45 protein-coding genes and 1 pseudogene (2 of these 46 cut by a window edge) are annotated in these 57,671 nt (G+C 34.5%); 9 read left to right on the top strand and 37 right to left on the bottom strand.

The genetic code is table 11. The features are described 5' to 3' along the window. Nucleotides 1–1,214: the 5' portion of a gliding motility protein RemB gene (locus D7004_RS00495; RefSeq protein ID WP_123203944.1), read on the bottom strand. Its footprint begins 397 nt before the window's first position; only the first 1,214 of its 1,611 coding nucleotides appear in the window; the start codon lies at nt 1,212–1,214; its stop codon lies off the left edge, out of view. Between the two features lie 104 nt (nt 1,215–1,318). Continuing rightward, nucleotides 1,319–2,710, bottom strand: a complete 1,392-nt coding sequence (locus D7004_RS00490) for an undecaprenyl-phosphate glucose phosphotransferase (protein WP_123203909.1) — start codon at nt 2,708–2,710, stop codon at nt 1,319–1,321. A 183-nt stretch (nt 2,711–2,893) separates the two neighbouring features. Here D7004_RS00490 and D7004_RS00485 point away from each other — a divergent pair, with 183 nt between their 5' ends. The 9 genes from D7004_RS00485 to D7004_RS00445 all read left to right on the top strand — a co-directional run bounded on the left by D7004_RS00485 (nt 2,894) and on the right by D7004_RS00445 (nt 14,451). After that, nucleotides 2,894–4,180 (top strand): oligosaccharide flippase family protein, encoded by a 1,287-nt coding sequence (locus D7004_RS00485; protein WP_341867656.1) that lies wholly within the window; start codon nt 2,894–2,896, stop codon nt 4,178–4,180. Continuing rightward, the gene (locus tag D7004_RS00480) at nt 4,173–5,093 is read left to right on the top strand and encodes a glycosyltransferase family 2 protein (protein WP_123203907.1); all 921 of its coding nucleotides are present in this window, start codon (nt 4,173–4,175) and stop codon (nt 5,091–5,093) included. Before D7004_RS00485 ends, D7004_RS00480 begins: the two co-directional genes overlap by 8 nt. Next, nucleotides 5,090–6,496 (top strand): O-antigen ligase family protein, encoded by a 1,407-nt coding sequence (locus D7004_RS00475; protein ID WP_123203906.1) that lies wholly within the window; start codon nt 5,090–5,092, stop codon nt 6,494–6,496. The genes D7004_RS00480 and D7004_RS00475 overlap by 4 nt, the downstream gene beginning before the upstream one ends. Then, a complete protein-coding gene (locus D7004_RS00470) occupies nt 6,468–7,592 on the top strand; it encodes a glycosyltransferase family 4 protein (protein WP_148042730.1) in 1,125 nt (374 codons plus the stop codon). The genes D7004_RS00475 and D7004_RS00470 overlap by 29 nt, the downstream gene beginning before the upstream one ends. Nucleotides 7,593–7,652: 60 nt before the next feature. After that, a complete protein-coding gene (locus D7004_RS00465) occupies nt 7,653–8,588 on the top strand; it encodes a class I SAM-dependent methyltransferase (protein ID WP_123203904.1) in 936 nt (311 codons plus the stop codon). Then, nucleotides 8,585–9,814 carry a glycosyltransferase family 4 protein gene (locus D7004_RS00460; protein ID WP_123203903.1) on the top strand — a complete coding sequence of 410 codons (1,230 nt, stop codon included), beginning with the start codon at nt 8,585–8,587 and terminating at the stop codon, nt 9,812–9,814. Before D7004_RS00465 ends, D7004_RS00460 begins: the two co-directional genes overlap by 4 nt. Before the next feature lie 11 nt (nt 9,815–9,825). Then, nucleotides 9,826–10,929: a DUF1972 domain-containing protein gene (locus D7004_RS00455; RefSeq protein ID WP_123203902.1), complete on the top strand. Its 1,104-nt coding sequence runs from the start codon at nt 9,826–9,828 to the stop codon at nt 10,927–10,929. A 119-nt stretch (nt 10,930–11,048) separates the two neighbouring features. Then, nucleotides 11,049–13,367 (top strand): SLBB domain-containing protein, encoded by a 2,319-nt coding sequence (locus D7004_RS00450; RefSeq protein ID WP_123203901.1) that lies wholly within the window; start codon nt 11,049–11,051, stop codon nt 13,365–13,367. Between the two features lies 1 nt (nt 13,368). Continuing rightward, nucleotides 13,369–14,451, top strand: a complete 1,083-nt coding sequence (locus D7004_RS00445) for a hypothetical protein (protein ID WP_123203900.1) — start codon at nt 13,369–13,371, stop codon at nt 14,449–14,451. A 1,482-nt stretch (nt 14,452–15,933) separates the two neighbouring features. On the opposite strand, the gene D7004_RS00440 is transcribed toward D7004_RS00445, so the two are convergent. The 35 genes and pseudogenes from D7004_RS00440 to D7004_RS20895 all read right to left on the bottom strand — a co-directional run. Further along, complete coding sequence (locus D7004_RS00440; RefSeq protein WP_123203899.1) at nt 15,934–17,643, bottom strand: capsule assembly Wzi family protein; 1,710 nt, start codon at nt 17,641–17,643, stop codon at nt 15,934–15,936. A gap of 9 nt (nt 17,644–17,652) precedes the next feature. Further along, nucleotides 17,653–19,341: a capsule assembly Wzi family protein gene (locus D7004_RS00435; RefSeq protein WP_123203898.1), complete on the bottom strand. Its 1,689-nt coding sequence runs from the start codon at nt 19,339–19,341 to the stop codon at nt 17,653–17,655. Then, the gene (locus D7004_RS00430) at nt 19,338–19,982 is read right to left on the bottom strand and encodes a hypothetical protein (protein ID WP_123203897.1); all 645 of its coding nucleotides are present in this window, start codon (nt 19,980–19,982) and stop codon (nt 19,338–19,340) included. The genes D7004_RS00435 and D7004_RS00430 overlap by 4 nt, the downstream gene beginning before the upstream one ends. Nucleotides 19,983–20,002: 20 nt before the next feature. After that, complete coding sequence (locus D7004_RS00425; protein WP_123203896.1) at nt 20,003–21,937, bottom strand: polysaccharide biosynthesis protein; 1,935 nt, start codon at nt 21,935–21,937, stop codon at nt 20,003–20,005. Between the two features lie 563 nt (nt 21,938–22,500). Beyond that, entirely contained in the window at nt 22,501–23,469 is a 969-nt protein-coding gene (locus D7004_RS00420; RefSeq protein WP_123203895.1) for an MraY family glycosyltransferase, read from the bottom strand. 117 nt (nt 23,470–23,586) lie between these two features. Next, complete coding sequence (locus D7004_RS00415) at nt 23,587–24,687, bottom strand: mannose-1-phosphate guanylyltransferase (protein ID WP_244214206.1); 1,101 nt, start codon at nt 24,685–24,687, stop codon at nt 23,587–23,589. Further along, a pseudogene (locus tag D7004_RS00410) lies at nt 24,674–25,607 on the bottom strand (GDP-L-fucose synthase family protein). The gene D7004_RS00415 and the pseudogene D7004_RS00410 overlap by 14 nt, the downstream one beginning before the upstream one ends. Nucleotides 25,608–25,683: 76 nt before the next feature. Continuing rightward, on the bottom strand, nt 25,684–26,673 hold the full coding sequence (locus D7004_RS00405; protein ID WP_123203894.1) for a CgeB family protein: 990 nt from the start codon (nt 26,671–26,673) through the stop codon (nt 25,684–25,686). Nucleotide 26,674: 1 nt separating this feature from the next. Continuing rightward, entirely contained in the window at nt 26,675–27,808 is a 1,134-nt protein-coding gene (locus D7004_RS00400; protein WP_123203893.1) for an NAD-dependent epimerase/dehydratase family protein, read from the bottom strand. Continuing rightward, complete coding sequence (locus D7004_RS00395) at nt 27,805–28,410, bottom strand: LbetaH domain-containing protein (protein WP_123203892.1); 606 nt, start codon at nt 28,408–28,410, stop codon at nt 27,805–27,807. The genes D7004_RS00400 and D7004_RS00395 overlap by 4 nt, the downstream gene beginning before the upstream one ends. 8 nt (nt 28,411–28,418) lie before the next feature. Beyond that, nucleotides 28,419–29,120, bottom strand: a complete 702-nt coding sequence (locus tag D7004_RS00390; RefSeq protein WP_123203891.1) for a glycosyltransferase family 2 protein — start codon at nt 29,118–29,120, stop codon at nt 28,419–28,421. Beyond that, nucleotides 29,117–30,472: an O-antigen polymerase gene (locus tag D7004_RS00385; RefSeq protein WP_123203890.1), complete on the bottom strand. Its 1,356-nt coding sequence runs from the start codon at nt 30,470–30,472 to the stop codon at nt 29,117–29,119. Before D7004_RS00385 ends, D7004_RS00390 begins: the two co-directional genes overlap by 4 nt. Beyond that, the gene (locus tag D7004_RS00380) at nt 30,472–31,320 is read right to left on the bottom strand and encodes a glycosyltransferase (RefSeq protein ID WP_123203889.1); all 849 of its coding nucleotides are present in this window, start codon (nt 31,318–31,320) and stop codon (nt 30,472–30,474) included. The genes D7004_RS00385 and D7004_RS00380 overlap by 1 nt, the downstream gene beginning before the upstream one ends. Next, nucleotides 31,280–32,002 (bottom strand): glycosyltransferase family 2 protein, encoded by a 723-nt coding sequence (locus tag D7004_RS00375; RefSeq protein ID WP_123203888.1) that lies wholly within the window; start codon nt 32,000–32,002, stop codon nt 31,280–31,282. The genes D7004_RS00380 and D7004_RS00375 overlap by 41 nt, the downstream gene beginning before the upstream one ends. 66 nt (nt 32,003–32,068) lie before the next feature. After that, on the bottom strand, nt 32,069–33,205 hold the full coding sequence (locus tag D7004_RS00370) for a glycosyltransferase (protein WP_123203887.1): 1,137 nt from the start codon (nt 33,203–33,205) through the stop codon (nt 32,069–32,071). Continuing rightward, nucleotides 33,184–34,074, bottom strand: coding sequence for an NAD-dependent epimerase/dehydratase family protein (locus D7004_RS00365; protein ID WP_123203886.1), 891 nt, complete (start codon nt 34,072–34,074; stop codon nt 33,184–33,186). The genes D7004_RS00370 and D7004_RS00365 overlap by 22 nt, the downstream gene beginning before the upstream one ends. Beyond that, the gene (locus D7004_RS21115) at nt 34,071–34,712 is read right to left on the bottom strand and encodes an acyltransferase (protein ID WP_123203885.1); all 642 of its coding nucleotides are present in this window, start codon (nt 34,710–34,712) and stop codon (nt 34,071–34,073) included. Before D7004_RS21115 ends, D7004_RS00365 begins: the two co-directional genes overlap by 4 nt. Next, a complete protein-coding gene (locus D7004_RS00355) occupies nt 34,705–35,334 on the bottom strand; it encodes an acyltransferase (RefSeq protein WP_123203884.1) in 630 nt (209 codons plus the stop codon). Before D7004_RS00355 ends, D7004_RS21115 begins: the two co-directional genes overlap by 8 nt. A 6-nt stretch (nt 35,335–35,340) precedes the next feature. Next, nucleotides 35,341–36,693 (bottom strand): oligosaccharide flippase family protein, encoded by a 1,353-nt coding sequence (locus D7004_RS00350; protein ID WP_167459364.1) that lies wholly within the window; start codon nt 36,691–36,693, stop codon nt 35,341–35,343. Nucleotides 36,694–36,800: 107 nt separating this feature from the next. After that, nucleotides 36,801–37,895 (bottom strand): Wzz/FepE/Etk N-terminal domain-containing protein, encoded by a 1,095-nt coding sequence (locus D7004_RS00345; protein ID WP_123203882.1) that lies wholly within the window; start codon nt 37,893–37,895, stop codon nt 36,801–36,803. A gap of 55 nt (nt 37,896–37,950) precedes the next feature. Further along, nucleotides 37,951–40,473 (bottom strand): SLBB domain-containing protein, encoded by a 2,523-nt coding sequence (locus D7004_RS00340; protein ID WP_123203881.1) that lies wholly within the window; start codon nt 40,471–40,473, stop codon nt 37,951–37,953. Nucleotides 40,474–40,510: 37 nt separating this feature from the next. After that, nucleotides 40,511–41,662, bottom strand: a complete 1,152-nt coding sequence (gene gmd, locus D7004_RS00335) for a GDP-mannose 4,6-dehydratase (protein ID WP_123203880.1) — start codon at nt 41,660–41,662, stop codon at nt 40,511–40,513. A gap of 1,391 nt (nt 41,663–43,053) precedes the next feature. Then, nucleotides 43,054–44,334, bottom strand: a complete 1,281-nt coding sequence (locus D7004_RS00330) for a nucleotide sugar dehydrogenase (protein WP_123203879.1) — start codon at nt 44,332–44,334, stop codon at nt 43,054–43,056. A 1,602-nt stretch (nt 44,335–45,936) separates the two neighbouring features. After that, a complete protein-coding gene (rfbA, locus tag D7004_RS00325) occupies nt 45,937–46,797 on the bottom strand; it encodes a glucose-1-phosphate thymidylyltransferase RfbA (protein WP_123203878.1) in 861 nt (286 codons plus the stop codon). Between the two features lie 69 nt (nt 46,798–46,866). Further along, nucleotides 46,867–47,727, bottom strand: coding sequence for a dTDP-4-dehydrorhamnose reductase (gene rfbD / locus D7004_RS00320; protein ID WP_123203877.1), 861 nt, complete (start codon nt 47,725–47,727; stop codon nt 46,867–46,869). 1 nt (nt 47,728) lies between these two features. Beyond that, on the bottom strand, nt 47,729–48,271 hold the full coding sequence (rfbC, locus tag D7004_RS00315; RefSeq protein WP_123203876.1) for a dTDP-4-dehydrorhamnose 3,5-epimerase: 543 nt from the start codon (nt 48,269–48,271) through the stop codon (nt 47,729–47,731). Further along, nucleotides 48,271–49,323: a dTDP-glucose 4,6-dehydratase gene (gene rfbB / locus D7004_RS00310; protein ID WP_123203875.1), complete on the bottom strand. Its 1,053-nt coding sequence runs from the start codon at nt 49,321–49,323 to the stop codon at nt 48,271–48,273. The genes rfbC and rfbB overlap by 1 nt, the downstream gene beginning before the upstream one ends. Nucleotides 49,324–50,120: 797 nt before the next feature. Next, a complete protein-coding gene (locus D7004_RS00300; RefSeq protein WP_123203942.1) occupies nt 50,121–50,684 on the bottom strand; it encodes a DUF3109 family protein in 564 nt (187 codons plus the stop codon). Between the two features lie 2 nt (nt 50,685–50,686). Next, nucleotides 50,687–51,460, bottom strand: coding sequence for a DUF3108 domain-containing protein (locus tag D7004_RS00295; RefSeq protein WP_123203873.1), 774 nt, complete (start codon nt 51,458–51,460; stop codon nt 50,687–50,689). Between the two features lie 90 nt (nt 51,461–51,550). Further along, nucleotides 51,551–52,066, bottom strand: a complete 516-nt coding sequence (locus tag D7004_RS00290) for a DUF2480 family protein (RefSeq protein WP_123203872.1) — start codon at nt 52,064–52,066, stop codon at nt 51,551–51,553. 66 nt (nt 52,067–52,132) lie between these two features. Then, nucleotides 52,133–54,217 carry a peptidylprolyl isomerase gene (locus tag D7004_RS00285; RefSeq protein WP_123203871.1) on the bottom strand — a complete coding sequence of 695 codons (2,085 nt, stop codon included), beginning with the start codon at nt 54,215–54,217 and terminating at the stop codon, nt 52,133–52,135. 131 nt (nt 54,218–54,348) lie between these two features. Continuing rightward, complete coding sequence (locus D7004_RS00280) at nt 54,349–54,924, bottom strand: hypothetical protein (RefSeq protein ID WP_123203870.1); 576 nt, start codon at nt 54,922–54,924, stop codon at nt 54,349–54,351. Between the two features lie 2 nt (nt 54,925–54,926). Then, nucleotides 54,927–56,216: an outer membrane protein transport protein gene (locus D7004_RS00275; protein WP_244214205.1), complete on the bottom strand. Its 1,290-nt coding sequence runs from the start codon at nt 56,214–56,216 to the stop codon at nt 54,927–54,929. Nucleotide 56,217: 1 nt separating this feature from the next. Then, nucleotides 56,218–56,955, bottom strand: a complete 738-nt coding sequence (locus D7004_RS00270; protein ID WP_123203868.1) for a type III pantothenate kinase — start codon at nt 56,953–56,955, stop codon at nt 56,218–56,220. A gap of 125 nt (nt 56,956–57,080) precedes the next feature. Then, nucleotides 57,081–57,671, bottom strand: the 3' portion of a protein-coding gene (locus D7004_RS20895; protein ID WP_244214212.1) for a DUF6427 family protein. It continues 252 nt past the right edge of the window; only the last 591 of its 843 coding nucleotides appear in the window; the start codon falls outside the window, past its right edge — the gene reads right to left on this strand; the stop codon is at nt 57,081–57,083.

Raw genomic sequence — 57,671 nt, 5'->3', positions numbered from 1 at the left:
GCATAATTAACAATATTTGTTCTGCCGGTATAAGTGTATGGTTTTGCAGTATTGTATTCTAATAGGTAATTTAAGTTTTCCACCTTAAAAACATCTGCTCCACGTATGCCCAATTGCCAGCCATATTTATTTCTTGAACTTCCATTACTGGAAAAGAAATTTTTAGCTTCAAACTCATCTAAAGAAAATTGCCCATAAACAGTGATTTGCTTATGCAATTCGTACTTAGCAGTTAACCCAAGCAAAGAATTATCTGGAGAACCACTAGAAGCTTCTACCGGACGAAGAAATATTATTGGATTAGCATAACCCCAGTCGAAACCTCTTTCATTGCCTAAATCATCTGTTTCACCCCATATAATCGAATCAAAAAAACCAAGTGACAATCTATTGTTTACATTCCAATCCAGGTAATGAAACACACCTCCTTTTTTTCTATTTCCGGCTTCGTAAGATAGTTTTGGTGAGTTAGGATCTTGCATTGCTGCCCACATCGCCATGTATTGTACGTTGCCTAAATTTCCTGTTAATTTCAAGAAAGGATACGGAGCTGAATTATCAGATAATAACATCGAACGGTATCCATCTCCTATAAAATTTTTATCATAACCAACCGCAACATTTAAATACTTAATCGGCGTGTAAGAAATTAATGCAGTAACGTACGACCAATCTAAAGAAGTTTTCCCTGCGTTTGCACCATAATCTCTATTGTAGGCCTGCCCCGGAACAGCTTTTTTACTTGTGGCATAATTAGTATAATATTTTGCAAACTGACCTTGATTTTCAAACCCACTTGTATAAAAAGAGAATTTTTTACCAATTGTACCGCCAACTTGGTATCCTCTGGTGTTTAACCAGGTATTTTGCTTACCAGAAAAATCTTTACCAATTTGAAAATCTGGCAAAAAATCAGCATAAAATGTATATTCAGAGTTTTGATAATCAATTAAATGCTCATTAAAAATTTTTCTGGCAACCCACGATTGTCTGGAAGAATCTACACCAACACTTAAGAGTTGCTTACCATGCTCAACTAACAAACTATCATCAATAAAAAATGGCCTTAAACTACTATGAAAGCGGGTTTCTGGATTGTAAACTTCTCTATTTAGTTTTTGATAGAATTGATATGACTGAGGCTGATATTGCGATTGCGCCATTACCTGACCAACAGCACCCATAAAAAACAAAAAAGGTAAAAGTTTCTTCATTAACATAGTTTTTTTATTAAAATGATTTCGCAAAGGACGGAAAATAATTTGATTTGCCAGATGAATTGTTAATTTCTTATACAGAGTAGTATAGTATAATCTTACTAATGCGCCTTATTATGCCCAGCAAGAACCTGCCAAATGGTTAAAAAAGTGATTTTCAAATCAAGCAATAACGACCAATTTTCGAGATACCAAATATCTGCTTCAACCCTTTCTTCCATAGAACCATCTTCTTTAGTTTCTCCACGTAGTCCATTAACCTGTGCCCAACCGGTAATGCCTGGCAAAAGGAAGTGGCGCACCATAAATTGGTCTATCAAAGCAGAATATTCAGCGGTGTGCTGCAACATGTGTGGTCGCGGACCAACAACAGACATTTCTCCAAACAAAACGTTAAAAAACTGAGGCATTTCATCGATACTTTTTTTGCGCATAAATGCGCCAATTTTAGTAACCCTGCTATCAAAAGCACTTGCTTGCTTCGTATCTGCCTCGCCATTAACATACATGCTCCTAAACTTTAAGCAATAGAAAGAGTGGTTATCCTTACCTGATCTGAGTTGTTTAAAGAAAACAGGACCTTTGGATTCCATTTTAATTAGAATTGCCATAATAGGAACCAACCAGCTCATTACAAAAATGATGATTAAGGATGAAAATACAACATCAAAAATGCGCTTAACAACCTGGTTACTAAAAATTTCTAAAGGCTCTGTTCTTGGGCTTAGTACAGGTAAATGACCGTATAATTGCACCATTACGTTCTTTTTAAAATAATCTTTCACATCCGGTACAAGCTTAAAACGAATCATTGCCTTATCCGCCTGACGCATTAAAACATCTATCTTTTTTAATGCTCTATCTGGCAAGGCGCAATAAATTTCTTTAATATTGCTTTCTTTAACGTAATCGATACACTCATCAACGCTTCCAATAACATGGCTTTGAGCACGTTTTTCTGGCGCATCATCAAAAAAGCCAACAACTTTATAGCCCAGATGTGTATTTTTTTCCAAATGATTTTTTAAATCCAAGCCCAAAGGGCCGGCGCCAACAATTACTACCTTTTTATAGTTGATGAGTTTAGCCCGGCTAGAACGACGCAAAAGCAAGAAAACAACCTTCCCTGCTAAAAATAATGGCGCAAAAAGTAATCCAGTGTAAATTAATAATCGATAAGAAACACTAAAATCTTTAAGATAAACTACTAGGAGAAATATTATCGTTCCAAAAAGCAATAAACTCCATAAGGCTTGTTTGATGGTTGGAATAGCATCCTTAACAAACATATCTTGGTACAATTTTGTAATTTGGGTAACATTAAACCATACAAAATTAATAAGTAAAATATGAAGGAAATTGATACCACGACCATCGAACATACCGAAGGTGCCATTTGCCAGAACATAGCCGAAGTATCCAGCCATGTTAACTAGAAAAAGATCAATTAAAATACTTATTGTCTTAAAATAAGTACTATTACTTTCAATCATTAATTGTGTAAAATTTTGCCAAATATAGTCAGCTTGTTTACAATATGGATAATTTGCTTGTTAATGCCAGTATTTTTTTGGTAGTAAAAAGCCATTCAGCTCGCGTAGCACAAAAAACAAGCCAATAAGCCATGCGCTGTAAAAACTATTAAAAGGATAGATTGTATTTTATTTATTATAAATTTGCCAAACATCTGCCAGAAAGTTTTGAAGCAAGTTTTAACAAGTTTTATAAGTAGTTTAAGAGAAACTAAAATTGTTTCCAATTTTCTAAATCTGAGCAGCATTCAGATTTCTAATACCTTACTTATACTTTTAATGTATCCCATCATTACCCGAATCATAGGTATAACCGATTTGGGTTTGGTAATGTTAGCTAATACATTTTCCGGTCTTGCAGGCATCATCATAAATTACGGCACAAACCAATCGGGCATTAGAGATATCGCTACACACAGCCACGACAGAAAAGGTCTTAATAACGTATTGAACAATACCATTTGGATTCGTTTGTTAATTTTTGCCGCTTACATCATTTTTGTAGTTTGCTTGAAATGGGCTAATATTCGTTATTACACTTATATTATATTGTCTATTCCATTGGTATTTGCCGAAGTTTTAAATCCGCTTTTCTTCTTTTTAGGATTAGAAAAACTAAAGCTTTATAACATTGCTAATCTCATATCCAAAGTTGTTATCATTGCTTCGGTAGTTTTTTTTATAAAGGGCCCTGGAGATTCTGAATGGGTAAATTTTATTATGGGCATGGCAACAATGCTGGCTTATGGCATTTTGATGTTTTACGTTTTAATTAAATATAAATTATCATTCCGATTTCCTCAAAATACAGAGTTGAAAAAAATAACGGTAGATAATTTTTTCTTAACGATAAATAATATCTCCGTTCATTTGCAGCAATCTTTAATGATATTTTCGCTGGCTAAATGGGGCGACCCTTTATGGTTAGGTGCCTATTCTTTATGCGATAAAGTTATTGGTTCTTCGCGTTTGCTTTTAATATCAGTTTCGAATGCAATTTATCCAAAAGCAGCACAACTTTATAAAGAAAGTATTGGCGCTTGGAAAGCCTATAAAATTAAGATGAAGAAACTTGTAGCACTCATGTTCTTCGCTTTATCTTTGGGCTTGTTTATTATGCCGGGATTTGTAATACAGGTTTTATCAGGTGAACAAAACCAAACAGCTATAGATTTTTTGAGAATAATGGCATTTGTACCAACACTCGCTGCTTTAAATGTATTAAATGTATTAGATTTATTGCTTAAAAACGATACCCTATCTATATTTAGAATAGCACTTATTCTCCTTGCAATTTCTACATTTGTTGCATGGATTTTAGTAACCCAGGGTTTACAACATTGGTTTGGTATTTATGCCATAATTATTGAAGGAAGTGCGCTACTGATGTATGAATATGTAATCAAAAAATCATCATCTAAGTATGTCTAAAAAGGTAGCCATAATACTGCTCAATTGGAATACGCCAGATTATACAGCAAGTTGTATCTCATCGATAATGAAATATTGCACAGCTGATGATTATGATTTGATAATTGCAGACAATGGTTCTACTGATAATTCGCTAGCTATTTTAAAAGCAGCGTTTCCTCAACACATCTACATCGATAATAGAATAAATTTAGGCTTTGCCGGAGGAAATAACACCGCTTTAAAATATAGCATAGATAATGGATATGAATTTTCACTGCTTTTAAATAATGATACAGAAACAGAGGAAGATTTTTTAACTCCACTATTAAGCCATTTAGACAAAAATAAGAATGTTGTTGCGGTGCAACCTGCTATTTATTATCTAGGCAATAAAGAGCAGCTTTGGAATGGCGGTTCCTATTTCAACCCATATTTTGGCATAACGTATTCTAATAATAGCAAAGCCAGACAGCAATTAGATACCCCAGAAAAAGTAGATTGGTTAACCGGATGCTGCTTATTGGTTAGAAACGAAGCACTGAAAAAAATTGGCTTATTAAACGAAAAGTTTTTTCTTTACTATGAAGATGTAGAACTTTCGTTTCGATTAAAGGCAGAATGTGGTGAATTGTATTACATTCCTACAACAAAAATTTACCATGAGGCCGGTGTTTCCGGAAAATTTAAAAGTGCAAATCCTGAAGGTACATTAAGCCCAATAATACATTACTACCTTAGCAGAAACAAGATTTGGTTTTTGCGTAAGTATGCAAATCCATTTTTTGCTATATTAATTTTTTTAATCAACACGTTTTATTATGGAGCAGTTTTTTGCTACTTAATTATTCGGGGTAGAAATAAAAAAGTAATGTATTTGTACAAGGGAATAAAAGAAGGACTATTTACATCTAAAAGCATGATTTGGCCATGATGATGATATTCCCTATAATTTACATTTTTGCATTTGTACTTGCACTTTCAGATGTTGTAAATGGTAAGAAAGATGGTTTTTTAATATTCCTTATTTTTGGGTTATCGATATACACTACTGTATTATCTATAACCTTTATGCTTGGTTTTAAAAGCATGATTGTTTATCTCCAATCTTTCAAAGAAATTTTTATTGTACTGATACTTGGAATGAGTATTTGGAACTTAAAAACAAAAATTAAACTGCATAGTATTGATTACTTGATTATAGCTTTTTTTGGTTATACATTGTTATATGCAATTCTGCCTATCGGTGAGAAAGGGCTTCTAGATAGAATCATGGCTTTTAGAAGCTTATCGTTTTTTGTATTAGTTTATGCCTGCGGTAGATTGTACAAGCCAAAAGAAATTTATATCAGTAAGTATTTTCACTACATATTACTTCTATCTATCGCGGCAGCGCTGGTCATGTTAACCGAAATTGCCGCAGATAGGCATTTGCAAACCATCACTGGCTATGCAGACTATAATTTTTATTTATTCAACTTCGAACCAAGCGGAAACTATGGTTTAACATGGACCTTTGAATCTGAAGGCGGATACAAACGTTTTGCTAGTTTTTTCGCTAATCCATTAGAATTTGCATCAGCTACAATTATCGCCATTTCTGTACTTGCTGCACTTTACACAACTAATAAATACAAGTTAAAATTAGATACATTTGGCTACATTTCACTGGCAGCAACATTAACCTGTATTGTTTTTGCATTTTCTAGATCGGCATTTATAAGTTATTTCATTCTGCTTTATGCTTATTCATTGCTAACAAAAAGGGAATTTATAACCAATACCATCCACGCTGGCGCAGCCGTAGTTATCATCTATGTCATTTACTTGCTTACCAAAGAACAAGATCAGAATGATGGTATTCAAATGGTTATTATTAATACGCTTAATTTTAGTAACCCGTCTAGTGTTGGTCACCTGGTAGAATGGATACAGGGTGCTTTAGCGATCGCAGCAAATCCTTTAGGTTTAGGGCTCGGTTCATCAGGAAGAATTGGCGGCACCTTAGGCGAAAATATTGGTGGAGAAAATCAATTTATTATTGTAGGTGTACAAGCCGGTATCGTTGCTTTAATTCTATATTTAGTAATTTACATAGCATTTATAAAACAAGGCATTAAATGGTTTTATAGACTGGAGGGAAAAGAAAAGAAAATCTGCCTCGCAATACTGCTTATCAAGGTTGGTTTTATTGTGCCATCCTTAACATCAGAAATAGAATCTTCTTCTTATATCTCGTACGTCACCTGGTTTTTATCAGGTTTATTTGTTAGCCTTATTTCCACAAAAGTTGCAATACCTGCATCAATTGAAATTAAAAAAGCTAAAGATGACTAAGCCATTAAGAATAGGTATTGATATAAGGGATTTACAAATCGCTAGAACGGGTACAAAAACCTATCTGGAAGAACTATGTATAATATTTAAAAACTTAAAAGATGATAAGTATGAATTCTTCTTTTTCGATACCCTTATACCAATATATTCTGGAAATAATAAAATATTTAAGATGTTCGGCCATTTTAGATATCAATTCTGGAAACAAATTAGCCTTCCTGTAAAAGCAACTTTGAATCAAATTGATATTCTTTTTTGTACGGATAATGTTGTGCCTTATCTTCATTTTGGATACAAAACTGTACCGGTTTTTCATGATGCTTTCTTCTTCGAAACCCCGGAACATTTTAATAAACTATGGCTGAAACTTATAATAGGTACAGCAATTCCCGGCGCCAAACGCTCACCAATAGTTATCACGCCAAGTATTTTTGCCAGAGAGCAAATTCATAAATACACACAGATTCCAATTGAAAAGATGCCTGTTATTTACGAAGGGCCAAAATCTCTACACATTGTTGAAAAAAAAGAAAGCTTAGTAAAAGGAAAATACATTTTACATGTAGGAATCATGAATAAAAGAAAAAACATTCCTGCCTTAATTAAAGCATTCAAAAAGATTAAAGCAAATAACAATCCCGATTTAAGACTAGTTTTAGTTGGTAAAATTGAACGTAAACAATTCAGTGATGACTATAATGAAATTCACCGAACTGTTGAAGATTCTGGTTTTAAAAATGATATAATTTTTACTGGTTATTTAAGTGATGAAGACTTAGCAGGACTATATAGAAGTGCATTGATGTATGTATTCCCGTCTTTAAATGAAGGTTTTGGCATTCCTGTGCTAGAAGCATTCCAATATAAATTACCGGTGCTGGTTTCAAATAATACTAGCTTACCCGAAGTTGGTGGTAATGCCGTGTTAACCTTTAATCCATTTGATTTTAATGATATAGCTGAAAAAATACAAATGGTATTACAAGATGAAGGACTTCGAAAAGACCTTATCAATAAAGGCATTGAAAGATTAAAATATTTCTCCTGGGAAAAGGCGGCGCAATCCTTGCTATCAGAATTTGAAAAAATCCGTTAGTTTAATTTTATTAACTTTGACAATTCAATCAGAACCTTATGGGTTGCTGAGCATTTCACTATGATTAACATTACCTGTCCTATTTGTCTTGATAACAAAACAAACCTAAATCCGGTTATTTTTACAGTTAAAACAAATTCTGGAGATTTATACCAAATTAGGGAGTGTCAAAATTGTAAACACATCTATACGTATTTTGATCACGAGGTAGATATTGCCAGCTATTATGATGAGAAGGATTATGTTGTTAAAGACACTAAAGAAACTATTTTCTTTAAGATTCAAAAGTTAGAATACAATATCGTAATTGATAAAATTAAAAAGTATAATTCTTTACCTGCCACTTTGCTAGATTTTGGCTCTGGTAAAGGTCTTTTTTTACATTTCGCTAAAAATAAAGGGTACGATGTAAAAGGAATAGAAAGCTCTTTACCCAGGGCAAAATATGCTCAAAAGCATTTTGATTTAGATATTAATACTGATTATTATGCCAACGGTAACGTTTTTGGTAAAAAGTTCGATGTGTTAACCTTGTTTCATGTTTTAGAACACATACATCTGTCTGACAATCTTTTAGAAAACTTAATCAGTAATAATCTAAAAACTAACGGATTATTGGTAGTAGAAGTGCCGAATTTTAGCAGCTGGCAGTCTAAATGGGTAGGAAATAGATGGTTGCATTTAGATGTTCCCCGACACATAAGTCATTTTACACCCTTAAGTTTAAAAAACTTACTTTCAAAATCAGGTTGCGTGGTTCAAAGTGAATCTTATTTCTCTTTCCATCTGGGTATAGTCGGAATGGCACAAACTATTTTAAGTTGGTTTGGTTATAAGGGCTTTTTAATTGCTGATCTGAAGCGTAAAAAAACAATGTCATTAATGTTAGGATTAGCATTTACGCTACCTTTTGCTGTAATATTAGAATCTTTAGCAGCAACATTTAAAAAGGGCGGTGTAATACGTTATTATGCTGTTAATAAAGGTCTATCATGAACATTTTGCTTGCAAACTGGACTTGGTTCCCGAGTGGGGGTGATTGGACTTATATAGAAAATGTTTCAAAGCTTTATGAATCGAACGGACATCATGTGGTTCCATTTTCCATGCAGGATGACCGAAACTTTCCTTCTGCTTACCAAAAATACTTTATAAGTAACATAAATTATAAAGCATTAAATAATCAGAAAAAAATTAGCGCAGGGTTTAAAGTTTTATCTAAAAGCATCTATTCTAATGAGGCAAAGAAATATCTCAACAACTTGCTGGATGAAGTAGAAATCCATTTGGCGCATTTAAATCTAATACATCATTACATAACTCCAAGTATCTTAGAAGTTCTTAAGCAAAGAAATATCCCAATTATCTGGACTTTACATGACTATACTGCCATTTGCCCTCAAAGCACTTTCATAAGTAATGACAAAATTTGCGAAGCCTGTAAAGGAGGCAAATTCTATAACGCAATTTTAAAGAAGTGCAAAAAAAATAGCTTATTGCCAAGCTTGGCTGCAGCTACAGAAAACTACATCCATCGCATAAATGGATATTATAATTATGTAGATTTTTTTATATGCCCATCCATTTTCTCTTATCAGAAATATAAAGAATTCAACTTTTTTAAAGATAAACTTCATCATCTTTATCATAGCTATGAATTTATAGAGACGATAAACGCGTCTTCAAAGTTTAGTGATGAGAAGTTTGTGTTGTTTGTTGGTAGGTTAGAGAAAATAAAAGGTGTTCATACCCTGCTAAAAGCCATGCGAAATCATCCAAACATTAAGCTTAAAATTATTGGTGATGGAACGCAAGAAGAAGATCTAAAAACCTACACTTCGCAGAATGGAATGAATAATGTAGATTTTTTAGGTAAAAAAGATAAATTTGAGGTTTGGAATTATATTAAACAGTCTTCTTTTTTGGTTTGCCCTTCAGAATGGTATGAAGTTTTAGGGTTTACAATAGTTGAAGCCATGCTATTCGGAAAACCTGTAATAGGTGCTGACATTGGGGCTATACCAGAGACAGTTATTAACGATGAAACAGGACTGCTATTTAAAGTTGGAAATGACATTGACCTGGCCGCAAAAATAAGTTTGCTCTACAATAACGAACCATTAATTAATAAATTAGGTGAAAATGCAAAGAAACATGCAGGTAATTTATTTAATCCAAGAAAACATTTTGAAGGATTAAAAAAGTTAATACCGGCTTTGTAAATAAAAAACGAATGAAGATTGCAATTATAGGTTCAAGGGGTTATCCATATGTTTATGGAGGCTTCGAAACCTTCGTGAAGGAGTTAAGCGAAAGATTGGTTAAACAGGACGTAGAAGTTCATGTTTACTGCCAAAAAAACCTTTTTAAAGAAAAACCATTGCGAATAAATGGAATACACCTCCACTACATCCCAACGCTTCCCCAAAAATCATTAAATCAAATTGTACACTCCTTTCTCTCTATTATTCATGCCACATTTTTTAGCAAAGCTGATGTATTACTAGTGGTTAACCTTGCCGCAGGTCCAATGGGATGGATTCCAAAATTAACAGGCAAAAAGACAATGATAAATGTTGATGGTTTGGAATGGCTAAGACCTAAATGGAAAGGTTTGGGTGCTAAATATTTTTATTGGGCAGCAAAAGTGGCAACAAAGCTTTATGATAAAATTATAACTGATGCAGAAGGCATGAGGCAAGTTTACCTTAAAGAATTTGATAAAGATTCTACAGTAATTGCATACGGAGCACCCAAATTTGCAGAAGCCGAGCCTCATCTCATCGAACGTCTAAAATTAATACCCAACGATTATTATTTAATAGTTGGACGACTAATCCCTGATAATAATGCAGACCTAATTATTAAAGGTTTCCTAAAATCGAAATCGAACAAAAAGCTTATAATAGTGGGTGATGTACCCTATGCTGATAAATATGCAAGTGGTTTGAAAGCATTACAAAATGAACGTTTGATTTTTCCTGGATATGTTAAAGATCAAGCAGAACTGATGGCAATCTATCAAAATGCCTTTGCTTACATCCATGGACATAAATTTGGCGGTACAAACCCAGCAATGCTTAAGGCCATGTCTAATCACTGCGCTATTTTAGCATTAGATACCGTATTTAACAGAGAAATGCTTAACGATGGGGAATTTGGTATGTTTTTCACTGAAGATGAAGAATCTGTTGCACTTAGTATTGAAAATTTAGAACAAAATGCCTCCCATGTTGCTGATTTAAAAAATAGAGTAAGTGCTGGGCTTACTGAAAAGTATAACTGGGATAATATTACGCTTGCCTACAAGAAGGAAATGGAATATCTAATAAATTAAATCACAACACTCGCAATAATCAACTAAACCTGCGTTTAAATTAAGCAATAATGTAATTATCAGATTGTAATAATTTAAATACTTTATATTTGCGGTTATAAAAAAATAAAATACGATTCATGCGCTTTAAATATATCTTTTGTGCCTTGCTTTTTGGTTTTTCTTTACTGTTTACAAACCTGTCGGCACAAACCATTTCTACTGATAACCTCAGCAAGGTTAAAGTTGAACAACTATCTGATGCTCAAATATTAGAGATATCTAAAAGATTTGAAGCATCGGGCATTTCAGAAGCTGATGCAATTAAATTGTTGACTGCAAAGGGAATGGATCCCGCAGAAGTTGATAAATACAAAGAGCGCCTAGAGCAGGTAAAATCTGGCGGAAAAACAGCCAAAAACACAAACCCGGCGCCACAGGCTGCACAACCTAAAACACCATCCGTTAGAGATACAACCAGATTCTCAGATCCAAAACCTGTAAAAAAAAGTAGTCCAATTTATGGTTATGAATTTTTTAGCAATCCAAACCTTAAATTCGAACCTAATATTCGCATCGCCACACCTAAAAGTTATGTGTTAGGCCCTGATGATGAATTAACCATTATGCTAACCGGCTTAAACGAAAGCACGACAAATGCTAAAGTAAGTCCGGATGGAACCGTAAAAATTCCTTATGCTGGTTTAGTGTACGTTAATGGTTTAAGTATCGAACAGGCCACCTCACAAATCAGATCAAAAATGGTTAAGGCCTATCCGGCATTGGCATCAGGACAAACCAAACTAACTGTAAATTTAGGAACTGTTAGAAGCATCAGGGTAACCATAATTGGCGATGTTGCTACTCCCGGAACATATACTGTTTCTTCCTTATCTACATTATTTAACGCCTTATATCAAAGCGGCGGACCAACGTATCGTGGGTCATTAAGGAAAATAGAACTTATCAGAAATAATAAAGTAATACAGGTTGTTGATTTATATAATTTCTTGCAAAAAGGCATTCAAACAGATAATGTTAGTTTACGCGATCAGGATGTAATTAGAATTCCTGTGTACACCACTCGTGTTGCAATTGATGGTTCTGTTAAACGCCCAGGAATTTATGAATTGAAACCATCTGAAACGCTAAGCGATTTGGTTACCTACGCGGGCGGCTTTAGTGATTTAGCTTATAAAGCGATTGCAAAGGTTACACAAGTAGAGGAAAAAGAAAGAAGCGTAAAGGATATTCCTTCTGATATGTTCGACCGCTATACCCTTAAAAATGCCGATTCGGTTTATTTTGGTGCCATTTTAGAAAGGTTTGCCAATCGGGTGGTTATTGATGGTGCTGTTTACCGTCCAGGCACATTCGAATTAAATCAGGGTATTAGTCTGAAATCTTTAATCGCGAAAGCAGATGGATTAAGAGAGGATGCTGTGATGGGTAATGGTTACATCAAAAGAATAAAACCAGATTTAGAAAAGGAAATGATTTCTTTCAATTTGGGAAACATCATGTCTGGGAAAGATCAGGATATCAATCTGGTTCGTGAAGATTCCGTGTTTATCATGTCAACCAAAGATTTAAGAGATGAAAGTTCCATCAGCATTGGTGGATACGTTAGGGCACCAGGAACATTCCAATACAGAAAAGGTATGAGCGTGGCAGATGTGGTGAGTATGGCAAAAGGATTTCAGAATGATGCAGCTAATCATAGAATTGAAATCTCTAGATTGGTTAGAGATTTAACAGATACGCTATCAAATAAGTTGGTTACCATAATTACCCTAAATCTCGATTCTGCACTATCAACAGCAAGTGGTAATTTTCTACTAGAGCCGCTTGATTATATTTATGTGCCTCGTCTGGTTAATTATCGTTCGATTGGCAATGTTAAAATCCGTGGAGAAGTTTTATTTCCTGGCGATTATGCACAGCAGCGTAGAGACGAAACAGGGATGGAATTTATTAAACGTGCGGGCGGGATAACACCAATGGGTTCTTTAGAAAACACACAGGTGTACAGAAATGGATTAAGGGTTGATATGGACCTCACCGGAAACAGGAAAAAACAAGGTAAAGATGCAACAGTTTTAATGCCCGGTGATAGCCTTTTTATCCCCAAAAACGTTCCTTTCGTTGAAGTAACAGGTTCGGTTAATAATCCACAGCTATTAAGGTACGTAAATTCCAATTTTAAATATTATGTAGATGCCGCTGGTGGTATCACAGAAAGTGCGAGATTGAAAGGTGCTTATATCAAATACGCTAATGGCATTAATGCGCCTGTAAAAACATTCTTGTTTATAAAAAATTATCCAAAAGTTACAGCCGGAAGTCAGATTGTGGTGCCAGAAAAAACAGGCAAAAATAAACTGGGCTTTGCAGAGATAACAACAATTGCATCCGCGTTAACAGGCATCGTAAGTTTAATCGCCATCCTATTTAAATAATATGCAATCTGCAGAAGAGAAAACCAAATACATAGATAGAGAAGAAGAATTTTCTTTTACAAATATGATGGATTCCCGTAAGAAGGATTTTGCCTATCTATGGAATTATAAATTCAGGATTCTGATTATTGGTTTAATTGGTGGTGCAATGGGAATTGCCCTGGCTTACTTCTGGCCGGTGACGTATACAGCAAAACTAACTTTTGTAGTAGAAGAAGGCAAATCTGGTGGCGGAGGTGGTTTATTATCTTCATTGGCAGGGCAAATGGGTTTAGACATTGGCGGTTTAGCAGGAGGTACAAGTGGTGTTTTAGCTGGAGATAATGTTTTGCAATTATTAACCAGTCAGAAAATGGTTAAACAAACGCTTTTAACGCCTTTAGACAGCAATGGCAAATACACTCTTGCAGACAAATATGCAGATGCCTATAAACTTCGAGAAGACTGGAAAGATTTAAAAGACAACCCCAAAAGAGAAGCAATCATGTTTCCTGCTGATACAAAAAAATATTCCCGTTTGCAGGATAGTTTATTGCAGGAAATCATCACTAAGTTGACTGAAAAAGAACTTGCTGTAAGCAAACCTGATAAAAAACTTGGTTTTTTTGCGCTAACAACTACAATGAAAAACGAGCAGCTGGCGACTTTGGTTTGTAAAAGACTTATAGATGAGGCAACCCTTTTTTACACGCAAACCAAAACAAAAAGATTACGAATTAACGTAGATAGATTTCAAAGCCGTGCGGATAGTATTGGTAAATTATTGAATAGAAAAACCTATGCTGCAGCAGGCGCCAATGCAATAATGTTAGATGCCAATCCTGCTTATGCTACCATCGGAGTTGGTGCCGAATTGCAAGAACGCGATAAAAGAGTGCTGCAAACCATCTATTCAGAAATTATTAAAAACCTCGAAGTGAGCAGATCGATGTTGATGCAGGAAACACCTACATTTCAAATTGTAGATGAACCAGAAATGCCATTAAAGAAAAACAGAATGCGTTATGCTACAGGTATAGCCATTGGCGGATTATTGTTCGGTGCATTCTATTGTTTATTACTTTTAGTTCGTAGAAAAGCATAACGTCTTGCCGAATTTATTTCAGCATCTATTAACCTGAGAGCCCGATTCTTGAAATAAATAAATTTCTATTTTATCGCCCTATTGCTTGTACTACACGTTATGCTGAATTTATTTCAGCATCTTTCCTGCAAATAAGACCCTTAAATAAATTCAGGTGAGGTAAACTAAAAAAAGACAGCCTATTAATAATGTGAAGGAAAATTAATAAAGGAATTCAGGTTTACAATTAGCGAAACCATTGGTCAAAGATCTCTCTATCCCGCTGCGCTCCAATCGAGATGACGGGAATATAGGGCGTCATTTCGAGCGTAGCCGAGAAATCTTTGTAACTTGAGTCCGATTCTTGAAATAAATAAATTGCTGTTTTATCTCCGTATTGCTTTTACGACACGTCATGCTGAATTTATTTCAGCATCTTTCCTGCAAATAAGACCCTGAAATAAATTCAGGGTGACTTTAACTAAAAAAAACAGCCTATTAATAATGTGAAGGAAAATTAATAATCCAACTATAATCATCCTGAGCTTGTCAATGGACTTTTCTTTGAAAGATTTACTTAGGAATATATGGAATATTATCTTTCTTAATTCCTTAATGTTTTAACATGTTTCGCTGGAACATTAACTTTTTAGTTTTTATTGCCATCCTTGAGCTTGTCGATGGACTTTCTTGAGACCTTTACGTTCAGAAACACTTGGAATTAAACATTAAGAATAGTACTTACCTTTCTTAATGTTTAAAAATCTGTTTCGCAGTAACATTAACCTTTTAGTTTTTATTGCGAAGGACTTTTCTTTGAAAGATTTACATAGGAATATATGGAATATTACCTTTCTTAATTCCTTAATGTTTTAACATGTTTCGCAAGAACATTAACCTTTTGGTTTTCTTATTGTCATCCTGAGTTTGTCGGAGGACTTTAATAAAAGAATTAAATGAAGAACGATATAGAATTTAATTTTAAGAGTAGCACTTATCTCTCTAAATGCCTCAATGTCTAAATATAAATTAGAAATGAATATCGATGTTTAGCTTATCTAAGTACTATGCTCGTATTAAGTAAATCTAAACACCTGGTGTAGAGTTTTCCTATCATGTCATCCTGAGCTTGTCGAAGGATCTTAATAAAAGAGTTACTTAATAAAAGTATTAAATGAAGAACAATATAGAATTTAATTTTAAGAGTAATACTTATCTATCTTAATGCCTCAATGTTTAGAAATAACTGGTAATACCTATCGATGTTAACTTATCGAAGTACTACCCTCGTATTACATAAATTTGAACAAATAGTCTAGATTTTTTCTAACGTGTCACCCTAAGCTTGTTGAAGTATCCTCCTCAAAGATTGCATTAAGGGCTAGAGGGAATAAATTTACAACAAATTACTTATTTCTCTTATTGCCCTTAATGTTTTTTTAACCTAAATATCTAGATACAACTTAACGTTAATCTCAACCTTGACCTCGATCTCAACCTCACTTAAAACCTAAACGCTACGCCCAATTCGCCATGAAAATTAAATACATCGTTGTTTGGAATGTAATATTGCGTATCCGTAAGATCTTTTTGCCTCCATTGGTAATTAAGAGATTTAATACCCTGAAGCTTCGCATTAAAAAGTAAGTTTTTATAATTCCATTCACCTTGTGCCCCGAAAGCAAAGTCTACCCAACTTCTACTACCACCCTTTGCACTTCCAAAACCAGCTGAGTCATAAAAATCTCTGTTATGTTCGTAACGCTCAAAACTTAAGCCTAATTTCTTCATTCCCTTAATCCAACTCAAATCAATGGATTGAACATTACCACCCGTTCCACTTCCAGCACCTAAAACTTCTCCATTATTTGTGTAACCTTGACGTGCTTCCCCATGGTAATAAAAACTACCAGCACCCCTCAAAAGCAAACCATCTATCGTTTGAGACATTTGGGTTATTTCAGCATTAACCTGAATAAATTCATCCGTTTTCCCTTTTAAAGGAACCAATTTCCGTAAGCCAAAGATGTAAGCTCTTGAATGATCAGGCGAACCAATAAAATCCCTAAAATTAAAAGAATTATCATTTAATCCGTATTCAAAGTAAATTTCAGCGTGTGCTTTTGTAAATAGCCATCTGGCGTACAACGATGTCCTCTGATCTCTAGCCAAACCATCATCACCACCCCCATTATCTATGTTTGTTTTTTGAAAAGGAATAAAGAAAGGGATGTAGCTCGCAATACCGTCAAGGTCAGGTCCGTACGACATAAAAGTACGGGTAAAGCCCAAAAATAATCCTGGTATCCATTTAGGCTGATAGTTAACATTTAAGCCTGCAAGATACCTCCAGTCACTCCTTGGTTTAGAATATATATTGGTACCAGTTGATAGCGTTGTAATACTTAGAGGAGAGAAACCCGATTCTTCCAATCGTCCACCAATTATCTGAGCCTCAAAAGAACCAATATAAGTTTTTACAGGTCTTACGGTATTTAAGGTAACATGTTTAAAACCTGTTGCATTGTTACTCATCATCAAGCTATTCTTAACACCTGGTCCCCACCAAATATTCTCATTAGATAATCCTAAAGATGCTGGACCAACCGTTAAGCGTATGCTACTTTGCCCCCACGATAATTTTTGATAAGATGAGTTGCCAAAGCGTTCTGGCGCATCGATAAGGTTATAATTTCCACCATAATAGGCACTAAGTTCTGCATCGCTTCTATTATCTCCAAAACTCTCAAAAGACGAATTCTGAGCATACACAAACTCAGGTTTTAACTGTATACTCAAAGGACCAAATTTAGCGAAAAAGCCCCCAGATACTAAAGTTTGATAACCCTTCGCCGGAATCATCGCACCATCATTCCAGCCATAAGGATGATGAGAATTGAATTGTTGCTGCCACGAAAATGGCAATATTTGAAATACACCTTTGCCGTTGGCAAATTGAATCGGTCCTGAAGATTTTATCCACGAATCCGCTTCCAATGTTCCTTCCGGGTCGAAAATGTTGTCTGTTTTTAAAGCCTCGGCCGATAGTGGGCGCACACTATAAGAAATGGAAGAATCCAATTTCCCTAACAACTGAGCCCTTCGATAATAGTCTTCAATAAGTGGTGTGCCAACAGGAATCGTTTGCGCCGATAGATGTAAAGAGCAGCTGCCTATAATCGCGATAAATATAAGTTGATAAATGTATTTCATATTTTATGCTTAAAACCTATAAGTTATCCCTGCTTGAATTTGTAAATTGAATGCATCCTTTCCTGGCGTCATATAAGGCTGATCAGGATTTTGAAGTAAATACCATTGGTAATTTAAAGATTGGATGCCTTGAAGTTTAGCATTGAAAATAAAATTTTTGTAATCCCACTCCCCACTTGCCGCCAGACTTAAATCCGTCCAATGCCTTCTATAATCTCTCGAATCAACATAAGCATAATAATAAAAATCGTTGTTGTGTACGAAACGCTCTACCTGTAAACCCAAACGTTTCAAACCTTTTACCCAACTCACTTCTACAGATTGCAAATTGCCACCAGGACCAATTCCCGCACCTAAAACTTCTCCTCTATTGGTATATCCCTGCCTGATGTTTTTACTGGTGTACCAACTCTCTAAATTTAAAACTTTAGTCACATCGGTTTCTTGCATTTGAGTTACTTCTGCGCTTACCATTAAGCTTTCATTTTGTCTTCTACCAAAAGGAAACAATTTACGTACCCCAAAAATATAAGCCCTGGAAACATTTGCTTCCAATTGCAAATCTTTGCTATCGCCCGAGTAATTGTTCCTTCCGTATTCGAAATAAACCTCTGCCTTTTCTTCGGGCCACAGCCACCTCATAAAATAAGAATTTCTTTGATCTCTTTTATTAATGGCTTCTGCTGCCATACTTTGTTTCTTTGAGGAGAAGAAAGGAAAATAATCTCCAAAAGAATTCATGCTCGAACCATAGCTTTGAGAGCTTCTGGTTAAACCAATGAAAAAGCCTGGAATAATTTTAGGCTGATAAGTTAGTACCAAGCCCGCCAGGTATCTCCAGCCATTATATTTCGGAACAAATAAGGATTCTCCAAAATATTCCCGCTCTGGTTCCAAAACACCATAGCCCGAATTTTCCAATCTGCCTGCTATAATCTGTCCTTCGAAAGAACCTACCGGTGTAGAAATGGGCTTACGGGTATTTAAGGTTAAATGCTTAAAGCCGGGAGCAGTATTGCTCATCAAAAGCGAATTCCGCATGCCTGGTCCCCACCATAAATTTTCAGTGGACAATCCAAAAGACATAGCCTTGTAATTCACTCGGATACTGCTTTGACCCCAATACGCCTGCGTTATGCCATCATTTCCAAATCGGGCAGGCAAATCTATATTGTTATAAAAATCGTAATAACGGGCAGCAATTACATCATAATGATCTTTATCAAAAGTATCAAAATCACCATTAGCAGCCAAGACTATTTCTGGCCTGAATTGGATAGAAAGCCAACCATATTCTGCATAAATACCAGCACTGGCTACCGTTTGTAAGCCTTTCGCGGGTAGCATTGCGCCATCATTCCAACCGTATGGATGATGAGAATTTACCTGCATTTGTAAACTTAGTGGCAATAACTGCCATTTAAACTTTCCGTCTTTGGAGGTACCACGAATATCGGCATTTAAAAGGTTATATCTTTTCTCAGTTGAATCAGGATAAAACCCATCTTTTTGGTTAAACCCACTCAAAGGAATAAGTGGTCTAACAGTAAATGAAATCGATAAATCAAGTTCACCAGACAATTGCTTTCTGCGGTAGGCATCCTCTAAAGCCATCGTACCAACGGGGAGCGACTGACTTTTAGCAACGTAATTTAAAAATATCAGGAAAAGAGAGAAGAGTAAAATTATTTTTTTCATAAACTAATTGCTTTTACCCTAATGTTATCAACAGACCAGCTTTCATCACACTTTTTATCGGCCGTATTGGTTTGTACCAATTGATCTCTAAACTGCATCAATGCTGAAGATTTCGAATGCTCAATGGTTTTGGTAATTCGATATAAGGTAGTTCCACCAATCTTACCTTGCAAATTGCAAACGCCGGGTAAATTTGGATTTACAGCACCCGATTTTGGGTTGTGGTTGTAATTGGGGTAATCTTGAGGATAAGATTGTGGCGGACAAAAGTCAGCATTACAATCTTCATTAGAAAATGTGGTGTTAACATATAAGTTCCCATCAACAATAAACTTCCAAATATCTGGTCCGTCAATGCCTGTACCGGTCTTATTACCATCCCAACTATCGTGAATGTATAAATCAAAGGATACCTCAATCAACTTATGCTTTGGTAAATTATCCAATTGTAAATCAAAACCGCCTGAATTGTAGCGCCCGATAACATTAGAGCCGTTATAGGCTTCGATTACGCCAGATGTGATGTTACTGAGGTTTTTTGATTCAAAGTCGTTAAAATAAACTTCAGCTTCGTTTTCGACATTCTTTGAACAGGAAGAGAAAAGAGTTAGTAGCAGTAAAGAATAAATAAGTTTTTTCATAGTAAGAATTTAGATTCCGATTAAGCCCGGTGATCCAATTCTTCGAAAATTGAATTTTTGCTTTTAAATTCGGGAACCAATTTTTTCATGTTGATGACAACCTGCCTGTCGTTATTTGATTTGGCGGATAAAATAAGCCTGTTGATCTCTTCACCAATATCATTAAACACATATTCCCTCACTTTACCAATCATAATTTTTTGATGGTGGGTAGGCATGGTATTTTCGTTATCATTTAGCAATTCTTCGTATAATTTTTCTCCTGGTCTTAATCCAGAATACTCAATTTTTACATCAACATTAGGTTCCAAACCGGCAAGGCGAATCATTTTCTTGGCCAATTCTACAATCTTTACCGATTTCCCCATGTCAAAGATGAAAATTTCTCCACCTTTGCCCATACAGCCAGCTTCTAAAACCAATCGGCAAGCTTCGGGTATCGTCATAAAATAACGCGTAATTTCCGGGTGTGTAACGGTTACTGGTCCACCCTTTTCAATCTGTTGTTTAAACCTTGGTATTACCGAACCATTTGAACCCAAAACATTACCAAAACGAGTGGTAATAAATTTTGTAATGGGCTTTACTTCTAACTCATTGATATAACTTAATCCATTGCTGAAAATAAATTTATCCTGACTTAAAGAGTTATTTAAAGATTGGACATAAATTTCAGCAATACGTTTTGAAGCGCCCATCACATTGGTTGGATTTACGGCCTTATCGGTAGAAATCATGACGAATTTCTGTACGCCGTACTTAACCGATTTATCAGCGATAGTTTTGGTACCCAAAACATTCGCCTTAATGGCTTCCGCTGGGTTATCTTCCATTAATGGTACGTGCTTATAGGCAGCCGCATGATATACGTAATGTGGCTTGTACGTATCAAACAAAACATCCATACGCTGCTCATCCCTTACATCACCAATAAAAGCATGAAAATTTTTGCTTCTGTTATTCTCTTCTAATTCTAAGTACAATTCATGCAAAGCTGATTCGGCCTGGTCGCAGATTATAATTAAGCCAACATCAAATTTAGATAGCTGACGCACAATTTCACTACCAATAGAACCAGCGGCTCCGGTAATCAAAATTCGTTTTCTATCCAGCATCTTACCAATACCATCAATATCAATATCTATCGACTTACGGTTTAATAAATCTTCAATATTTAATTTTTGAATTTGTGCGGTTTGCAGTTTACCATTGGTCCAAACATCTGGTGGTGGAATATTCAAAATTTTGATGTCATTCTCCAGACACATATCTATCACGTAATCTTTCCGGTCTTCCGGAATGGTATAGGAGGCAAAAATGATTTCATCCAATTCGTGTTTTTGAATCAAATCTTTCAAATTTTTAGCATCCAGGATTTTTACACCATCGATGGTTTTACCCACTTTACGTTCATCATCATCAACAAAAGCTACAATATTTTTATTTACACTTCCATCATGGTCAAAAGTTCTTTTGGTTGCCAAACCCGCCTCACCGGCACCGTATATAATGACCTTCTTTTTATCTAATTTTAAATTTTTGATGTATAAAAAAAAGTATTTTATCAAAACCCTATAGGTAATTAGCAATAAAAAACTCGCTAAGCCATTGGTGATTAATACAGTATTTGGAACTAGAGATGACCTAAAAAAAGTTATTACGATTAAGTTTAGTACAAAGAATGTTCCGTTGGTAATGATTACCGAAAATAGAATCCTGAATGAATCTTGAGCACTTGTATACCTTATGATCCCCGCATAAGTTTTAATATTTAGAAATACTGCAATATTAATTACACCCAAAATCAACAGATTTCTGGCCATTTCCTGGATATCTACAGCGGTTAAATCGAGGTTATACCTTAAACTATAGGCCAATACCATCGAAAAGGTACAGATGATGATGTCCAGCAGGAATATGATCCAGCGAGGAACAATGTTAATTTGTGTAAACAAAATTCAATAGGCTTTATTTCATGTAAAGATAAATATAAAAATTATATCAATATATATATATTACTTTACTTTACAACTTACTTCAATTAGGATGCCAACATTAATCCAGCTATACCCTCTTGAGCATTTTAAAGGACATCATAAACCGTCATTGCAAGGCTTTGGCATGAGCGAGCCGTGGCAATCTATAACCTCAAACTTAAAACTTAGCCTTACCTTACTTAGATTTCCTTAAATGTCTTAGGTGGTTACATTAAACGTGTCATCCTGAGCTTGTCTAAGGACATCAAAAACCGTCATTGCGAGGCTTTGGCATGAGCGAGCCGTGGCAATCTATAACCTCACCCCCCGCCCTTTCCTTGAAGAGAGGGAGCTATGCGATATTACAAACTCCACAGACTTGTCATCCTGAGCTTGTCGAAGGACAGATCTGAACCTCAACCTCAGCCTTAGCCTCAAACTTAACCTCAACCTTACATAGATTTTCTTAAGTGTCTTAGGTGGTTAATTAAACGTGTCATCCTGAGCTTGTCGAAGGAAACATCTCAACCTTAACCTCAACCTCAACCTACACCCCCTATTAACCTCTTTTTCCCTTCCGTTCCAAACCGTACAATTAAAAACAGTACGGCAAATAGCAAGGCAAAACCAGCAGCTATGCCGTAAGAATCTTGTATAAAAGCAACTATCAACACATTTACGAGCAATTGAACTATAAAATACAAACCTGAAACCACCAAGTGCGACCACTTCCGCTCATTAGCCAAAAACTGATAAAAATGACTTCTGTGGGCTTCGAAAATGTTTTCCTTCCTCACTAAACGAAATGCAATCGTAACTACCGCATCCAAACCATAAACCAGCAACAACAAGATATAATTGAAATTCTGTGTTTTTAATATCAACTGCCCAATAAAAAAAACAATTAAGAAGGCAATGCTCACACTTCCTACATCACCAGCAAAGCACTTAGCCTTATGCCTGAAATTGAAGAAATTAAATACCAGTAAGGATAGTGCAATCACAATTAAAAATTCGGAAGAAGTAAAGCCAACAACATATTCATTTATGTACAATAAAGTACAAATGGCTAATAAGCTGTATGAACCTGTTATACCATTGATACCATCCATAAAATTATAGGCATTTATAGTGCCGATAACGAAGATTAACGCAACGGGAATCCAAAACCAATCCAATTCGAAAAGACCCCACTGGTAGAACATCAATAAAACCGAAATTAAATGAATGCTTAGTCTAACTTTATTGTTTAGCGTAAACACGTCATCTAAAAAACTAATGGCAGTAATTAAAACCAGGCCTAAAATAAACCATGGATATTGAAAGCCAAATACAAAAAAGAAAGATATCGCCGCTAAGCTAAATATTATACCTCCACCGCGTATGGTTACTGCAGTATGCGAACTTCTAGCGTTTGGTTTATCAATAATATTAAAATGATCTGCTATTTTAAAGTAGAGTAATTCTATAAGAAAAAAAAGGCCGAAAAAAAGTAGGTAATTAAGCGTCATCAATATTTTATAAATGTTGGTCCAAAGCTAAGAAATAATTTAAAAAGAAGACCTTGCAGAACCTTCAATGCAATATACACCGGGGCAATTCCGTAACGAAACCGACATGTCATCCTACTATTGAAAGTCTTTCCCGAAATTTGCAACCATTTCGTTTGCAACTTGCTTAATCTCTTGTTCGTCTGATTTTGGATAAATCAACAATACCTTCCCATCATCTACAATAATGAAATTTTCCATGCCTTTGATTACAGCGGCTTTACCTGGAGGCAACTGAATAAGACAATTATTAGTGTTTTTTAAGGTTATTATATCACAGTTAACAGAATTTTCATATCCATCTTTATTTGCAACTTCATGCAATGATGCCCAAGTGCCTAAGTCTGACCAGCCAATATCAGCAGGAATAGTATAGACATTATCTGCCTTTTCTAAAATAGCATAATCGATAGAAATATTAGGTGACTTTGGATAATTTTCATTGATGAAATTTTGTTCAGAATTGGTATTATAAATCGAAAGCCCTCCTTTAAATAATTCACTAATTAATGGTGCATGTAATTCAAAAGCATTAATAATAGATTTTGAAGACCAGATAAATATACCTGCATTCCAGAGATAGTCACCATTCCTGAGGTATTCATTTGCTTTATCTAAAGAAGGCTTCTCCATAAAAGCTTCAACTTTTTTAATATCGTTAGAAATTTGATATTCTGAATCCATGCGTTTATACTTGATATATCCATAGCCAGTATCTGGACGGCTCGGCTCAATTCCTAAGGTTAATAGGGCATCATTTTTTGAAGCGAAATTAAGGGCAAGATTTATTTTACCCAAAAACACATCTTCCTTAAGTATTAAATGATCAGATGGTGCAACAATTATATTCGCATTGGGATTCTGCTGATGTATCTTGTAACTGGCATAAGCTATGCATGGAGCAGTATTGTTTCTGCTTGGCTCTAAAAGAATGTTATTTTCCAAAAGTTCAGGAAGTTGTTCAGCAACCAAACCTGCATAACTCTCATTGGTTAAAATATAGATTTGCTCATTTGAGCAAATATTTAGAAATCTTTCATAAGTTAACTGAAGCAGAGATTTACCTAATCCTAAAATGTCTATAAATTGTTTAGGAAAGTGATTTCGGCTTTTCGGCCAAAAACGGGAGCCAACGCCGCCCGCCATTATTAAAACATATGTGTTATTAGTTCCAGTCATTGTACTTTATTTCTTCATAAACTCTTGAAATTCCATTTTTCAAATCAATGGATGCTTTCCAGCCCATAGCATTTAATTTTTGTACGTCCATTAATTTTCTTGGGATGCCGTCTGGTTTGGAATGGTCTGTAATTACATCACCCTCAAATTGAACAACGTCTTTTACCAAATGTGCAAGTTCCTTTATAGATATATCTTCTCCCACTCCTATATTAACAAATCCATCCTGTTCAAAGTTGTCCATTAAAAACACGCAGGCACTAGCCAAATCATCTGAATGTAGGAATTCTCTCTTTGGTATACCTGTACCCCAAATTGTAACTGTAGCATCTCCATTTTTCTTTGCTGTTATAAATTTTCTTAACATAGCAGGCAGTACATGGGAGTTATTTAAATCATAATTATCATTAGGTCCGTACAAATTCGTTGGCATAACTGAAATGAAATTGCATCCATATTGCGCACGATAAGCATCGCACATTTTAATACCTGCAATCTTTGCAATAGCATAAGGCTCATTAGTTGGCTCCAATTCTCCAGTCAAAAGGTATTCTTCTTTTAATGGCTGAGGTGCAAGTTTTGGATAAATACAAGATGAACCCAAAAACATCAACTTCGAGACCTTATTTAGATATGCGTGATGAATAACGTTATTTTGGATCATTAAATTTTCATACAGAAAATCAGCACGATAAGTATTGTTTGCTACAATCCCACCAACTTTGGCTGCTGCTAAAAAAAACATAATTAGCCTTTTCAACTCCAAAAAAATTAGCCACCGCAACGGTATCACTTAAATCTAATTCACTTGAAGTACGAATAATGATGTTGACAAAACCCTTGTCTTCCAAATTTCTTAAAATAGCAGAACCTACCATTCCACGGTGGCCTGCGATATGAATTTTATCTGTTTTATTCATTAAGGTGATTCTAAGAAATAAAGTTCAGTTTCTTTATATTTAAACGTGCTTCAACTGAAATATATAAAGCACTAATTTAAAGATTAAGCTGAAATACATCACACACCCATCCATGAATACTATATTTAATAAGTAATTCACTTTCTGTAGGTACGTATTCAGAATTGATAAAAGTATTCGGCATAACAGGATTTTCTCTGTCGATTAATAAAAAATTGTTTTCGTTATAAAAATCATAATTTACGATATCGCTATTTGTCGTAATTAATTTTTTTTGCGCACCCAATGTTTCTAAAGTTCGCATTGTTAAACCTACTTGATTAGGGTGATTTATATCTAAAATAATCTTCGACCGATGAACCAAATCTGCTGTTGTTTTATGGTTTAGCGGAATAAAAGAGATATCACTCAACTTAATCGATTTAAATTCCTTATCAGATAGCTTTTTAGCCCAAAACAATTTCTTGCTACTTAAATAGAAAAAAAGCTTAACATTTAATTCCGGAATTTTAGCAACTAATCTTTTTACAAAATTATACCTATCGCTATGGGCTGTTCCGGTAAATAGCAAATCGTATCTAAATGCAATTGATTGTTTTTTATATGCATCTATATAAAAAAGCGCTCTAAAGCTTAAATCATATTGCTGTGCATCGTTTTTATCAAAGCTTATTGCCCTATCTACTAATGGTAGCAATTCAAGCGCACCCTTGTTCTTAAACGAATCCCACATGTACAAAATAACTTTAGCATTTAAGTATTGAGTTTTAATTGATGTTAATATTGTTGGAGTTAATGTTTCAGGACTTATTATAAAAATGAAATCGAAATGTTTTTGTTTATCTGAAATTTGTTTTAAAACTGAATTGTAATAATTCTTGATTTTTCGTTTTAAAAAATTTTTATTTAATCTTATAATTGCCTTGGTAAAAAACGTATTTGATGGTCGTTCATCAATCCAAACTACACTTGCTCCAGCTACCTTTAAAGCATTTACGATTTCTATTTCGTAGTTAAAAAATTTGGGAGATAATAATAAAATGCTTTTCCCCTTTAAATTGTCCATCTTATTTATATAACCCTTTTGCTTTCATCTCCTCAATAGATTTTTCATATTTATCTTCCTGCACCTCTTGGGTATTTACCCATTTTGCAAATAGCGCTAGTCCTTGCGTAAAGTTTACTTTAGGTGAAAACCCTAATAATTTCTCAATTTTAGTTAAATCTGCATAATTATGACGTATATCACCAAGCCTATAATTACCGCTAACTTTAACGGGTACATGTATACCATAATTTGCAATTAACCCATTAGCAACTGTAATCACATCTGTAGGAACACCAGTACCAACATTAAAAATTTCATTATTTGCTTCTTCCTTTTCTATTCCTAAAATTGTAGCATCTACAACATCATCGATAAAAACGAAGTCGCGTGTTTCCCTTCCATCTTCGAAAATATTAATGCCATTGCCATTTTTTATTTGTGTCGAAAAAATTGATAATATACCAGTGTATGGATTTTTTAAGGATTGGCCCGGCCCATAAACATTTTGGTATCTAAACGCAACAGGCGAAACGCCAATAGTAGGGCAAACCGTCATAATCATTTGTTCTTGGTTTTGCTTTGTTATACCATAAACTGAAGATGGGTGAATTTTTGAATCTTCATCCGTAGCCACTAATCGCAATTCTGTTGAACCAGGTGATTTAACTTCAAAATCGCCATTATCCATATATTCGGCGGTACGATGTTTAGGATAGATGCTTTCACCTTTTTGATTAATATATTTCCCCTCGCCATAAATAGAACGTGAAGAGGCAATGATTACCTTTTTAACCTGATGGGTTGTATTTGCTAATAAATCCAACATAATAGCGGTGCCATTCACATTTACATCAACATATTTTTGTATTTCATACATTGATTGGCCAGTACCTGTTTCTGCAGCATAATGCACAATCACATCTTGGCCAGCAATTGCCATTTCCCAATCTTGTTTGGAAGTAACAGTACCCCGCAAAAACTTTACCTTATTATAGATACTTTGAAATAATGGGGATGTTGATTCTGCATTCTCGCCATGTATCTGGACAGATAAATTATCTAATACAGTTATATTATAACCCTTGCTAATTAATTTTAGCGCCAAATTGCTTCCTATAAACCCGGCTCCTCCGGTAATTAAAACATTTTTCATATTGTTACTATCTTATCCCATCTTTGGGTTTCAAAATTAAATTTTTTAATTGGTTTAGCAGGAGAACCAACAGCTATAACGTTGCTTGGTATATTCTTAGATACAACTGAATTAGCTCCAATTATACTTCCTGAGCCAATTGTCACACCAGGTAATACGGAGACAAACTCTCCGAGCCAGACATTATTTCCAATTATAACTTCTTTAGAGTGCATTTTTCTTTCCATTGGCGTTGTTAAAGGACTGCTATCAAATTTATTTCCAGCATAGCTACCATGTGAGCAATCAGATATATAAATTTTGCTAGCCATCAAAACATTATCTCCAATAGAAACTTTTTCCATTGCAGTAACGTGTACATAATCATTCATTTGAACATTCTTACCTATAGTCAAAACAGTTTCCTCATTAATAGGGTATGCCTCTATCCTACAACCTACGCCTGTAGTAAATCCATTATCAATTTTAATATACTTTTTCCCCCTTATATCAAATGGAAATCGTATGATCTTAGCATTACGAAATAATGCTTTAGTCCTTATAAGATTGATACCAAGTTTTATCAGTTGAAAAGAGGAATATCTCTTAAATAAATTACTCATTTTATTAATTATCTATTTAACAAATTATATAATGAATAAAATCTAACTTTTAATTTATGATACGTAGAATTTTGGCTTAACATTCCTCCTGTTGATGCATTAGACCCATGCCTTCTATATCTTATTAAAGGTTTATCTAATAACTCTACTTTATAATAATATTCTGAAATAATTGTTAACCAATAATCATAAGCACAAAGTTTTTGATTAGAAGGAAAGGGCAGCGCTTTATCAAGAATTTCACGTCTAAATGCAATGCATGCTCCAATATATCTCGTCTTTAAAAAGTTGTTCCAAAAACCCCTCTTTACTTTATATAATTCGAAATGAGATTGATTAATGACATTTAATTCCCCGTCAACAATTAAAGCATCATGCATTACTAGAGTTGCATTCTTTAATGCATCGACCATTTCGATTACTTTATTATTCATCCATACATCATCTTGGTCAGATATAAATAAAATATCTCCCGAAGATTTTGATATTGCATTTTCGAAATTCTTTGAGTAACCTCGTTCACCTTCATTGATAAAGATTTTAATTCTATCGTCATTAAAGCTTTCTATAATTTGAATGGTATCATCCGATGATTGATCATCAGAAATAATAATCTCATCGTCCTTTTTGATTTGCGAAGCTATTGAAATTAATTGCTCCTTGATATATTTACTACCATTAAACGTTGCTAAACAGACACTAATTTTCAAACATACCTCCTACCTTTATTCAACACTTCACTTATAAGTATTGATACTATTAAAACAATAACCCCATAAATTACTACATCATAAAAGACCTGCATAAAAAGAGGTACATCTGTGGCGGCTGTAATAATCATTGATGACAAAACAACATAAATAACTAAAATAAAATTGTTTGGATATGGACCCATTCTTCTTAAAAAACCAATTCTAATATAAGAAATTATATATCCAACACTAAAAGAATAAAAAGGTGCACCGTATTTTCCAAAATATATTAAGCCTTCCAAGGGATGTTGTGCATTTGGCCCGAAAGTACTTAATGCGTCTAGTGGTAAACCTATAGAATAGTTTATTATATATGCTCCAATAGCAAATTCGTAATCTGTCGCTCTAATCATTGCTAAGAATGGGTTCAAAATATGAGGAATATAATCTATTGCGGAATGATTAAAATCAGAATAGATATCGAACACATAAAAAAAATAAAATGCATCACCAGAAGCAACTAATCTAGTTATAACTGAATCCAAAGAGGACGTTTCTACTCCAGATAAAACGATTATAGTTAACATAAATGATAAAGCAATTATTAAAGAATATTTTGCCCATTTCGAGATAATCGCCTTATTAAAATTGGTTTTTAATTTATCAACAATCAAAATACCAAATGATTTATTTACTAAAGCAATAGCAAACAATAAATTCAACATTATTAAAAGTGAAGATTTTGAGCCCATGGTCACCATAATCATCACACATAGTAGTAAGCAGATTACATAAAAAGATTTCTGTTTAAATTTTAGTTTTATACTAGGATGAAACATTTTTATTAGTGGAATTGCCAAAACAAAATTCAATAATGCAAAATTTATCCTTTTGACAATCCCCCAGCCACCTGTGTAGAGTAAGATTTTAGCCTCACTTGGATTTGCTGAAAAAATAGGCAAACTTCCTTTAACTAAAAGCATTAAAAGATTTGATATAAGCATGATTAATAAGCATATTACCATAAATACATCAACGAGAAGTGCATAATTATAAGAAGAACCGATTGTATTGGCACGTTTTACCTCACTAAAATTTGGTAAGCCCCTTCTACCACCTAATGCAATTCCCGCTATAAAAGCAATTATGCAGGACATAAAACTCAAAAAATATTCTAATTTAATAGAGTGTTCAAAAAAATATAAATAGATAACAAACGCTATTGAAACGCTGTTAAAAAAAATGAATATAAGTAATGGATCAAACCATAAAAATATTTGCTTCCTAAGTAAAATGAAATAAATAGCAAAAACTGCAAAAAAAAGAAAAGTCAGGGTAGTGAGATCAAAAGAGAATACAATATCCTGCATTATGCAATTTTAGTTAAAGAAAGAATAGTTTTTTTTGTAAAGATAAAAGTTTTATATTTCATATTCAATTTAATGGACCTCAAAAAAATCCATGTGTACAGGCCTAAAGCAACAGCACTATTTTTTTTGTAGTGTTTGGCGCCTTCTAAATAATAATCGAATCTAGTAACGGCGCTTTGCTTCGAAACAGCTTCTTCGCTTGATAGAGAGTGATGAAATGCGGTGTTTAATATAAAAATATCTTGAGTAAAAGCTAAGCAGCGTTTTAAAAAATCAAAATCGCTAAAGTCTAACTTAATTTTTTCGTTATAGCCTCCAACTTCTTTAAATAAAGATGTTGAAATTATTAATCCACTGTTAATTACGGCTAATCCTTTCAAAGGGACAACCCCATTAGGTTTATAATGTAACTCCTGACTAGAAAAAAGTACAAATTTTGATGGCGATATAAGTTTCTTACCATTAGTTATTAATGGGGAATATAGCGAAACCTTCACATTTTGCTGATTATTTAGGATTTTTAGAAATAAATCGAAAAAATCAATTGAAATGGTTGTATCTTGATCAAGAAGAATAATGTAGTCTTTCTCTAATACTGTAGCAATTTTAAAAGCCTCATTATAGGCTCTACCAACACCAGAATTAGTGTTATCTTCAATATATTTAATGTCTACCCTTTTATGAGCTTTACCATTATATGTCCAGTAATCAGGCGAATTATTGTAAACTACCAAAGTTAATTCATCCTCGAAATCTATCAGAGAATTCTTCAACGTTTTAAAGCTTTCAGAATTTTCTAAAGAACTCTTATATAGAACTATTACTGCTATTAATTTTTTTATTCCCATATATTTTTTGCACTTTATAGTAGACAGCTGCAATAGCACTCACCACTACTCCGTAATTATCACGAACAACCTGTAAAGATTCCTTAACAGCAATTTCTTCACTTACACCTCCCTCTAAGGCATAACCCCTAAAATTTTCATCTTTATGAAATTTATGCCCGGCTTTCATCAATCTTTGGTTAAAATCAAAATCTGCATATATTTTATAATTTAAAGAAAATGGAGGAGATGTATGGATACCTTTTTTTATAAGCAACGCCTGGTGATGAATGGTATTACCAAAATACGACCGCCAGCTAATCTCTGATTGAAAAATATGTTTTTCACCTAAATTTACATTTCCATAAATAATATCTATATCTCGATATTGATTCATATCTGGTAGCTGGATTATAGTATCTCCGGAACCAAGGTAAAGTATATAAGAATTTGAATCCGCCTTTGCCCATCCTTTGTTCATTGCATCGTAAATACCTTTGTCTTTTTCTGAAAGCCAATAAGTGATTTTAGATTCATTTTCTTGTATAATTTCCTGCGTGCCATCATTAGAGCCTCCATCTATAATAATGTATTCTAAATTATTATAGCCAATATTAGATACGCTATTTATTGTTTGCAACAGGCTATCTTTCCCATTGAAGACAACAGTTATGATGGTTATTTTAGGAAGTGTATCTATCATAAATTAGCTAGAATTAAATTTAATAAAACTCTAGATACTTGCACCAATTCCATATCTTAACTTATGTTAATTAAATAATGATATAAACTTCAAACCACTCTTCATGATTTCATCAGAATAGTTATTTTCCACGATATTTACACCCCGAAGAACTTCTTCCATTTTATCAGCAAGAGCTTGATCGCTATAAGGATCAAAGAACAGACAATTCTGATTTATTTGTTCTCTGTGCAAATTTATATCTGATAAAACAATAAAATGATTTATCGCTTTTGTATCCTCAACAACAGTGCTCCACCCTTCGAAAAGGGAAGGTTGGATTATAGATATCGAATGCTTCATAAGACATAATTGTTCATTTCTATCTATAAATCCCAAAAATGAAAATCTATCTTCAAGATTGTTGTCTTTAATAAATTGTTTAAGTTCAGGTACATGTTCGGGATGCCTAAAATCATGCTCTTTGCCTGTAAAAACAACGTGGAAGTCTTTTCTTTTCTGTGCAAGTAGTTTTACTGCTTTTAGAATTACAATATGATTTTTATGCCTCCAGAATTGGTTTGGAACAATAAAATAGGGCTTTTTTAATTTAAATTTTTCTAATACTACATCTATATTGATGTCCAAATATTTAGCGCCAAGAATACTAACAAATCTCAAAACCTTCTTTTCATTTTGATTATGTGGATAAAATTTCTCATAATCATCATAAGCATTTTGACTACTGAAAACTATAGGATACTTTCCCTTTACTAAACTGTTCTGAGCTTTAAATCTACTAGCCAAATCACCTTTCGAAAAAAATTGAGGCAGATAATGCTCCTGAAAATCAGGTATCCAATAGTAAAACCCAGTAACATTTGTTGTACTTATAAAATCAGACACAGGATAAAGATTTTTGACATCTTTGATAGGTATTTTTTTTTTAACTAAAAGTTTGCCCAATATCAATCTTCCTATCTTATTAATGATTCGTTCTCCAATATTAAATTCAAAAGAAAATTCAAGAAAATCGATAAATTTATATCCGATTTTTAAAATTTCAGTTCTATCAGTCCCTATATCGCAAACTACCAAAATTCTAGGTTGATCGTTCTCGCCCAAAAATTTTAAAGACTTTATTATATTCAATATGTAATAAGTTCCACCAATCCAGTTATCGTTGTACGAGTATATTAAAGTTATTTGTTTTTTTTCAACCATCTTACTGTATTTTCTAACCCTAACTCTATATTAACTTTTGGCTCAAAGCCGAAGCTTTTTAACATACTTATATCTGCTTTCCAATTCAAAGGGTCGCCAGGTTTAATTAAATTATTAAAAGAAATCTTTATATTCGGGTCAATAAACTCGCAAAAAGTTTGAGTCGCTTCTTTTATACTCGTCTCTTTACCAGTTGCAATGTTTATTGCTTCACCGTTAAAAAGTCCCCTCTTAACTATACAATCTATCGCATTTAATAGATCTTCTACGTATATGAAATCTCTGGTTTCTTCTCCAGAACCAAAAAGTTCTATCTGATTTGACCTTATAGCCTTTTGATATGTATCCCAAAACAGCTGCTTTTTTAAATGTTCTCCATAAACGGAAAAAAGCCTCAAATTAATTGTTTGAATATTATACAAATAGTAATATTCCTTGCATAATTGCTCAGCATAAAGTTTATGCCATCCATACGGCGATAAAGGTTTAAGAACATTAGATTCTACTATAGGTAACGTTGTTGGATTACCATAAACTGCAGCCGAAGACATATTAATAAACTTACATGTTGGATTATGCACCCTTATCGAATCTAATAGTTTTATAGTATTAGTAACATTGAGCTCGTAATCATAAACTGGCTTGTTAAGCGATATTGGTACACTTCCATTACCACTAGCATTAATGCAAACATCAAAATCATTTTCTTCAAAAATGGACTCAAAACTCGTATTTTGAAGTGCAAGCATAAAATATTTTTCTTCGGTACTACTGGATATGTCAGCGCCCCAAACTTCATTTGAAGTAGAGAAAAATTTAAAGAGGTGTGAACCAATGAATCCCTTAGAGCCTATAATTATTACTTTCATTTCTTTTTAAATTCTTGTGGAATATCTTTTATCTTTTTTGCTGGATTTCCACCTACTATAGTCCAAGGCAGAACGTCCTTTGTTACAACACTACCAGCACCAACGATGGCACCTTCACCAATTGTTACTCCTTTTAATATAACGCAATTCATTCCAATCCAGGCATCACTTTCAATTTTAATTGGCTTCGATGCAACAGTTGTCCAATTTTTTGTTGCAAGCAAATCAAAGTCATTCCGATAGTCACTTAATTGTTGTTCAATATCATTTCTTCTATCTAAATAATTAATTGAGTGAGAATTATGATCGCTAATGTAGCAATTCCAAGAAATAAAGACATTATCTCCAATCTCTATTTTATTTTTACACGTGATATTACTGGACCCAATCCAACAATTATTACCTATAATAAATTCGCTATCTTTATCATGAAAGCTTATTTGGCAATCAAGGATGGAATTATTGCCAATTTTTAAAAATTTTTTATTTGGTAATGCTCCATCACATGAGTGCATTTTAAAGCTTTTATAAAAATATGATTCTCCGAGATCAATAAATGGCCTTACTGATTCAATGTATGAATCGAATTTTTTTCTCCTTAAGAGGGAGATCATTTTAGAAATAAGAGTTCTAATCATCGGCTTTCTTTATTAAGGATTTTATAACCTTAGCCGGCACGCCTGCGACCAATGAAAAAGCGGGAACATCTTTTGTTACGACGCTTCCTGCAGCAACAATGGAACCCCTTCCAATATGCACCCCTTTTAAAATAATAGAATTAAAATTAATCCAAACATTATCCTCAATAACAATTGGTGAAGTTTGAACGGATCCCTTTTCTTTCGGGTGACCATATTTTAGCATTTTAAGATGAGCATGTGCACGGTCAAGATAATCTATTTCATGAGCTGAGGAATCAGCAATATTCACATTGTGGGATATTAAAACATTATTCCCAATTACAATACTTTCACCAGACATAATTTTAGTTTGTTCACCTACATAGACGTTTTCTCCAATATTAATCTGACCACCATAATTAAAAACGCCTAATTCTCCCCTAACATGGGTATTGCTACCTAAAACAATTTTACTTTGGTTGTTTGCAAGATTATTTACCTTTGCCTCAGAATAAAATGTAGCACCATTATTTATAACGCCACGATTGCAACTTTGAATGTTTTCAATATCATTTACTTTGTTAATTAGTAAATGAAATCTTGTTGCTCTAAATATATTTAAAATTATATTTTTTAACATCTTTGCCTATCTATTCCAAATGCCTGTTGCACTCAGGTTAACTATTTTTCTGTACTGTAAATAAGATATTAAGCTAGCTATACCTGTGACTATTATCGTTGCCATTGGTATGCCTATTATACCAAACTTGAAAACTTTAATAAAGGTAATTGCAAGAGGTATGTTAAGTATCATACTTGCCGTAGCAAAGTATAATTGAAGCTTCACTTTTCCTACTCCATTTAAAAAATTACTAAAAATACTTCCCCAAGTAATAATAATATAATACAAGCACATTATAATTGAAAGACTTAAAGGCACACCAATTGCATTATTGGTCCAAATACTATATAATTTTTCAGAAATTAACAGTTGTAAAATCAAAATGCAAACCAGAAAAGCCCAAAAAATGAACAATTTTTTCATTGTCTTTTTTATCCAATCCAAATCTTTTTCCGCGAATGCTTTGGTTGTCATGGACCAGAATGGAGTTAAGATAATAGTAAAAAAAATACTTCCTACACTGAAATATTTAAAAGCAATATTATATGTAGTTACATCGGAAGGTGTAAACAGTTGTGAAATGATGAAATTGTCTGAAGCATAAATTACTAACGCAGCAATCTGAATAATGAAGAAATTAAGCCCAATATTCAGAAGTCCCTTAGCATGCTCTAATCTTACATGAGAAAAGGAGGGCCTTAAATGTTTATAAGTTGTACTAAATAGAAATAGGCTGACGATAAGAAAAACAAAAACTGGTATAACTGAGTAAACTAAAGCTACGTACGCTAATGTACTAAAGTGATAAAATTTAAGTAGATAAAGACCAAAAAAAACCAAAATTTGTACTATTACATTGACCAAATCAGCAAGGGCAGACCTTTGCAGAGCTAATAAAACAGTAATAATCAATCTTAAAACAAATTGAACAAATAACAAACTGATTGCATACGTAACTGCCATTTTGAGGTCAGAAGCAGCTGAAGGGGGTGCATTAAATACTAATGTCCAGTTTACGAATGGGTTCACAATCAAAAAAACGATTAAAAGAACTCCGAATATCACAGCCAACGAGCCATATGTAGTGGAAACATAAATCTTTCCATCCTCATAATTTTTATCGGCTATAGATGTAGTCAGTTTATTTCTGAGTCCGTTCCCAAGCCCTAAATCAAAAAAAGAAAACCAACTTAGTATGGCTGTCAAAGTTAGCCAAATACCATATTGAGTAGTACTTAAAAAACTTAGAACCAGTGGAATTGTTAAGAAGTTAACTGCAATATTAATTGTTTTGATGAAAAACGAAAAAAAAACGTTTCTAAAAACTGTTTTAGTTTTTGTGTCGTTTAGTTTTAATAGTTGAGTTAATCTTTGCAATGTATATATTTTTTTTTAATTGATTTTTTTCTTTAATTATCAAATTGATTGAATTATTCTTGTAAATTAAAGGTTAATCCTTACTGAACTATTCTTACCCAAAAGCGCTAAGCCATTATACTTTTGTAGACCTTACGGATAGATAAATAAACTATACTCAAAAACCCAAACAATAGCCCCCCAAGAACTATACCTTTTGCTTTGCCAAATTTTTGTCTTTCAAGTGGGTATATAGGTTGATCTATCACTTGAATCAACGGTGTTTCTTTTAGTAAAGACATTTTTGTCAATTCTAAATTCTTAACCATTTCAGCTAAAATAGATTTGTTAGTTTCAGCAGAAAATTGAGCTCTCTGAGCTACAGGAACTCGCTGAATTTGTCTGGTTGGGTTTAAATTTGGGGTAGCATCAGTAACAGCCACGGCAGTGTAAATTGCACCATTCATAACTGAACGAACAGAATCTGTTTTATGCTGTAGAATTTTTACGTTTTGTAAATTTTTCTTTGTTTTTGTATTAATGTAAAACTCATTTACATTTTTAACTAATTCGTCGTTAAAGGCTTTGGCAAATATTTCGTCTTTAGCTTTAACATCGACCTGCAACGAATTCAATTTCTTATCTGGCTTAAAAACAGTTAAATAGTTTTTGTTTAGGTTAGTTACTATATCTCCAAGAATACTGTCTCTTAACCGATCCGGATTTGTTTTAGTGCCCGATAACTCACCAGCTTTAAATTGTAAATTAACTAATTTGGGAGTGTCCTTCCATGACTTTCGCAATTTATTAAAATCAATGTATCTATCTATCAATAATTGTTTTCTACCCTCAAAGTCTACCTCGGTCAAAAGAGTCTGTTCGAGCATTGTTCTTGATTTATAAAGACCCAAAATATTGTCTCCTTGAAAAACACCACCACCACTACCTAAATCCAAACCTGCCATTGAAGCTAAGCCTGCTAAGCCGCCCAAATTGCTACTACTTTTATCATCTTCCAAAACAAATGTAGTTGTCGCTATGTAAACTGGTTTTTTAAAATAAGCATATGTAAATCCTAAAATCCCTCCTAATAAACCAAAACAAATAATGAATAACCATTTAGATAAGAGGTATATACACCATTCAGAAGTTTTAAGAATAATTTGTTTCAACGAAATTTCTTCGCTCTGCACATATATATTTTGCTGACTTTCTGTTGTCATTTCTTACTTTTTTAGCTCTCCATTTTTGTCAACATGGAGATCAAATTAATTTTGATTATCTTAATAAGCTAACAATTATCGCCCCTAATGATGCCAATCCAGTACCAATTCCTATCCAGGCAGCCGCGTTAAGTCTTTCCCTATCCGCACGTTTAGGGACTAATATCTCTGCACCAGGTTTGATTTTTGGATAATTTTTAAATACTAGAAAACTTTTTGCACCTTCAACAGCTCCATTTGCATATTTGACATAAGCCCTACCTTTTAAAGCACTTGCTGTAAACCCACCAGCACCACTGATATACGATTTAAAACCTTTACCCTCTTTATATACAATATTATTTGGATTTAATACTTCACCACTCACTCTTACAGTTTGTAATTGTTTAGGTATTTTAATGATATCGCCATCTTCTAATAAAAGATCAAAACGTTTACCTGGTTCTTTTAATATTCTTGTTAAATCAATACCAACTAAATCTGATGAAATTACTTGCGGCTGCTTACTGAATGAGGTTGTATCAACTCCAGACTGCGTAGCTCTCTGAAGATTTAATATTCTATTTTGTTCCTCTTGTTTCCGCTCCTTATAAAATTCGTTTTCTAAGGAATCTTTTTGCGTTTGCATTAATATGGCATTTCTACCTGGCCGCTTCAATGATGCACCATCAGTATAACTCATTGCAGTTAAACCCCCGGCTCTTTTTACTAAATCAGATATACGTTCATTCTTACTTTTTATGGTATAGGTTCCAGGATATAAAACCTCTCCTTCAATTTTAACTTGTTTTTGTACCACATAACCTTCTTCGCTTCTTACCGAAACGATGTCGAATGGTTGAAGTTTGAAAATGGTATCGGTAACCAGTTTAAGATTGCGATCAATATTGATGGTAAATACATCAGCTGTACTGGCCGCTACCGATTGTACATTACTATTTCTTACTCTTCTCGAAATTTCAACACGATTTGGAGTAGCGCCTTCTTTAAAACCACCAGCCATCTGTATAGCATCCTCTATGCTCATGTTTTCTGCATAAGCAAATTGATTGGGTTCTCTAACCTCACCCTGTACCGTGATTTTATATTCTTCTCTTAAATCAAAAATGGAAGAAATGGTGATTTTGTCTTCTCTTCTTAAAGGAATATCAGCCTGGCTTCCACTCATAATGGCTGCCACATCAAAAGATTCTAGCCCGAGTGTATTGTCAGCATTTAATCTGCTGATGTAACCACGATTCATAAAGGCATCTTCTTTTAAACCGTCTGCCTTTTGGATCAATTGCTTTAGCGTCATGCCTTTTTCCAATTCGAAGTAGCCTGGTCTAAAAACCGCTCCATTAATTTCAACCCGGTTTTCAAATCGATCTAATATGGGCTCAATAAAAAATTTATCTCCATTTTTAGGGATGTAGGTGTTAAAATCAGCAGCGAAAATATCACTGATTTTTCTTTCCCTATCCGTATTCTGAAAAACCTTAACTGCCGATTGATAGGCGATATTAGAGAATCCACCCGCAAAGTTCAATACATTTTGAAAGGTTTCTCCTTTTATAGTTTCGAAAATTGCAGGGTTTTTAACTTCGCCCACAACCTCTACTCTATTCTCATAAACCGGAACATTAATAACATCCTGATCCTGCAAACGAACATTGCCCTTTTGCATGCCATTGATAATCAAATCATAGAAATCGACCGTAGCAACCACCCGGTTATTTCGAACCACCTGAATCTTACGATAAGAACCATTATCATTTGGTCCACCAGCAGCATAAAGCGCATTAAATACACTTGATAAAGAAGATAGTGTATAAGTGCCTGGTTTGGTAACCTGACCATTTAAAATAACTTTTATGCCACGAATATTCCCTAAGTTAATGGCAAGATTAGTTCTACCGTTGCGTAAACCTGGGTAGGTTGCACCCATTAAATTTTTAATTTTAGCACGAGCAGCCTCTATGCTTAATCCACCTACTTTAACCAGGCCAACATACTCAATGCGTATGGAGCCATCAGGACTAACTTTTAAATCATAGTTTGCTTCATTATCACCCGTGATGTCAATCAATAACTGATCATCTGGACCGATAATGTAACCTGCAGGCGTAGCCATTCTTAAATTAGGCTCGAAAGTGCTATTAGGATTTTTAAACAATTCAGAACCGAAAATTTTAGGTTTTAAATCATCAAAAGCCTTATCTATTAATTCCTGTCTTGTAGGTTGCATCGTACTGCTACTATCCGTAGCACCCACATATTGCCTTTCCGTTCGGTTTTGAGACGTTCCTCCGGTTGTTGGTTTATTTCCAGTCGCGGAAGAGCCATTTTTGCGGATGGTTTCAACTCTTTTACGCAACTTCATTACCTCATCTTGCTTCATCCCTTGTGCAGCAGCCATTTGCTCCAGTTGAGCATCACTGTATCCTAAAGATTCGGCTCTTTGCATGAGCGTTTTAATTTGTGCATCCGAAAGCTCATCTACTTTCTGATTGGCGTAATTATTTTGAGCCCTTATTGTTGTATTAATAAACAAACAGAAAAACAGTAAGGAAAGTAATAGAATTAATCTTTGCTTCATAGATATTTTATGGCAATAAACAACTAAGCTGTTGCAGTTATTCAAAATAATTTAAAGTTTTAAAACCACCTTTTTTTAGATATTCATCCTTTTTCATCAATTGAAGATCAGAAATCATCATATCTTTTACTAATGCAGCTAAATCATACTTCGGCTCCCAACCTAATTGCGTTTTTGATTTTTTAGGATCTCCTAACAATAAGTCAACTTCAGTAGGGCGGAAATATTTTGGATCAACCTTAATAACGGTTTGACCAATTTTTAATGTTTGGGTATTCAAACCTAAAGAATGTGCAATTTGCTCATCCACATCGATGATAACACCTTTTTCGTTGTCATCTTTACCAGAAAATTCAACCTCAATGCCAACCTCAGCAAAACTCATGCGAACGAAATCGCGTACAGTTGTGGTTACACCCGTTGCAATTACAAAATCTTCGGGTTTCTCTTGTTGCAAAATCAACCACATGGCTTCGATATAATCTTTTGCATGACCCCAATCGCGTTGAGCAGAAAGATTACCTAAGTATAGACAACTCTGCAAGCCTAAGGCAATTTTAGCTGTTGCTCTTGTAATTTTACGGGTTACGAAAGTTTCCCCTCTAAGCGGGCTTTCATGATTAAATAAAATACCATTACAGGCGAACATGCCATAAGCCTCACGGTAGTTTTTAGTTATCCAAAAGCCATATATTTTTGCCACACCATAAGGTGATCGTGGGTAAAATGGAGAATTTTCATCATAAAATCCATTTGCATTTTTATTTTCTGGTAAACCTCCATACAATTCTGAGGTGGATGCCTGATAAATTCTAGTCTTTTTTTCCATACCTAAAATCCTCACAGCTTCCAAAATCCTTAATGTACCAATACCATCTACGTTAGCAACATATTCTGGCGAATCAAAAGATACCATAACATGACTCATAGCCCCCAGATTGTAAATTTCATCAGGCTGGGTCTCTTGAATAATACGTATGAGGTTGGTTGAATCCGTCAAATCGCCATAATGTAGTTTGAAATGAACATCTTTCTCGTGCTGATCCTGATATAAATGATCAATCCTGTCCGTATTGAAAAGAGAACTCCTTCTCTTTATACCGTGAACAAAATAACCTTTCTTTAAAAGAAATTCTGCTAAATAAGCACCATCCTGGCCAGTAACACCGGTTATAAGAGCAACCTTCATAAATTTTTCATAGTTTTTAAGCCTGCAAACATACACATAAATTTTTGTGTAGGGAAAATCTGAAATGTGAAAGCTGTAAATATTTTTATTAAAATCCAATGTGAAACATTAATTTTCATAGGGAATTACCACAATAGATTAAATCTCAATACGAATTAGATAAACTGCTTTTTTTAGTTAACGTCACCCTGAATTTATTTCAGGGTCTTATATGCAGGAAAGATGTTGAAATATATTCAGCAAGACCAGCCGTATAAGCAATACGGCAATAAAACAGCAAAATTAAGGTTAAGAATCGAACTTAGGTTACGAAGATTTCTCAGCTACGCTCGAAATGAAGTCGTATATTCCCATCATCCCGATTGGAGCGAAGGGGAATATTAACGTCACCCTGAATTTATTTCAGGGTCTTATTTGCAGGAAAGATGTTCAAATCAATTCAGCAAGACGTGTCGTATAAACAATATGGCGATAAAACAGCCACACCATGGTCTGTGTCCTTACAAACCACGATGAGTTATATTATTTTTCCTTCAACTTATTAATAAGCTGTTTTTTTTACCGTCACCCTGAATTTATTTCAGAGTCTTATTTGCAGGAAAGATGCTGAAATAAATTCAGCAAGACGTGTCGTACAAGCAATAAGGCAATAAAAGAAAACGTATTAAGTTTAAGAGTCGAATTTAGGTTACAAAGATTTCTCGGCTACGCTCGAAATGACGCCGTATATTCCCCTCATCTCGATTGAATATAAAAGTCACCCTGAATTTATTTCAGGGTCTTATTTGGCTACGCTCGAATGACGCCATATATTACCGTCATCTCGATTGGAGCGCAGCGGAATAGAGAGATCTTTAACCAATAGTTTTTTTATTACAAAAATTTCTCAGCCATTTTCGGAATTACAATCCCAACTCTTCTGTGAATTCTGTGTTTCTGTGTCAATTTTATTTTTCCCTGAAAACGTTAGTCCAGTAATCCTTTTGATTTTTCAGCCCTGCTTTCCATTACAAGCCCAATGAAAAATTGGGGCTTTCCATTTCAATCACGTTTATTTAACAAAGGTAAGTTGCTTTTCGGGCATTGCCGTCATCTCGATTGGAGCACAGCGGAACAGAGAGATCTTTGACCAATGATTTTGCTAATTGTAAATCTGTGTTCCATTATCAATTTCTCTTCAATTATTAATAAGCTGCTTTTTTAGTTAACGTCACCCTGAATTTATTTCAGGGTCTTATTTGCAGGAAAGATGCTGAAATGAATTCAGCAAGACATGCCGTATAAGCAATACGGCAATAAAACAGCAAAGAATTAAGTTTAAGAATCGAATTCAGATTCACAGGGAATGACCTCCATAGATTAGAAGTCGATACGAATTAAATAAACTGCTCTTACAACCTTGCATCAACCAAAGCTCGAGGAATGAAAGATTTTGTATCAAAAATTATTGTACCTGCATTTTTGTAAATGCTGTAATCTATCTCCAGGAATAAATCATGAGCTACTGCTAATATTATTGCGTCGTATTCTGAAGATAATGCTTGAACAAGTTCAATATCGTATTCGCCCTTTACTTCATCGGCATTGGCCCAAGGGTCATACACATCCACGTCAATAGAAAATGATTGGAGTTCTTTGTAAATATCAACCACACGGGTATTGCGTACATCCGGGCAATTTTCTTTAAATGCAAAACCTAAAATTAAAACGCTGGCGTTCTTGATGGCTTTGTCTTGCGCTACCATCAATTTAATCACTTTATTGGCTACAAACATGCCCATATTGTCGTTTACCCTTCTTCCGGATAAAATCACTTCTGGCTTGTAACCCAAAGCTTCTGATTTGTGTGCCAGATAATATGGATCTACACCGATGCAATGACCGCCAACCAAACCTGGTTTGTAATTCAAGAAATTCCATTTTGTAGCTGCTGCAGCAAGAACGTCTGATGTATCTATACCCATTTTATCGAAAATCAAGGCAAGTTCGTTTACAAAGGAAATATTTACATCGCGTTGTGCATTTTCTATGGCTTTGGATGCTTCCGCAACTTTTATACTGGGAGCCAGGTAAGTACCAGCGGTTATGATGCTGGCATATAATTCGTTGATATGATTGGCAATTTCGGGCGTAGAACCTGATGTAACCTTTTTGATTTTTGTAAGTGTATTGATTTTATCACCCGGATTGATGCGCTCGGGAGAATAACCACAGAAAAAATCTTGATTATAGGTTAACCCAGAAATTTTTTCAAGTACTGGAACACAATCTTCTTCTGTACAACCAGGATAAACTGTTGATTCGTAAACGACTACATCATCCGTTTTCAGAACTATACCGAGCATCTTCGTTGCGGTAAGCAAAGGTTCTAAATCGGGTCGTTTTAAATGGTCGATTGGTGTCGGAACAGTTACAATGTAAGTGTTGCATAAGCTTATGTCTGCAAGACTGGAGCTAAACTTTAAACCCTTAGTAGAATTACTGCTCTTTAATACCGTATTAAGTTCGCTTAGATTTGCTTCCTTAGTTTCATCTATACCATTACTAAGTTCACTTATACGCTCATCATTGGTATCAAAACCAATAACCAGATATTTTTTAGCGAACTCAATAGCAAGCGGTAAGCCTACATAACCTAATCCTATAATAGCAATTTTCGGTATTCTCTCCATTTAAATTCTACAAGAAACAAAGATATACCTTTATATAAAAAATGGTTATTCTAAATTTTAATAATCAAATTTAATACCTATATAATCAAATCAATAACCAATTAACCTGAGTTTGATTATAAATTTTCCTTCACGTTATTAATAAGCTGCTTTTTTTTAACGTCACCCTGAATTTATTTCAGGGTCTTATTTCCAGGAAAGATGCTGCAATAAATTCAGCAAGACGTGCCGTATAAGCAAAACGGCAATAAAACAGCAAAATTTAAATTTAAGAATCGAATTCAGGTTACTAGATACAAAATATTATAAAACATTGGGTAACTAAAATCAATTTTGAAAAACATTAAGGCATTAAGATACTTTTTATTTATTGCCTTAATGGTTAAATATAAATCATGGAATAATCATGAAAACATTAAGGCATTAAGATGCATTTAACTTATTGCCTTAATGGTTAAATATAAATCCTGGAACAATTTTGAAAAACATCAAGGCATTATGATACTTTTTACTTATCGCCTTAATGGTTAAATATAAATCTTGGAACAATCATGAAAACATCAAGGCATTAAGATGCATTTAACTTATTGCCTTAATAGTTAATATAAATCTTGGAACAATCATGAAAACATCAAGGCATTAAGATGCATTTAACTTATTGCCTTAATAGTTAATATAAATCTTGGAACAATCTTGAAAAACATCAAGGCATTAAGATACTTTTTACTTATTGTCTTAGTGGTTAAATATAAATCTTGGAACAATCTTGAAAAACATCAAGGCATTAAGATACTTATTACCTTAATGGTTAAATATAAATCTTGGAACAATCTTGAAAAACATCAAGGCATTATGATACTTTTTACTTATCGCCTTAATGGTTAAATATAAATCTTGGAACAATCTTGAAAAACATCAAGGCATTATGATACTTTTTACTTATCGCCTTAATGGTTAAATATAAATCTTGGAACAATCATCAAAACATCAAGGCATTAAGATGCATTTAACTTATTGCCTTAATAGTTAATATAAATTTTGGAACAATCTTGAAAACACTAGACATTAAGATACTTTTTACTTATTGCCTTAATGGTTAAATATAAATCTTGGAACAATTTTGAAAAACATTATGCACTAAGATACTTTTTACTTATTGCCTTAATGGTTAAATATAAATTTTGGAACAATCTTGAAAACACTAGACATTAAGATACTTTTTACTTATTGCCTTAATGGTTAAATATAAATTTTGGAACAATCTTGAAAACACTAGACATTAAGATACTTTTTACTTATTGCCTTAATGGTTGAATATAAATCTTGGAACAACTATTTCTTAATGCCTTAATTGTTTAAATTAAAACTTTAATGATTAGAATCAAACCTAAATAATAAGGCATTAAGATACCTTTTACTTATTGCCCTAAATAAGCGATCGTGAACAACTATTCCTTATTGCCTTAATGGTTTAAAATAAATCCACGAAGGCATTAAATTATTATTCACTTTCTATAATGTCCTAATAGTAAAACCAACTTATCAATTACGGTATAAATAGCCCGATAAATGTCAATGCGATTAGGGCAATATGGCTAACTATTATTTTATTTGTTTCAGCAGATAACTTCCATAACCACTTTTTACCAATGGCGTAGCGATTGCTTTCAATTGTTCTGCATTGATAAAGCCCATGCGGTAAGCAATCTCTTCAATACAACCAATTTTTAATCCCTGGCGCTCTTCAATAATTTGCACAAACTGACCTGCCTGCATTAATGAAGTAAATGTACCCGTGTCTAACCAAGCGGTTCCGCGACTTAAAACGCCAACCTTTAACGTTCCTCTTTCTAAGTAAACCTTATTGATATCGGTAATTTCATATTCGCCACGTGGAGATGGCTTAATATTTTTAGCAATTTCAACAACCTCATTATCATAAAAATATAAACCCGGCACAGCATAGTCTGATTTTGGTTGTTCAGGCTTTTCTTCGATTGAAATCGCTTTCTTGTTGGCATCAAATTCTACCACACCATAACGCTCAGGGTCCGAAACCTGGTAAGCAAAAACAACACCACCTTCAGGGTTTGAACTGGCTTGTAATAATTTTGCCATTCCATCACCATGGAAGATATTATCACCTAAAACCAAAGCTACTTTGTCTTTTCCAATGAATTCTTCACCGATAACGAAAGCCTGAGCTAACCCATTTGGTTCGGCCTGTACCGCATAACTAAATTTACAACCCAATGAAGTTCCATCACCCAATAACTTCTCGAAATTTGGTAAATCATGCGGAGTAGAAATAATTAATATTTCTTTAATCCCGGCAAGCATTAAGGTAGAAAGCGGGTAATAAATCATTGGTTTATCGTAAACCGGCATCATCTGCTTACTACAAGCTAATGTTAATGGATGTAAACGGGTTCCGCTGCCACCAGCTAAAATTATACCTTTCATTAGATTTCAGATTTTAGATATTGGATTCCAGACATGAGCCGGTTTCCATCATCAATATGTTTTAATAGATTATTTATTGTTAATTTTTGATATGCATGCAACCAAACTAGTTCTCCAGTAGGGGATGTCTAGATTGAATTCATTTTTAATTTTTGATTTATCCATCACCGAAAATGCTGGCCTTTGAGCTTTTGTTGGATAAGCTGAACCCGGAATTGGATTTACCTTTACCGCTGTTTCGCTGATATCAAATATAGCTTTAGCGAAATCATACCACGATGTCACCCCTTCATTACTATAATGATAAACACCATAACTTTTTTTGCCTGATGCAATAATATCAAAAATAGCATTTGCCAAATCAATCGCATAAGTAGGCGTACCTACCTGATCTGCAATGATACCCAGTTCATCACGTTCAGCGCCAAGCTTCAACATGGTTTTAACAAAATTATTCGCATACTCAGAGTACAACCAACTGGTACGTAAAATAAAATGTTCATCTAAAATAGATGCAACCGCTTGTTCACCACCCAACTTTGTAACACCATAAACATTAATCGGCTTTGCTACATCATCTTCATTTAGCAATTTCACTTCCTTACCTTCAAAAACGAAATCAGTAGAAACATGAACCAATATCGCTTGATTAGCTTTACAAGCTGAAGCAAGATAGCCTGCTCCTGTTTCATTCACAGCTTTTGATAATTCTACCTCATCTTCAGCTTTATCTACGGCAGTATAAGCAGCGCAATTAATGACATAGGCTGGCTTTTCTCTTTCTAGCAACGCATTCAGCAACTCTGCTTCTAAGATATTCCCCTCATTTTCTGTTGGAAAAACGATATCTGAAATACCCCTTCGCTCTGCTACTGTTTTTAGGCATTGCCCCAACTGACCGCCAGCACCGATTATTAAAATTTTGCTCATATTATTTAAGCGATGCGAATGTGTTTAATACTAAATCTTTATCTGATATCGCAGCCTTTGAAGCAGGGATCATCCAGTCGACACCTAAATCGGCATCATTATACATGACACCAACCTCGGCTGATTTCTCATAGAAGTTATCACATTTGTAAAAAAACTCGGCAGTTTCACTTAAAACAGAAAACCCATGTAAAAAACCTCTTGGAACATATAACTGTAACCTATTTTCTGCACTCAATTTAACTGAAATGTGCTTACCATACGTTGGAGAACCAGGACGGATATCAACTGCAACATCCAATACTTCGCCTTTTAATACACGCACCAATTTAGCCTGGGCAAATTCTCCAGATTGAGCATGTAAACCTCTGATTACGCCATAAGATGAAAAAGATTGGTTGTCCTGAACGAAATTGCCAGATAAACCAGTTTTATCTTCAAAAGTTTTTTTATTAAAGCTTTCGAAGAAATATCCCCTTGAGTCTTCAAAAACTCTTGGTTTAATAATAACGCAATCCTTTAGGCCTGTTTCCTGAATATCCATTATTTATTATTGTATTGTTGATTGTAATAAGATTGGTAATTGCCTGAAGTAACATTGTTCAACCAGTCTTCATTTTGAAGATACCAGTCAACCGTTTTAGCCAAGCCCTCTTCAAATTGTAAACTCGGTACCCAATCCAATTGATTTTGTAACTTACTCGAATCAATTGCATAACGCAAATCATGTCCTGCTCTATCCGTTACGTAAGTGATGAGTTTAGCAGATTCCCCGGCTTCGCGACCTAATTTTTGATCCATGATGTTGCACAGAAGATTTATCAAATCGATATTTTTCCACTCATTATGTCCACCAATATTATAAGTGTCGCCGGTTTTAGAATTGTGAAAAATTACGTCTATCGCACGGGCATGGTCTTCAACCCATAACCAATCGCGAACATTTTCACCTTTTCCATAAACCGGAACAGGCTTATTATTTTTTATATTGTTTATAGCAAGGGGAATTAATTTCTCCGGGAAATGATGCGAACCATAATTGTTTGAGCAATTTGAAATTACACAATCCATTCCGTACGTATCATGATAAGCCCGAACAAAATGATCAGAGCTGGCCTTTGAAGCAGAATACGGACTGTGTGGATCGTAAGCAGTAGTTTCGGTAAACATGCCTTCCTCACCTAAAGCTCCATAAACTTCATCGGTACTTACATGGTAGAAACGTTTTTTATCATAGTCGCCTTTCCAAAATTCGCGGGCGGCATTTAATAAATTTACCGTACCAATTACGTTTGTAATCACAAACGCTGTTGGATCGAAAATAGATCTATCCACATGGCTTTCTGCTGCTAAATGAATTACGGCATCAAAGTTTTCTGCTTTGAACAATTCAAACATAGCAGTAGCATCTGTGATATCCTCCTTAACAAATCTGTAATTTGGTTTATTTTCGATATCCGTTAAATTTGCAAGGTTGCCTGCATAGGTTAACTTATCAAGATTTACAATTTCGTATTGAGGATAGTTTGTTACAAAACGGCGTACTACATGAGAGCCAATGAAGCCGGCACCACCGGTGATTAGGATTTTTTTCACTTTATAGATTTATAATCAAAGATAAATGATTTTCAATCCGCTAAAATAAGATAGTTATTACAAATAAACAATTTAAGTCTATGCTTATTAATTATTTAAATTTTTAAGTGGGTTGAATAACCTAATTCCTATGGATAGCAGAGTGCCACCACCCATCCGCCCTTTGGGCTCCTTCCCCCTTGAATGGAAAAGATAGCAGGGCACAGAAACTGGTCTAATCCCTAATTCGTCATTGCGAGGTTGGTTTTTCACCAACCGTGGCAATCTGTTTAATTAAGTCCTCAGCTCAGGCTTGCCTCTGCTCACCTCCGCCGCGAAGCTCCTTCTTTTTTTCTTGATATCTAAAAGAATCAAAACTGAGGGTAGCGAAAGCATGTCCGCCTTTAAGGCTTTAACAACAGGCATAACTGAAAGGATTGGAACTGATGTCGGCTATCCTCGCCGAAACTTCTATTGCTGCATCGCAAGCACCCGATGAAAAATCGGGCAGGACACGATGCCTTGTTCAGAAACATATTAGTGACACTACAAAAGTTTCAATGTGCCATCCTTCTATCAGTTCCTATGCCGCACAGTAAGGTGCAGAGCCAGTCGTTCAAATCTGTTATGCTTGTAGAAGCGGGTTCCCATACCAAAGTCGTCATTCTCGCGTATGCGGGAATCTTAATGCATAAGCTTTAACGTTTTCTCATCCATCAATCCCTATGGATAGATGAAGCGTAGATCAAGCGCAGATGAAGCGCAGACGCGTCGCTGTTAAGGGCCTTTAAAGGCGTGCTGAATATTTTAGATTAGAGCTACATTGCAGCTACGGATTCTTCCAACTCTTTATACCAGACCTCACCGTATTTTCGAATAAGTGGACCTTTTAAAAAACTATAAACAGGTACTTTTAATTCTCGTCCAAAAGTACATGCATCATGACAAATGTGCCACCTATCGTAATTTAGTACTTCAAATTCTGGATATTTGGTAACTCTAATTGGATATAAATGACAAGAAATTGGTTTCTGCCAATCTACAATCCCTTGTTCATAAGCTTTTTCTATAGCACATTTCGTAATGCCACCTTCAAAAAGTACATAAGCGCACTCTTTATTTCCATCTACACATGGTGTCGTTAAATCGCCATCTTCATCAACAACATAAACACCTTGCTCCTCAATTGCCTTAATGCCTTTTTCATTTAGAAGATGTTTAATCTTCGGATAAACCTCTTCCAGAATTGCCTTTTCATCATTATCTAATGGTGCACCTGAATCCCCTTCAACGCAACAGATTCCTTTGCACTTACTTAAATTACATACAAAGTTCTCTTTCAAAACATCTTCGTGCACCAGCACCTGTTCTACTTCTATCATCATTAGTCTTTTGCTAAAGCGTATTTTAAACCTGCTGCCGATGTCAGTTCCATAGTTACTGCACCAACCAATATTTCTACTTGCGCTTTTACCGGAACGCGATTTCCATCATCTGTAACCCAAAGATATAAGCGGCTATCCTTCTTAAAAATCCTTCCAGGCTTAATTGAAGGACTAAATTTTAAGCAACGAATATTACCAAGCTTATTTTTAACAGTTTCCTTACCTACATATTCAATTTCAAGAGCAGATATTTCATCCCCCAAAAAATAGTTTAATTTGAATTTATCCCCAACTTTAAGTTTTGAGATGTCTAAACTCCTGGCAAAATAATATGCAGAAACCAAATCGAATGTTTGCGTAGTTGGTGTAGAAAAAGTTCCCCTGTTGGATACAACTTTTTTACTATCCTGGTTAAAACGGGCTTTATCCTGCCTTCGGTAACTTGCCTCCCGGATGTTTTCCTGATAAAAGTATGGTAGTAAATCCGTTTTATCAATATATGAATCGTAATGATCCCTGATTTTATAAAACACATCAAACGTACCTGATGTCTGTGCATCAACCGTTAATTTGTAGGTTGGTTTATTATCAAATTTTAAATCAGAATTCTGGACTTTAATAGTAGCTTCGGCAGCAGTAATAAAGCCATACTTCAATCTGTACTTTAGTATTTCACCATCCTGAAACACGGCTTCCTTTTTTACAGGCAACTCTTGTGCGGATATAGATAGCGCAAAAAATGTATAAGAGATGATTAATAATAACCTTTTCATTTGCTTAAATGTGTTTCAGTTGTGTTATTTAGCCACATGATAAGGTTCTTTGCAGCTTATCAACAAGATATGCAAAAAGCAAACCAAAATTTAATCTTTTCTTTTATAAACCGGAACAGTAGAACACGGCTCGCCAAACATAATGCTTTTTACAACTGGCGTAAGCAGATTGGTAATTTCAACATAGGCCGCTACCGGAACTTCAATATCTCCGCATCCCTTAACAACAACACGTTCGTTAGCAAAGGATTCAGTGTTTATTTTAGACAGTGCCTTTGCAAACATCACTGCTTCTAGCGTATCTAAGCCACCGAAAACAACCTCATTAGCAAAAGGCTTTAATTTATTGGCTAAAAGCATATAGGCCCAAGTTGGTACAATCGCATCTGCCGAGCAAATAATAGCCACATTTTTACCTTCATATTGGCTCCAATCATGGCCTTTAATAAACTCCCGGAAATCTTTTTCCCTAAGCATTAAACCATGAAATAGATTATCCTTGATATCATACAATACCCTTTCACCCGGATGATAATAATCTTCCAGATTTAAAGTGATTAAACCACTATTGGCAACCTTGTTAACGAAGTTTTCCTGAATTTCCATGGCGATTAAATAAAAAAACCGTTCTGATTGAACATCAGAACGGTTGTAAAATTACGCAATTTCTAATTAATAGAATTTCACGCGATTGTCTTTTATCTTGGCATTATCTTGTAAAGCTTGGAAAGCTGCACCTAAAGAACGCTGACCTAAACTCAACAACATGGTTTCTTTTTGTTTAAACATATTTGCAATTGGAGCAGGATTAGAAAATCCATCAACTGAAAATACGTAAACACCACGCTCACCTTCTACAGGTGTAGAAACTTTTCCTGGCTGAGAACCGAATACAGAACCAACCAATTTGTTTTCTTGTGCAACACCAGGTATGATTGGGTTAGCAAAAACAATATTTTGAACCGGAAGCACTGAGCGACCAACTTTAGCAGCGATTTGAGCTAAGCCAACTTTGCCAGCGCCATCAAATTTAGCTTTTAGTAATTTTGCTTTAGCAGCATTAAGTACCATCGGTTGAATTTCCTTTTTAACAGCATCTAAAGGTAAAGCACCTTTTGGTCTGATATCGGTAACACGTGCTACTACATATCCATCACCCATGGTGTAAATTTCTGGAAGAACATCACCTTTATCAGCCGCATATGCATCCTGAATTAATTTACGTGGATTATCTAAACCAGGTGCAAAACCTTGGGTAGCGGTAATTTTATCTGCAACAGCCGTTTTTAAGTTTTTAGTTTGAGCAAATTTGGCGAAATCATTTCCCTTAACATCGTTTAAGAAATTGCTTGCTGCTTTGTAAGCAGATGCCTGAGTTTTGCTACTTGCTGCCAATGATTTTTCTACATAAGCTAGTTTTGCCACTTTTGATGAACCGATTTGCTTTTCGATTTTCATAATGTGAATACCAAACTGAGACTTAACTGTTTTCAAATCGCCAACACTTCCGTCAAATGCTGCATTTTCAAATTCTGGTACCATAGCACCACGAGCAAAAGCAGGCATAGAACCACCTTGATCTTTTGAACCATCAACACTATAGGTTTTTGCCAATTCTGCAAAACTTCCACCTTTATTGATTAAGCCTTTTAACGAATCTGCTAATTTTACAGCTTTATCTTCACCGCCAACTTTAGCTGGGTCTATTAAAATGTGACTCACTTTAACCGAATCTGGAGATAAACGAGTAGCAACTACTTTTATCACTTTGTAAGAATTACCAGATAATGCTGGCCCATAATAACTTCCTGCCGGTAAAGAAAATACAGCTGAATCTACTGCCGGATCTAATTTGCCTTTGGTGATATAAGTGAAAGGAACCTTTACATCCGAATTAATGGCTGCGAAAAGTGAATCATTTTTAGCCACTCTAAAATCTGCAGCTATTTTATCAACCTGCGCTTTTACCGCAGCAGAATCTGCTTTTGTTGGCTTAATGCTAAACGTTACATATTCAAATGAACGTGTTTCCTGAGGGTTATTGAAACGAGATTTATTAGCATCATAATATTCAGAATAATCTGCATCAGTTAATTTAACCGAAGCATCTGGAATTGATGTATAATCTAAATTTACATACTTAAAGTTAGCCAACTTGTTACGGTTTGTATATTCGTCAGTAGCTTCTAAAGATGTAACATAAACCGAGTTACGGATTAAGTTTGAATATTTTTGTTGTAATGTTTGATTTTTAACCTCTGTTTGCAACAGTGCAGATTGGTTTTGAGCTTGTGGATCTTTTGATTTTAAGAAGCTGTTTAACTGCATACGGTCTAACTGACCAGTTTGAGGATTAGTAAAGTATTGTTTAATCAGCGGACTTGGATTCTGACCAACTAATAAATCAACCAGTTCATCTTCTGAAACAGATAAACCTAATCTTTCATATTCTTTATTCAACAAAACGCTGGCTAATTCAGCATTCCAGGCCTGATCTACAGCCATCGATTGCATTTGAGCATTTGCACTGCCGCCATATTGTTGCTTAAACTGATTTAAATTTTGCTCTACTTTTGGTCCGAATTCATCAATACTGATGTCGTTACCATCAACCGAACCAACTGTTTTTTGGTTTTCGGCCCAAAAAGGCTTACCCACGTTAATTGCATCACCTACTAAAAATGCAACAATTGCAAAACCAATAGCAAAGACTAGTATATAGCCTGCACGGTTACGCAAAAATGTCATTAATCCCATATTGTACTTATATTATTTAGTTTTTTTTAAAGAGGGCGCAAGATACAAATTTGCCTCAAAAAAGAAAACACAAAATTTTATTTATCAACTGTTTAATTTTTAAGCAAATAGATAAGAAAAATTTTGGTTTTTCATGGCGCAATTTCGTCCTTTAATACGGCTTGCCCACTTGCTGTATTAATTTTATAGGTACTGAAATCTTGTGGTGCTTCAAAATCTACACCTTCTATGATATTACCATCCGTTGTTTGTACAGTAACTTTTTGTGTAGAATAGAAAAGTTTTTTTGCTTCATCCCAAATCAACTCTTCAGATGAAAAAGTATCGCCTTTGGCGTTCTTTACAATAACATTTTTTCTAAAGAAGGTTTTCTGCTCCTGGTCTCTTCTAATGGCATAATCGCAAATCAATGTTCCATCAATTAACCCAGGTTGGTTAACATTAAAGAAATCAATCTTAACCCCATTAATCATTTCCTGATACGTACTGCCGTTATCAGCCGTAACTTTATCCATAATTGGCGCATTACCCTTGGCTTTAACTCTTGCCGAATCGCTATAGATAATTTCTACGCCCAGCGTTCTATCTTTGTTTAAAGCTATTTTTTGATTGCTTACCGCATTTGCTTTTTTTAAGTCGTCATCTCCACAGGAAACCATAAATAATGATAACCCTAAAATCAAACAATAAAAAAATGCGTTGCGCATAATTAATCTACTCTATACCTACGGAACCACGTATCGTTCAATGTAAAGCCTAAGTGGAAGTTGATGAATTTCTCTTTTACTAAATTGTTGGTTGTTGTACCACGCTGACCAACTTCTGTAGTAAAGTTTATTTTATAAAATGATAGGCCATTGGCTGATGGAAGTGGGAAACCAAACCCTAAGGATGCACCCATCTGTTTAATATCCTGATTGCCAATTCTGATGTAAGTCTTATCGTAATTTACACCTAAACGGTAATCCACACGTTTAAAATAGCTGTTATATGAAGTAATATCGGGTGTAAACTGACCACCTAATGATGCGCCATAGCTGTTTTGTAAACCTTGATTAATATTGTTGATGCTAACATTAGACCATTTACTCATTCTAACATCAGCTCCAATTAACCATTTATCGGTTTGTTGTATGGCAATACCAAAGTTGTGCGATAAAGGTAATGTTAAATTAGATTTTGCACTTATTACCGAGCTCAAAGTATCCAATGCCGTGTTTTCATTACCGTTTTGATCTCTGGTATAAACCGTTGCAAAGTACGATTGACTTGAATTAACTTTACCTGAACTGCTACCCGAATAACCTAAAGTAACTAGGGTTTTAGGTGCGATGTTAAAGTTATACTGAATACCGTAGGAGTAATTTAAGCCCCCAACGCTATTTTTATTCTGCAGTTTAGAGTTCAATGCGCCTGCCTCTACATATTCGGTTGCACGAGTGGTAAGTAAGTTACCAAATATGTATTCAACATTTGCGCCAATGCTTAAGTGATCGCCGAAACGATAACCGTAACCCATGTAAGCTTTGGATAAACCACCCTCACCTTCATAAAGCTGATCGACCGACATGGTATCTATTTTAGTTGAGTTTTTATAACTATAACCCAAATCAGAATAAGGCAATACACCAAAACTCAATGCAGAGCGGCGACTAACCGGAACTGCAAATGCAATATGACTAAAGGTAGAATTGAAACTTGTTTCGCTTAAATCGTTGCGGGTTAGGTTTGTTAAACCGGCACTCATGCCAATATCTATAGTGGTTAACGTTACGCCAGAATAAGATGCAGGGTTTTGCATATTGATATAATTAAACCCATTAACTTTGTTTACCGCGGTAGAAATACCGCCCATTGCTCTTAACTGAGGCAGCAATGAGCCCTTAATGTTTCCAAGACCGTATCTGGAATATGGAGATGAAGTGGTAACCTGTGCCTGAGCACCCAAACCACACACTAAAACGAATATGGCGGCAATATAATTTATTCTTTTGTACATTCTAATCTGCAATAGCTTCATTTAAACCCTTTAATACCAAGTAAGGATCTTTTATTATTTGAGGCGCAAAGATGCTGTTTTGTAATTGCTTAAACAAAAAATTGGCATCACCGCCTGTTATAATAACCTTTAAGGCACTTTCTTTTATATTATTTAGAGCGATAAACCCTTCAATTTCATTTATTATACCCTGCAAAACCCCATTTTGTATAGCCGAATTGGTATCAATACCTTCAGGAATTTCATTTTCAGGATTCCAATTTACCAATGGTAAGCGACCTGTGAATTCATGTACAGCTTTAAACCTCATGGCTATTCCCGGACTAATGCTTCCTCCAAAGTATTCGCCTTTTGTGTTGAGCAAATCATAGGTGATACATGTTCCTGCATCAATAACTAAACTGGCACTTGCCGGAAATATTGCATTTGCACCCAATATTGCGGCCCATCGGTCTAATCCCAAGGTTGATGGCGTTTTGTATTTATTTTTTACCCCGTTTTTTGCAAACGTTGCCGTAAAACGATGGTAAGTTGTTTTGCTATTCAGTAGCGTTTCTAACAAGCCAATTTCCTCATCAACCGAGCTTATTACTGAATTTTTGATATCAAATTTTTCAATAAGCGATATTAAATCATCACTTGTAATCTTTTCTAAGCGATTAAAATGAATGAGTTCTTTGTTTTCGAAGACAGCGATTTTTGTTGATGTATTACCAATATCAATTGTTAAATTATTCATTTACATTAATAAAAACCGATTTACACATCTTCAAAATCTATTCTGAAAAGTTCTAAAACTTAACAAGCATGCCACAAAGCTATTAATCTTTAACAAGTTTCTTTACATCATTTTGTTAAAAAAGGTTAAACAAACAAAAAGTATTGAACAGAAATTATGAAGAGCAGGAACAAGGTTTCATAAAACCAACGCTTTTTCGCATTACTAAAATAATATGCCAACAAAACTGCTCCTGGCGGAACACACAATAAAAAATGCCAGGTTCTAAAATCAGGTTTTAAATAAAAACTTACAGCCGCGATAATGAACATGAAAAATAACATTTGAAATCCTTTCCTGGTACTGATAAAACTCCGAAAAAAGTTTTCGCGAAGCTGTAGCGATGCCAAAATGATAATTAATGCAACAGGTATCAAAACCAAATAATCGTTATAATTAATCTTAAATACGGATGGGAATTTGTTCCCCAATGGTTTCCATATTTGATAGAATGAACTTAAATTATCTTTCCAGTAGTAGAAAACAGCTAGGAAAAAAAATACAGTTAAAAATCCAATTAAACCTGCAATCCATTCACGCCAGTTGAAGGATCGAAATAACATCAAGGATAAGAAAATCATTATCAACATGGCCATAAAAGGAAAGTAAATCAAGGTTCCTATGGCAATGATCATCCCGATATCGAATACTGTTGTTATAGAATTTAAGCTTTTATT

The organism is Pedobacter jejuensis (genome assembly GCF_003725795.1).
Lineage (GTDB): Bacteria > Bacteroidota > Bacteroidia > Sphingobacteriales > Sphingobacteriaceae > Pedobacter > Pedobacter jejuensis.
This window is presented reverse-complemented; position numbering and strand designations above follow the sequence as displayed.

Excerpts from the sequence above, each read along its gene's own strand:
- D7004_RS00465 (WP_123203904.1), top strand. The coding sequence starts at position 7,653 with ATGATTAACATTACCTGTCCTATTTGTCTTGATAACAAAACAAACCTA.
- D7004_RS00480 (WP_123203907.1), top strand. The coding sequence starts at position 4,173 with ATGTCTAAAAAGGTAGCCATAATACTGCTCAATTGGAATACGCCAGAT.
- D7004_RS00280 (WP_123203870.1), bottom strand. The coding sequence starts at position 54,924 with ATGCGCAACGCATTTTTTTATTGTTTGATTTTAGGGTTATCATTATTT.
- D7004_RS00445 (WP_123203900.1), top strand. The coding sequence starts at position 13,369 with ATGCAATCTGCAGAAGAGAAAACCAAATACATAGATAGAGAAGAAGAA.
- D7004_RS00475 (WP_123203906.1), top strand. The coding sequence starts at position 5,090 with ATGATGATGATATTCCCTATAATTTACATTTTTGCATTTGTACTTGCA.
- D7004_RS00355 (WP_123203884.1), bottom strand. The coding sequence starts at position 35,334 with ATGTTAAAAAATATAATTTTAAATATATTTAGAGCAACAAGATTTCAT.
- D7004_RS00415 (WP_244214206.1), bottom strand. The coding sequence starts at position 24,687 with ATGACTGGAACTAATAACACATATGTTTTAATAATGGCGGGCGGCGTT.
- D7004_RS00275 (WP_244214205.1), bottom strand. The coding sequence starts at position 56,216 with ATGTACAAAAGAATAAATTATATTGCCGCCATATTCGTTTTAGTGTGT.
- D7004_RS21115 (WP_123203885.1), bottom strand. The coding sequence starts at position 34,712 with ATGATTAGAACTCTTATTTCTAAAATGATCTCCCTCTTAAGGAGAAAA.
- D7004_RS00420 (WP_123203895.1), bottom strand. The coding sequence starts at position 23,469 with ATGACGCTTAATTACCTACTTTTTTTCGGCCTTTTTTTTCTTATAGAA.
- D7004_RS00385 (WP_123203890.1), bottom strand. The coding sequence starts at position 30,472 with ATGCAGGATATTGTATTCTCTTTTGATCTCACTACCCTGACTTTTCTT.
- D7004_RS00435 (WP_123203898.1), bottom strand. The coding sequence starts at position 19,341 with ATGAAAAAAATAATTTTACTCTTCTCTCTTTTCCTGATATTTTTAAAT.
- D7004_RS00370 (WP_123203887.1), bottom strand. The coding sequence starts at position 33,205 with ATGGTTGAAAAAAAACAAATAACTTTAATATACTCGTACAACGATAAC.
- D7004_RS00430 (WP_123203897.1), bottom strand. The coding sequence starts at position 19,982 with ATGAAAAAACTTATTTATTCTTTACTGCTACTAACTCTTTTCTCTTCC.
- D7004_RS00295 (WP_123203873.1), bottom strand. The coding sequence starts at position 51,460 with ATGAAAAGGTTATTATTAATCATCTCTTATACATTTTTTGCGCTATCT.
- D7004_RS00340 (WP_123203881.1), bottom strand. The coding sequence starts at position 40,473 with ATGAAGCAAAGATTAATTCTATTACTTTCCTTACTGTTTTTCTGTTTG.
- rfbA (WP_123203878.1), bottom strand. The coding sequence starts at position 46,797 with ATGAAAGGTATAATTTTAGCTGGTGGCAGCGGAACCCGTTTACATCCA.
- D7004_RS00290 (WP_123203872.1), bottom strand. The coding sequence starts at position 52,066 with ATGGAAATTCAGGAAAACTTCGTTAACAAGGTTGCCAATAGTGGTTTA.
- D7004_RS00440 (WP_123203899.1), bottom strand. The coding sequence starts at position 17,643 with ATGAAATACATTTATCAACTTATATTTATCGCGATTATAGGCAGCTGC.
- D7004_RS00330 (WP_123203879.1), bottom strand. The coding sequence starts at position 44,334 with ATGGAGAGAATACCGAAAATTGCTATTATAGGATTAGGTTATGTAGGC.
- D7004_RS00395 (WP_123203892.1), bottom strand. The coding sequence starts at position 28,410 with ATGAGTAATTTATTTAAGAGATATTCCTCTTTTCAACTGATAAAACTT.
- D7004_RS00380 (WP_123203889.1), bottom strand. The coding sequence starts at position 31,320 with ATGGGAATAAAAAAATTAATAGCAGTAATAGTTCTATATAAGAGTTCT.
- D7004_RS00450 (WP_123203901.1), top strand. The coding sequence starts at position 11,049 with ATGCGCTTTAAATATATCTTTTGTGCCTTGCTTTTTGGTTTTTCTTTA.
- D7004_RS00460 (WP_123203903.1), top strand. The coding sequence starts at position 8,585 with ATGAACATTTTGCTTGCAAACTGGACTTGGTTCCCGAGTGGGGGTGAT.
- D7004_RS00345 (WP_123203882.1), bottom strand. The coding sequence starts at position 37,895 with ATGACAACAGAAAGTCAGCAAAATATATATGTGCAGAGCGAAGAAATT.
- D7004_RS00300 (WP_123203942.1), bottom strand. The coding sequence starts at position 50,684 with ATGATAGAAGTAGAACAGGTGCTGGTGCACGAAGATGTTTTGAAAGAG.
- D7004_RS00375 (WP_123203888.1), bottom strand. The coding sequence starts at position 32,002 with ATGATAGATACACTTCCTAAAATAACCATCATAACTGTTGTCTTCAAT.
- D7004_RS00285 (WP_123203871.1), bottom strand. The coding sequence starts at position 54,217 with ATGGGATTAATGACATTTTTGCGTAACCGTGCAGGCTATATACTAGTC.
- gmd (WP_123203880.1), bottom strand. The coding sequence starts at position 41,662 with ATGAAGGTTGCTCTTATAACCGGTGTTACTGGCCAGGATGGTGCTTAT.
- D7004_RS00490 (WP_123203909.1), bottom strand. The coding sequence starts at position 2,710 with ATGATTGAAAGTAATAGTACTTATTTTAAGACAATAAGTATTTTAATT.
- D7004_RS00405 (WP_123203894.1), bottom strand. The coding sequence starts at position 26,673 with ATGGACAATTTAAAGGGGAAAAGCATTTTATTATTATCTCCCAAATTT.
- D7004_RS00270 (WP_123203868.1), bottom strand. The coding sequence starts at position 56,955 with ATGAATAATTTAACAATTGATATTGGTAATACATCAACAAAAATCGCT.
- D7004_RS00455 (WP_123203902.1), top strand. The coding sequence starts at position 9,826 with ATGAAGATTGCAATTATAGGTTCAAGGGGTTATCCATATGTTTATGGA.
- D7004_RS00365 (WP_123203886.1), bottom strand. The coding sequence starts at position 34,074 with ATGAAAGTAATAATTATAGGCTCTAAGGGATTCATTGGTTCACACCTC.
- D7004_RS00400 (WP_123203893.1), bottom strand. The coding sequence starts at position 27,808 with ATGAAAAATGTTTTAATTACCGGAGGAGCCGGGTTTATAGGAAGCAAT.
- rfbD (WP_123203877.1), bottom strand. The coding sequence starts at position 47,727 with ATGAGCAAAATTTTAATAATCGGTGCTGGCGGTCAGTTGGGGCAATGC.
- rfbC (WP_123203876.1), bottom strand. The coding sequence starts at position 48,271 with ATGGATATTCAGGAAACAGGCCTAAAGGATTGCGTTATTATTAAACCA.